54 protein-coding genes (1 of these 54 only partly in view) are annotated in these 57369 nt (G+C 61.5%); 30 read left to right on the top strand and 24 right to left on the bottom strand.

What is annotated here, in order from left to right; all coding sequences use genetic code 11:
• The 13 genes from ureC to V8G57_RS16355 form a co-directional block, all read right to left on the bottom strand.
• Positions 1-1307 carry the 5' portion of an urease subunit alpha gene (gene ureC, locus V8G57_RS16415; protein ID WP_342830272.1) on the bottom strand. 397 nt of this gene lie to the left of the window's left edge, so only the first 1307 of its 1704 coding nucleotides appear in the window; it begins with the start codon at positions 1305-1307; the stop codon falls past the left edge of the window.
• Positions 1304-1627 (bottom strand): urease subunit beta, encoded by a 324-nt coding sequence (locus tag V8G57_RS16410; protein ID WP_092393005.1) that lies wholly within the window; start codon positions 1625-1627, stop codon positions 1304-1306. The genes ureC and V8G57_RS16410 overlap by 4 nt, the downstream gene beginning before the upstream one ends.
• Before the next feature lie 17 nt (positions 1628-1644).
• Positions 1645-1947 (bottom strand): urease subunit gamma, encoded by a 303-nt coding sequence (locus V8G57_RS16405; RefSeq protein ID WP_092393009.1) that lies wholly within the window; start codon positions 1945-1947, stop codon positions 1645-1647.
• Between the two features lie 56 nt (positions 1948-2003).
• A complete protein-coding gene (locus tag V8G57_RS16400) occupies positions 2004-2912 on the bottom strand; it encodes an urease accessory protein UreD (RefSeq protein ID WP_342830271.1) in 909 nt (302 codons plus the stop codon).
• Between the two features lie 6 nt (positions 2913-2918).
• Positions 2919-3617, bottom strand: a complete 699-nt coding sequence (gene urtE, locus V8G57_RS16395; RefSeq protein ID WP_342830270.1) for an urea ABC transporter ATP-binding subunit UrtE — start codon at positions 3615-3617, stop codon at positions 2919-2921.
• A 6-nt stretch (positions 3618-3623) separates the two neighbouring features.
• Positions 3624-4484, bottom strand: coding sequence for an urea ABC transporter ATP-binding protein UrtD (urtD, locus tag V8G57_RS16390; protein WP_342830269.1), 861 nt, complete (start codon positions 4482-4484; stop codon positions 3624-3626).
• Positions 4481-5620, bottom strand: a complete 1140-nt coding sequence (gene urtC, locus V8G57_RS16385) for an urea ABC transporter permease subunit UrtC (RefSeq protein WP_092393021.1) — start codon at positions 5618-5620, stop codon at positions 4481-4483. Before urtC ends, urtD begins: the two co-directional genes overlap by 4 nt.
• Positions 5617-7221 (bottom strand): urea ABC transporter permease subunit UrtB, encoded by a 1605-nt coding sequence (gene urtB / locus V8G57_RS16380; protein ID WP_342830267.1) that lies wholly within the window; start codon positions 7219-7221, stop codon positions 5617-5619. The genes urtC and urtB overlap by 4 nt, the downstream gene beginning before the upstream one ends.
• A gap of 542 nt (positions 7222-7763) precedes the next feature.
• Entirely contained in the window at positions 7764-9017 is a 1254-nt protein-coding gene (urtA, locus tag V8G57_RS16375) for an urea ABC transporter substrate-binding protein (RefSeq protein ID WP_342830266.1), read from the bottom strand.
• A 347-nt stretch (positions 9018-9364) separates the two neighbouring features.
• Entirely contained in the window at positions 9365-10447 is a 1083-nt protein-coding gene (locus V8G57_RS16370) for a calcium:cation antiporter (protein ID WP_342830265.1), read from the bottom strand.
• 75 nt (positions 10448-10522) lie between these two features.
• On the bottom strand, positions 10523-11467 hold the full coding sequence (gene dapA / locus V8G57_RS16365; protein WP_342830264.1) for a 4-hydroxy-tetrahydrodipicolinate synthase: 945 nt from the start codon (positions 11465-11467) through the stop codon (positions 10523-10525).
• Between the two features lie 51 nt (positions 11468-11518).
• Positions 11519-11884: a hypothetical protein gene (locus V8G57_RS16360; protein ID WP_342830263.1), complete on the bottom strand. Its 366-nt coding sequence runs from the start codon at positions 11882-11884 to the stop codon at positions 11519-11521.
• Positions 11885-12012: 128 nt separating this feature from the next.
• Positions 12013-12813: an AraC family transcriptional regulator gene (locus tag V8G57_RS16355; protein ID WP_342830262.1), complete on the bottom strand. Its 801-nt coding sequence runs from the start codon at positions 12811-12813 to the stop codon at positions 12013-12015.
• Positions 12814-12895: 82 nt separating this feature from the next.
• Between V8G57_RS16355 and V8G57_RS16350 the strand changes: the two genes are divergently transcribed.
• Positions 12896-13162 (top strand): hypothetical protein, encoded by a 267-nt coding sequence (locus V8G57_RS16350; protein ID WP_342830261.1) that lies wholly within the window; start codon positions 12896-12898, stop codon positions 13160-13162.
• Between the two features lie 31 nt (positions 13163-13193).
• Here V8G57_RS16350 and V8G57_RS16345 read toward each other — a convergent pair whose 3' ends face one another.
• Together V8G57_RS16345 and V8G57_RS16340 are read right to left on the bottom strand one after the other, a co-directional pair.
• Positions 13194-13904: an N-acetylmuramoyl-L-alanine amidase gene (locus V8G57_RS16345; protein WP_342830260.1), complete on the bottom strand. Its 711-nt coding sequence runs from the start codon at positions 13902-13904 to the stop codon at positions 13194-13196.
• A gap of 166 nt (positions 13905-14070) precedes the next feature.
• Entirely contained in the window at positions 14071-15015 is a 945-nt protein-coding gene (locus tag V8G57_RS16340; RefSeq protein WP_342830259.1) for a LysR family transcriptional regulator, read from the bottom strand.
• A 136-nt stretch (positions 15016-15151) separates the two neighbouring features.
• On the opposite strand from V8G57_RS16340, the gene V8G57_RS16335 reads away from it, so the two are divergent.
• From V8G57_RS16335 to V8G57_RS16310, 6 genes are all read left to right on the top strand, one after another.
• Positions 15152-16390, top strand: coding sequence for an argininosuccinate synthase-related protein (locus V8G57_RS16335; protein WP_092393047.1), 1239 nt, complete (start codon positions 15152-15154; stop codon positions 16388-16390).
• Positions 16391-17146 (top strand): 2OG-Fe dioxygenase family protein, encoded by a 756-nt coding sequence (locus tag V8G57_RS16330; RefSeq protein ID WP_342830258.1) that lies wholly within the window; start codon positions 16391-16393, stop codon positions 17144-17146.
• A gap of 129 nt (positions 17147-17275) precedes the next feature.
• Positions 17276-18268 (top strand): DMT family transporter, encoded by a 993-nt coding sequence (locus V8G57_RS16325; protein WP_342830257.1) that lies wholly within the window; start codon positions 17276-17278, stop codon positions 18266-18268.
• A gap of 483 nt (positions 18269-18751) precedes the next feature.
• Positions 18752-20647, top strand: coding sequence for a S53 family peptidase (locus V8G57_RS16320; protein ID WP_342830256.1), 1896 nt, complete (start codon positions 18752-18754; stop codon positions 20645-20647).
• Between the two features lie 104 nt (positions 20648-20751).
• Positions 20752-20976 (top strand): hypothetical protein, encoded by a 225-nt coding sequence (locus V8G57_RS16315; protein WP_342830255.1) that lies wholly within the window; start codon positions 20752-20754, stop codon positions 20974-20976.
• A 47-nt stretch (positions 20977-21023) separates the two neighbouring features.
• A complete protein-coding gene (locus tag V8G57_RS16310; RefSeq protein WP_092393062.1) occupies positions 21024-21239 on the top strand; it encodes a hypothetical protein in 216 nt (71 codons plus the stop codon).
• A gap of 11 nt (positions 21240-21250) precedes the next feature.
• Here V8G57_RS16310 and V8G57_RS16305 read toward each other — a convergent pair whose 3' ends face one another.
• Positions 21251-21652: a hypothetical protein gene (locus V8G57_RS16305; protein WP_342830254.1), complete on the bottom strand. Its 402-nt coding sequence runs from the start codon at positions 21650-21652 to the stop codon at positions 21251-21253.
• Between the two features lie 367 nt (positions 21653-22019).
• Here V8G57_RS16305 and V8G57_RS16300 point away from each other — a divergent pair, with 367 nt between their 5' ends.
• The gene (locus tag V8G57_RS16300) at positions 22020-22670 is read left to right on the top strand and encodes a glutathione S-transferase family protein (protein ID WP_092393068.1); all 651 of its coding nucleotides are present in this window, start codon (positions 22020-22022) and stop codon (positions 22668-22670) included.
• Positions 22671-22750: 80 nt separating this feature from the next.
• Positions 22751-23107: a DUF1304 domain-containing protein gene (locus V8G57_RS16295; RefSeq protein WP_092393071.1), complete on the top strand. Its 357-nt coding sequence runs from the start codon at positions 22751-22753 to the stop codon at positions 23105-23107.
• Position 23108: 1 nt separating this feature from the next.
• Here the strand turns inward: V8G57_RS16295 and V8G57_RS16290 are convergent, their stop codons facing one another.
• Together V8G57_RS16290 and V8G57_RS16285 are read right to left on the bottom strand one after the other, a co-directional pair.
• Positions 23109-23648, bottom strand: a complete 540-nt coding sequence (locus V8G57_RS16290; protein WP_092393074.1) for an NADPH-dependent FMN reductase — start codon at positions 23646-23648, stop codon at positions 23109-23111.
• A 75-nt stretch (positions 23649-23723) separates the two neighbouring features.
• On the bottom strand, positions 23724-23978 hold the full coding sequence (locus tag V8G57_RS16285) for a hypothetical protein (RefSeq protein ID WP_092393077.1): 255 nt from the start codon (positions 23976-23978) through the stop codon (positions 23724-23726).
• 275 nt (positions 23979-24253) lie between these two features.
• On the opposite strand from V8G57_RS16285, the gene V8G57_RS16280 reads away from it, so the two are divergent.
• From V8G57_RS16280 to V8G57_RS16265, 4 genes are all read left to right on the top strand, one after another.
• Positions 24254-25252 (top strand): alpha/beta hydrolase family protein, encoded by a 999-nt coding sequence (locus V8G57_RS16280; RefSeq protein WP_342830253.1) that lies wholly within the window; start codon positions 24254-24256, stop codon positions 25250-25252.
• A gap of 46 nt (positions 25253-25298) precedes the next feature.
• Complete coding sequence (locus tag V8G57_RS16275; RefSeq protein ID WP_371326544.1) at positions 25299-25628, top strand: 4a-hydroxytetrahydrobiopterin dehydratase; 330 nt, start codon at positions 25299-25301, stop codon at positions 25626-25628.
• A complete protein-coding gene (locus tag V8G57_RS16270; protein WP_342830252.1) occupies positions 25625-26434 on the top strand; it encodes an SDR family oxidoreductase in 810 nt (269 codons plus the stop codon). The genes V8G57_RS16275 and V8G57_RS16270 overlap by 4 nt, the downstream gene beginning before the upstream one ends.
• A gap of 83 nt (positions 26435-26517) precedes the next feature.
• On the top strand, positions 26518-27330 hold the full coding sequence (locus V8G57_RS16265) for a DUF1223 domain-containing protein (protein WP_254784884.1): 813 nt from the start codon (positions 26518-26520) through the stop codon (positions 27328-27330).
• A gap of 87 nt (positions 27331-27417) precedes the next feature.
• On the opposite strand, the gene V8G57_RS16260 is transcribed toward V8G57_RS16265, so the two are convergent.
• The 3 genes from V8G57_RS16260 to V8G57_RS16250 are packed head-to-tail and all read right to left on the bottom strand — an operon-like array spanning position 27418 to position 30840.
• Positions 27418-28776 (bottom strand): amidase, encoded by a 1359-nt coding sequence (locus V8G57_RS16260; protein ID WP_342830251.1) that lies wholly within the window; start codon positions 28774-28776, stop codon positions 27418-27420.
• 32 nt (positions 28777-28808) lie between these two features.
• Complete coding sequence (locus V8G57_RS16255; protein ID WP_342830250.1) at positions 28809-29495, bottom strand: DUF2848 domain-containing protein; 687 nt, start codon at positions 29493-29495, stop codon at positions 28809-28811.
• A 58-nt stretch (positions 29496-29553) separates the two neighbouring features.
• Complete coding sequence (locus V8G57_RS16250) at positions 29554-30840, bottom strand: MFS transporter (RefSeq protein WP_092393097.1); 1287 nt, start codon at positions 30838-30840, stop codon at positions 29554-29556.
• A gap of 607 nt (positions 30841-31447) precedes the next feature.
• On the opposite strand from V8G57_RS16250, the gene V8G57_RS16245 reads away from it, so the two are divergent.
• From V8G57_RS16245 to V8G57_RS16220, 6 genes are all read left to right on the top strand, one after another.
• Complete coding sequence (locus V8G57_RS16245; protein WP_342830249.1) at positions 31448-33934, top strand: type VI secretion system Vgr family protein; 2487 nt, start codon at positions 31448-31450, stop codon at positions 33932-33934.
• Positions 33931-34716, top strand: coding sequence for a DUF4123 domain-containing protein (locus tag V8G57_RS16240; protein WP_342830248.1), 786 nt, complete (start codon positions 33931-33933; stop codon positions 34714-34716). Before V8G57_RS16245 ends, V8G57_RS16240 begins: the two co-directional genes overlap by 4 nt.
• Positions 34717-34731: 15 nt before the next feature.
• On the top strand, positions 34732-35280 hold the full coding sequence (locus tag V8G57_RS16235; RefSeq protein ID WP_342830247.1) for a DUF3304 domain-containing protein: 549 nt from the start codon (positions 34732-34734) through the stop codon (positions 35278-35280).
• Positions 35281-35384: 104 nt separating this feature from the next.
• Positions 35385-35927 (top strand): DUF3304 domain-containing protein, encoded by a 543-nt coding sequence (locus V8G57_RS16230; RefSeq protein ID WP_342830246.1) that lies wholly within the window; start codon positions 35385-35387, stop codon positions 35925-35927.
• 1 nt (position 35928) lies between these two features.
• Positions 35929-37698, top strand: a complete 1770-nt coding sequence (locus tag V8G57_RS16225) for a T6SS phospholipase effector Tle1-like catalytic domain-containing protein (protein WP_342830245.1) — start codon at positions 35929-35931, stop codon at positions 37696-37698.
• 12 nt (positions 37699-37710) lie between these two features.
• Positions 37711-37968 (top strand): PAAR domain-containing protein, encoded by a 258-nt coding sequence (locus V8G57_RS16220; RefSeq protein WP_342830244.1) that lies wholly within the window; start codon positions 37711-37713, stop codon positions 37966-37968.
• Positions 37969-38305: 337 nt separating this feature from the next.
• Here V8G57_RS16220 and V8G57_RS16215 read toward each other — a convergent pair whose 3' ends face one another.
• Complete coding sequence (locus V8G57_RS16215) at positions 38306-39256, bottom strand: LysR family transcriptional regulator (RefSeq protein ID WP_342830243.1); 951 nt, start codon at positions 39254-39256, stop codon at positions 38306-38308.
• 69 nt (positions 39257-39325) lie between these two features.
• Entirely contained in the window at positions 39326-40315 is a 990-nt protein-coding gene (locus tag V8G57_RS16210) for a flavin reductase (protein WP_342830242.1), read from the bottom strand.
• Between the two features lie 150 nt (positions 40316-40465).
• Between V8G57_RS16210 and V8G57_RS16205 the strand changes: the two genes are divergently transcribed.
• The 5 genes from V8G57_RS16205 to V8G57_RS16185 all read left to right on the top strand — a co-directional run bounded on the left by V8G57_RS16205 (position 40466) and on the right by V8G57_RS16185 (position 48811).
• A complete protein-coding gene (locus V8G57_RS16205; RefSeq protein ID WP_342830241.1) occupies positions 40466-41269 on the top strand; it encodes a TatD family hydrolase in 804 nt (267 codons plus the stop codon).
• Positions 41270-41291: 22 nt separating this feature from the next.
• Positions 41292-43703, top strand: coding sequence for a DNA internalization-related competence protein ComEC/Rec2 (locus V8G57_RS16200; protein WP_342830240.1), 2412 nt, complete (start codon positions 41292-41294; stop codon positions 43701-43703).
• 319 nt (positions 43704-44022) lie between these two features.
• Positions 44023-45381, top strand: coding sequence for an amidase (locus tag V8G57_RS16195; RefSeq protein WP_342830239.1), 1359 nt, complete (start codon positions 44023-44025; stop codon positions 45379-45381).
• A gap of 92 nt (positions 45382-45473) precedes the next feature.
• Entirely contained in the window at positions 45474-46313 is an 840-nt protein-coding gene (locus tag V8G57_RS16190; protein WP_342830238.1) for an alpha/beta fold hydrolase, read from the top strand.
• A gap of 62 nt (positions 46314-46375) precedes the next feature.
• Positions 46376-48811, top strand: coding sequence for a penicillin-binding protein 1A (locus V8G57_RS16185; protein WP_342830237.1), 2436 nt, complete (start codon positions 46376-46378; stop codon positions 48809-48811).
• Between the two features lie 75 nt (positions 48812-48886).
• Here the strand turns inward: V8G57_RS16185 and V8G57_RS16180 are convergent, their stop codons facing one another.
• The gene (locus V8G57_RS16180) at positions 48887-50533 is read right to left on the bottom strand and encodes an isovaleryl-CoA dehydrogenase (protein ID WP_342830236.1); all 1647 of its coding nucleotides are present in this window, start codon (positions 50531-50533) and stop codon (positions 48887-48889) included.
• Between the two features lie 209 nt (positions 50534-50742).
• On the opposite strand from V8G57_RS16180, the gene V8G57_RS16175 reads away from it, so the two are divergent.
• The 6 genes from V8G57_RS16175 (at position 50743) to V8G57_RS16150 (ending at position 56996) form a co-directional block, all read left to right on the top strand.
• On the top strand, positions 50743-52845 hold the full coding sequence (locus V8G57_RS16175; protein ID WP_342830235.1) for a DNA polymerase III subunit gamma/tau: 2103 nt from the start codon (positions 50743-50745) through the stop codon (positions 52843-52845).
• Positions 52846-52931: 86 nt separating this feature from the next.
• Positions 52932-53252: a YbaB/EbfC family nucleoid-associated protein gene (locus V8G57_RS16170; RefSeq protein ID WP_014006791.1), complete on the top strand. Its 321-nt coding sequence runs from the start codon at positions 52932-52934 to the stop codon at positions 53250-53252.
• A 106-nt stretch (positions 53253-53358) separates the two neighbouring features.
• The gene (gene recR, locus V8G57_RS16165; protein ID WP_175500867.1) at positions 53359-53955 is read left to right on the top strand and encodes a recombination mediator RecR; all 597 of its coding nucleotides are present in this window, start codon (positions 53359-53361) and stop codon (positions 53953-53955) included.
• Between the two features lie 189 nt (positions 53956-54144).
• Positions 54145-55182: an ABC transporter substrate-binding protein gene (locus V8G57_RS16160; protein ID WP_342830234.1), complete on the top strand. Its 1038-nt coding sequence runs from the start codon at positions 54145-54147 to the stop codon at positions 55180-55182.
• A gap of 98 nt (positions 55183-55280) precedes the next feature.
• On the top strand, positions 55281-56090 hold the full coding sequence (locus V8G57_RS16155) for an ATP-binding cassette domain-containing protein (protein WP_144738491.1): 810 nt from the start codon (positions 55281-55283) through the stop codon (positions 56088-56090).
• A gap of 54 nt (positions 56091-56144) precedes the next feature.
• Positions 56145-56996 carry an ABC transporter permease gene (locus V8G57_RS16150; RefSeq protein ID WP_092393168.1) on the top strand — a complete coding sequence of 284 codons (852 nt, stop codon included), beginning with the start codon at positions 56145-56147 and terminating at the stop codon, positions 56994-56996.
• Positions 56997-57369 lie beyond the last annotated feature (373 nt).

Genomic DNA, 57369 nt, shown 5'->3' with positions numbered 1-57369 from the left:
CACAGCACCAGGTCGGCAATCTTGCCGACTTCGATCGAGCCCACCACATGCGAGATGCCATGGGTGATGGCGGGATTGATCGTGTATTTCGCGATATAGCGCTTGACGCGGAAATTGTCAGCCTTGCTGCCGCTGTCCTCGGCCAGCTTGCCGCGCTGGACCTTCATCTTGTGGGCGGTCTGCCAGGTGCGCATGATGACCTCGCCGACCCGGCCCATGGCCTGCGAATCGGACGACATCATGCTGATGGCGCCGATGTCGTGCAGGATGTCTTCGGCGGCGATGGTCTCGCGCCGGATGCGCGATTCGGCAAACGCTACGTCTTCGGCAATCGCTGCATCCAGGTGATGGCAGACCATCAGCATGTCTAGGTGCTCGTCCAGCGTGTTGACGGTAAACGGCCGGGTCGGGTTGGTGGACGAGGGCAGCACATTGCTGTTGCCGACCGCGGCGATGATGTCCGGCGCATGTCCGCCGCCGGCGCCTTCGGTATGGAAGGTGTGGATGGTGCGGTCCTGGAACGCGGCCAGCGTGTGTTCCAGGAAACCGCCTTCGTTCAAGGTGTCGCTATGGATCGCGACCTGCACGTCCATGCGGTCGGCCACGCTCAGGCAGTTGTCGATGGCGGCCGGGGTCGAGCCCCAGTCTTCATGCAACTTGAGGCCGATGGCGCCGGCCCGCACCTGTTCTTCCAGCGGCCCCGGCAGGCTGATGTTGCCCTTGCCGAGGAACCCCAGGTTCATCGGGAAAGCGTCGGCCGCCGACAGCATCGCATGCAGGTGCCAGGGGCCGGGCGTGCAGGTGGTGGCGGCGGTGCCTGCCGCCGGGCCGGTGCCGCCGCCGAGCATGGTGGTGACGCCGCTCATCAAGGCTTCTTCCATCTGCTGCGGGCAGATGAAATGGATATGGCAATCGATGCCGCCGGCGGTGACGATCTTGCCTTCGCCGGCGATGATCTCGGTGGCGCCGCCGATCACCATGGTCACGTCGGGCTGGATGTCCGGGTTGCCGGCCTTGCCGATGGCTGCGATCTTGCCGCCCTTGATGCCGATGTCGGCCTTGACGATGCCCCAGTGGTCGATGATCACGGCATTGGTGATCACCGTGTCCATCACGTCCTTATGCATGCGCTGCGACTGGCCCATGCCGTCGCGGATCACCTTGCCGCCGCCGAATTTCACTTCTTCGCCGTAGGTGGCGTAGTCCTTTTCGATTTCGATGAACAGCTCGGTATCGGCCAGGCGGATGCGGTCGCCGGTGGTGGGGCCGTACATTTCGGCGTAGGCATGCCTTGCGATCTTGCTCATGATTTTGCTCGTTTCGTTAATGCACCCATGACCTTGCCGTTGAAGCCGTAGACGATGCGGTCGCCCGCCAGCTCCACCAGTTCCACCGTGCGCTTCTGGCCCGGCTCGAAGCGCACCGCGGTGCCGGCGGCTATGTTGAGCCGCATGCCGTAGGCATCCTCGCGCTCGAACAGCAGGGCCGGGTTGACTTCGTAAAAATGAAAGTGCGAGCCGATCTGGATCGGCCGGTCGCCGCTGTTGGCGACGGTGACGCTGCTGCAGCGGCGGCCGACATTGAGTTCGATGTCGCCGCCCTGGATCTGCATTTCTCCTGGAATCATGGTGGCTCCGGCGCGGGTTAGGGAATAGGGTGATGCACGGTGACCAGCTTGCTGCCGTCCGGGAAGGTGGCTTCGACCTGGATGTCGGGAATCATTTCGGCGATGCCGTCCATCACGTCGGCGCGCGTCAGGATCTGGCTGCCGTAGGACATCAGTTCGGCGACGCTCTTGCCGTCGCGCGCGCCTTCCATGATGGCGGCGCTGATCAAGGCGACCGCTTCCGGATAGTTCAGCTTGAGGCCGCGCGCCAGCCGCCGTTCTGCCAGCAGGGCGGCGGTGAAGATCAGCAGCTTGTCTTTCTCTCTTGGCGTCAGGTCCATGTGACTGTTCTTTCTTTTCGATGACGGAGGTGATGTCGGTTCGTTGATTCGTTGATTCAGGTGTTCCAGATACGCGGTATCAATGCTTCGTGCCCCAGCATTTGCGGGCGGACCAGCTGCCAGGTTTGCATCATCCACTGCCGCGCCAGTTCGCTGGAGTGGCCCAGGTGGCGCAGCACCAGGACCGATTTCACCTGCGTGACGCCGACGCTGGCGCGGTCTCCCGCCAGCTGGTTCGAGAGTTCGCGCAACTGTTGCACGAAGCCCGGAGAAAACGGCTTGCCGGCCGCCACCAGGGTGGCGCACACGGTACAGCCCGCCAATCCCAGGCGGTTATGCATGGCTGGGCTGGCGCCGCTCAGCGTGCCTTGTTCGAACCACAATAATTTGCCGTCGCGGCGGATGCTGGTCTGCTGCGAGATGCGGCCGCTGTTGAATGTTTCGCCCGAGGCGGTGCGGCCGAAGCACAGGATCTCGCCGCCGATGTAGCGGGCTTCGCCTTGCAGCTCGACCTGGTGTTCCAGCGCGACTTCGGCCCGGTCGAAAAAAATGGTTTCCTGCGGCAGCCATTCCATGGTTGCCGAATCGGCAACCTGCAGCCTGACCTGCTGCTGCGAAAGCTTGCCGTTGGCCTGGTACCACTTGGCCGCGCCGGGCGTGGTGAGGAAGGCGTGGGCGCCTGGGCCGACGCTGGCCTTGACGGTAAGCTGGTCGCCGCCGACCACGCCGCCGGGCGGATGGACGATGATGGCGTGGCAGATCGACGGATGTTCCGGATAGAGCGCCTTCTGCACGCGCAAGGGACCGTAATGGGCACGCTCCAGCAGCCGCGTGGTGCCGCGGTCGTCGCCAAAGCGCAGCGCCAGCCAGGCCTGGTTGCCGGCGCGATGGATTGGCTCGGACAGGGCCGCAGGCAGGGCGGTCTCGGCGCTAGCGGGCATGGGCTGGACGGTCAAGTTATCCATGGAGCACTATACCGCCAAGTGCCGTTTCACGCTGTCGTCATCCATGCCGTCCTGGCTGCCGGCGGCCACCACTTCGCCGCGCGACAGCACGACAAAGTTGTCCGTCAGGTCGCGCGCAAAATCGAAGTACTGTTCGCACAGCAGGATGCCGATGTCGCCGCGCTCGCGCAGCAGGCGGATCACGCGCCCGATATCCTTGATGATGGAGGGCTGGATGCCTTCGGTCGGTTCGTCGAGGATGATCAGCTTCGGTTCCGCCAGCAAGGCGCGCGCGATCGCCAGCTGCTGCTGCTGGCCGCCGGACAGGTCGCCGCCGCGCCGCTGCAGCATTTCCTTCAGCACCGGGAACAGTTCATAGACCTCGTCCTTGATCAGCAGCGCCTTCTTGCCGGACTTGGTGGCCATGCCCATCAGCAGGTTTTCCTCCACCGACAGGCGCGCAAAGATTTCACGTCCCTGCGGCACATAGGCAATGCCAAGCGCGGCGCGCTGGTGCGGCTTGAGGCTGGTGATGTCGCGTCCTTCCAGCGTCACCTTGCCGCTGGCGCTGGGCAGCACGCCCATCAGGCACTTCAGCAGGGTGGTCTTGCCGACGCCGTTACGGCCCAGCAGAGCCAGGCACTTGCCTTTTTCCAGGGACAGCGAAACGCCGCGCAGGGTATGCGAGGAGCCGTAATACTGGTTCAGTTGTTCAACGTTCAGCATAGTCTTCTAGCGCCCGAGGTAAACTTCGATCACGCGCTCATCGGCCTGCACTTCCGACATCTTGCCGGCTGCCAGCACCGAGCCTTCATGCAGCACGGTGACCTTGCCCTCCTGCGCGATCTCGGCGACAAAGCCCATGTCATGTTCGACTACCATGATCGAGTGCTTGCCGCGCAATTCATTGAGCAGTTCCGCAGTGCGCGCGGTTTCCGCATCCGACATGCCGGCCACCGGTTCATCCAGCAACAGCAGCTGCGGTTCCTGCATCAGCAGCATGCCGATTTCCAGCCACTGCTTCTGGCCGTGCGACAGCAGGCCGGCCAGCCGCCGCTCGTTGCCGTTGAGGCGGATCAGCCTGAGGCAGGCGTCGATCTTGTCGACCTGTTCCGAGCTCAGCCGCGAAAACAAGGTGGTCCGGACTGTCAGGCGCTTGCCCATCTTCATCGCCAGCTCAAGGTTCTCGAACACGGTATGCTGTTCGAACACCGTCGGCCGCTGGAACTTGCGGCCGATGCCGGCGTGGGCGATGTCGTATTCGGTCAGCTTGGTCAGGTCGATGCTCTGGCCGAAGAAAGCGGTGCCGGCGCTGGGCCGGGTCTTGCCGGTGATGACATCCATCATGGTGGTCTTGCCGGCGCCGTTGGGGCCGATGATGCAGCGCAGTTCGCCCACCGAAATATCCAGGTTCAGGTTGTTCAGCGCCTTGAAACCGTCGAAGGAAACCGTGATGTTTTCCAGGTAGAGGATGGCGCCGTGGGTGGTGTCGACGCCTTCCGGCTTGATCCGCGCATACGAGGTGCCGTAGTCGGCGTGCAGGGCGTTATCGACCTTGTCGGATGGCTGCGCCGGGTTATAGATCTGGCTCATGCGCTCTCCTTGCCACTCTTGAATTTGCTCTTCAGCTTGTCGGCCAGGCCCAGGATCCCCTGCGGCATGAACAGCGTGACCAGGATGAAAATCAAGCCGAGCGCGTACAGCCACAGGTCGGGGAAGGCGCCGGTGAACCAGCTCTTCAGGCCGTTCACCGAGAAGGCGCCGATGATCGGCCCCAGCAGCGAGCCGCGGCCGCCGACCGCGGCCCAGATCACCATTTCGATCGAATTCGCCGGCGACATCTCGGACGGATTGATGATGCCGACTTGCGGCACGTACAAGGCGCCGGCAATGCCGCACAGGACCGCCGACAAGGTCCACACGAACAGCTTGAACCAGAGCGGGTTGTAGCCGATGAACATCAGGCGCGATTCGGAATCGCGCACTGCCTGCAGAACCCTGCCGAGCTTGGAGGTGACGATCCAGCGGCACAGCAGCAGGGCGCCCAGCAGGAAGGCCAGCGTGATCAGGTACAGCACCGCCTTGGTCGACGGCGCCGTGATGGAGTAACCCAGGATGCGCTTGAAATCGGTGAAGCCGTTGTTGCCGCCGAAGCCGGTGTTGTTGCGGAAGAACAGCAGCATGAAGGCGAAGGTCATGGCTTGCGTGATGATCGAGAAATACACGCCCTTGATGCGCGAGCGGAAGGCGAAATAGCCGAACACGAAAGCCAGCACGCCCGGCACCAGCACCACCAGCGCCATGCAGTACCAGAAATGGTCGGTCAGCGACCAGAACCATGGATAGGTTTTCCAGTCGAGGAACACCATGAAGTCGGGCAGGTTGCTTTGATAGACGCCGTCGCGGCCGATCGCCCGCATCAGGTACATGCCATGGGCGTAGCCGCCCAGTGCAAAGAATACGCCGTGGCCGAGCGACAGGATGCCGGTGTAGCCCCATACCAGGTCGAGCGCCAGCGCCGCCATGGCGTAGCACATGAACTTGCCGACCAGGGCTACCGTGTAGCCGGAAATGTGCAGTACATGGCCGGCAGGGAAGGCCAGGTTGAGCACCGGCAGCAGGGCCAGGACCACGCTGCAGAAAATGATCCCGCTCCATGCTGGACGCGAAAACAACGGCGTCCTGGTGGCGGCGATCTGCTGGGAAACCGGTAGGGTTGCGCTGCTCATTCGACGCTCCTGCCTTTCAGCGCAAACAGGCCTTGCGGGCGTTTTTGAATGAAGACGATGATGAAGACCAGGATCGCGATCTTGGCCAGCACGGCGCCGGCCACCGGCTCCAGGAACTTGTTGACTTCGCCCAGGCCGAACGCGGCGATCACGGTGCCGGCCAGCTGGCCGACGCCGCCCAGCACCACCACCATGAAGGAGTCGACGATGTAGCCCTGGCCCAGGTCCGGCCCGACATTGCCCAGCTGCGACAGCGCCACGCCGCCGAGGCCGGCGATGCCGCAGCCGAGGCCGAAAGTCATCATGTCGATCTTGCCGGTCGAGACGCCGACGCAGGACGCCATGCGGCGGTTTTGCATGACCGCCCGCACGAACAGGCCGAGCCGGGTCTTGTTCAGGATCAGCCACACCGCCAGCACCACGGCCAGCGCGAAGAAAATGATCACGATGCGGTTATACGACAGCACCAGCGAACCGAGCACGGTGACGCCGCCCGACATCCAGCTGGGATTGGCGACTTCGACGTTCTGGGCGCCGAAGATGGAACGCACCAGCTGCATCAGCATCAGGCTGATGCCCCAGGTGCAGAGCAGGGTTTCCAGCGGCCGGCCGTACAGCCAGCGCAGCACCAACCGCTCCAGCACGATGCCGACCGCGGCGGTGACGATGAAGGCGGCCGGCAGCGCGACCAGCAGGTAGCCGTCCAGCGCGCCCGGGAAATACTGGCGGAACAGCAGCTGGCAGACATAGGTGGTGTAGGCGCCTATCATCAGCAGTTCGCCGTGCGCCATGTTGATGATGCCCATCAGGCCGAAAGTGATCGCCAGCCCGAGCGCGGCCAGCAACAGCACGCTGCCGAGCGAGATGCCATAGAACACCTTGCCGATGAAATCGACCGTCGCCAGGTGGCGGTCCAGCACGCCCAGGGTGCGCACTGCTTCGATGCGTACCGCCGGATCCGGCTCGACATAACTGCCGTCCGGGTTCTTGTCGAGCAGGTTTTGCAGGGCGGGGCGCAGGTTGGCGTTGGTGCTGCCGGCCAGGGTTTGCACCGCGGCCTTGCGGGTGGCGGCTTCGGGCGAGTGCAGGTTGGCGGTGGCGATCACCTGTTGCAGGATGGCCTGGATTTCGGGATCGCTTTCCTGGTGCAGGGCTTTGCTGATCAGCGGGATTTGCGCCGGGTCGGCGGTTTTTATCAGTTCCGTGGCGGCGGCAATGCGCTGGTTGCGGTTGGCGGAAAACAGTTTCAGGCCGGACAGGGCGCCTTCCACTACGCCGCGCAGGCGGTTGTTGACGCTGATGCCTTCGGCGTCGTCGGGTGCGGGCGAGGTCTGGTCGGTGGCTGGGTTGAATGCCTGGGTGTCGTCGACGATCAGTATGGTGCCGTCGGGGCGGGCGTACAGGGCGTCGGTATTCAGCGCGTTCAGGATCTTTAGTGCGTCGTCGTTGGCCAGTGCGGCGATCTGGTTGACTGCGGCTATGCGTGCATCGGGATCGTCGCCGGCCAGCGGCTTGAGCAGCGCCGGGTCGATCCTGGCGTGCGCCAGCGCGGTGTGCAGGCACAAACTTGCAATGAGAAGAATTTTTCTTGAGATTTTCATTAGTCTGTTTGCGAGCCGATTTTTCCTGCCTTGGCATTACGGGACGGTAGTTAAATGGGGTCAGAGTTTTTTTTCGCGCCTTTTGCGAAAATTACTCTGACCCCATTTAACGGGCTACGGAGTACGTTCGGTGGCGTGCGATGTCCTTCGTTCGGTGTTATCTAAAACGTTCACTGCTCCGTGGGTACAAGCCGGGGGCGGCCCGGCAGCCGCTCACTTTCTTTGCTTCGCCCCTAGCCGGGCGCCAAAAAGTAAGCAAAGAAAGGCGACCGCAAAGCCGTTGCCTTCCCTTCGGTCAGGTCCCCAAATCCGGCGCGTGCCAGCCGGGTGGGGGACAAACTCGCCTTCGGCTCAAACATGTCCCCCACAATTCCCGGCTGGCACGCGCCGGATTTGGCAACGTCCCAATGCGGAATTCAAAAGCAACGGCAACGTCAAAAGCAACTCCAACGTCAAAAGCAACTCCAACGTCAAAAGCAACCCCAACGTCAAAAACAACTACAACAGCAACGTCAAAACCAACAGCCTTGATGCCGCTACGGTCAGAGTTTTTGCTTGCTTTCGTTGCCTGGGATGTACGGGCTCCAAGGCTGTGCGCGGATTGTGGTCTTGGTTTTGTTGACTACGTTGAATTGGCCGTCAGCCTTGATTTCGCCGATCATTACCGGCTTGTGCAGGTGATGGTTGGTGGCGTCCATTTCCAGTTCATAGCCAGACGGGGCCTTGAATTTCTGGCCGGACATGGCGGCGATCACTTTGTCGGTGTCGGTGGACTTGGCTTTTTCCACGGCCTGTTTCCACATGTAGATGCCGACATAGGTCGCTTCCATCGGATCGTTGGTGACTACGGTGCTGGCGTTCGGCAGTTTCTTGGCGACGGCGTAGGCTTTCCATTTCTTGATGAAGGCGGTGTTGACCGGGTTTTTCACCGACTCGAAATAATTCCATGCGGCCAGGTGGCCGACCAGCGGCTTGGCGTCGACGCCGCGCAATTCTTCTTCACCGACCGAGAACGCTACCACCGGCACGTCCGTGGCTTTCAGGCCGGCATTGCCCAGTTCCTTGTAGAACGGCACATTGGAATCGCCGTTGATGGTCGAGATCACTGCAGTCTTGCCGCCGGCGGAAAATTTCTTGATGTTGGCGACGATGGTCTGGTAATCGGAGTGGCCGAACGGCGTGTAGACTTCGTCGATATCCGTATCCTTCACGCCCTTGCTGTGCAGGAAGGAGCGCAGGATCTTGTTGGTGGTGCGCGGGTAGACATAGTCGGTGCCGAGCAGGACGAAGCGCTTGGCGCCGCCGCCTTCTTTCGACATCAGGTATTCGGTGGCCGGGATCGCTTGCTGGTTAGGCGCGGCGCCGGTGTAGAACACGTTCTTCTCCAGCTCTTCGCCTTCATACTGCACCGGATAGAACAGCAGGCTGTTGAGTTCCTTGAAGACCGGCAGCACCGATTTGCGCGAAACCGAGGTCCAGCAGCCGAACACCACCGACACCTTGTCCTGCGAAATCAGCTGGCGCGCCTTTTCGGCGAACAGCGGCCAGTTGGAAGCCGGGTCGACCACCACCGGCTCCAGTTGCTTGCCCATCACGCCGCCGTTGGCGTTGATCTCTTCGATCGCCATCAGGGCCACATCCTTCAGCGAGGTTTCAGAGATCGCCATGGTGCCCGACAGCGAATGCAGGATGCCTACCTTGATGGTGTCCGCGGCAAATGCAGACGGCAGCCAGGAGCTGGCGGCCAGGGCGAAAGCGCCGAGTGCGGTAGCTTTCAGAAGGGTGCGACGTGACATGAATTTCTCCTCCGGTTATGAGCGATAAAAAACAGAAAAAGCACGAGCAAAGAAAGCCTGCGGCAAACCTGGTGCGGGGATGCGCCGATTACACAATGGCATTAGCAGAATGCATGCCAGAGAGGCGGGACGGCGCCATGCGCCGGATTCGGGGAGAACGACTTGAATCTGAAGCAATATTGACGCCGGCGAGACGCGCGGCGCCCATATTTGGTGAGAGGGGATTTTGGTGCAGGATAAGCGCACCAGCATGGTGCTGCGCTATGCGGCGACCCTGGGGCCGCCGCAAAAAACGATACCGGTTGGTGCGGAAAACCCGGAACTGGCTGGCCGGTTCCGGGATTGATTCAGGGAACGATGGTGGTGAACAGGTAAACCGCAAAAATCACCAGGTGCACCGTGCCTTGCATGACCGTGGTGCGGCCGGTGCCGAGCGACAGCGTGGCGACGATGAAAGACAGCAGCAGCAGCACGGTGGATTTGACGTCCAGGCCGAGCGACAGGGTCCAGCCGGTGGTGAGCGAAACGATGGCAACCGCCGGAATGGTCAGGCCGATGCTGGCCAGCGCCGAACCCAGCGCCAGGTTGAGGCTGGTCTGCAGGCGGTTGGCGCGCGCCGCGCGCACCGCGGCCAGTCCCTCCGGCAGCAGCACCACGGCGGCAATGATGATGCCGACCAGGGTCTTGGGCGCGCCGACGCTCGCCACCGCGGTTTCCAGGGCCGGCGCCAGCGATTTCGCCAGCAGCACCACCGCTCCCAGGCAAATCAGCAGCAAGCCGCCGCTGAGCGCGGCCACCTTGGCCGATGGCGGCGCCGCGTGGACATCTTCATCGTTGACAGCTTCTTCCGGCAAGAAGTAATCGCGATGGCGCACGGTCTGCACCAGCACGAAGGTGCCGTACAGTATCAGCGAGATGACGGCGATGAACGCCAGCTGGCTGGGACTGTAGAACGGGCCCGCGGCGCTCGAGGTGTAGTTGGGCAGCACCAGCGTCAGCACCGCGATCGCCGCCAGCGTCGCCAGCGAAGCGCTCACGCCCAGCAAGCCGAAACTCTGTTCCTTGTGGCGGCTGGCGCCGACCAGCAGGCAGATGCCGACGATGCCGTTGAGGATGATCATGATGGCGGCAAATACGGTATCGCGCGCCAGGCCCGTGGTTTCTTCGCCGCCGGCCAGCATCAGCGAGACGATCAGCGCCACTTCGATCAGGGTCACCGCCAGCGCCAGCACCAGCGTGCCGTAAGGTTCGCCGACCCGGTGCGCGACGACCTCGGCGTGGTACACCGCCGCCAGCACGCTGCCGAGCAAGCCGATCACCAGCAATATCGTGTAAAAACCGCCTGGATTAAAGCTCGCGCCGCCGAGCAGGAGCCAGCCGGCGACCGGAGCGGCAATGGACCATATGGGGAGTGCAGGGGAAATTTTCATAAGGCGATTGGACACGCATCAAGCATTTTTTGCAAGTATTGCGTGGAAATCGGCCGCCGGTAAGGACAGAGCGTCTCATCTCACCAGGCCCAGCAGCCGGGATTTGCCGCGCACGGCCGATTCCGGCTGCGCGCTCTTGCCGGCAACCGGCACCGTCATCAGTTTTTCCAGCGCCCTGGCCAGCTTGACCCGGCCCGCCGCTGACATCCGTGTCATCGGCAGCCGCAGTTCGTCCTGTATCTGGCCTTGCATGGCCAGCGCTGCCTTTACCGGACCAGGATTCGGTTCCGAGAACAGCAGCTGGATCATCGGCAGCAGCTGCTTGAACAGGGCGCGCGCCGAACCGAGCTGGGCGGCGCGCACCAGTTCGAACAAATGCACAAACAGGTCGGGCCGTATGTGCGCCGCGGCGGAAATCGCGCCGTGCCCGCCCAGGCAGAGCATATTGAACAGCAAGGAATCGTCGCCGCACAGGACACGCAGGCTGGTACGGTTGATCAGTTCCATGGTTTGGGCCAGGTTGCCGCTGCTTTCCTTGATCGCCACGATATTGGCATGCTGTTCCAGCGCGCTCACGGTAGCGACATCGATATTGACGCCGGTCCTGGCCGGGATGTTGTACAGGACCAGCGGGCTCTCGGCGACTGCGGCCAGCGCTTCGAAATGCAGGCGTATGCCTTCTTGCGACGGCCGCACATAGGACGGCGCCGAAACCAGGAAAGCGGCCGGGCGCAAGGCGTTCAGGCGCTCGATTTTCTCGGTCACCGCGCGCGTGTCGCTGCCGCCGATGCCCATCGCCACCGGACAGCGGTCTTGCACCGCTTCCATCACGCCGCACAGCAGCTTGTCTTGTTCATGCTCGTTCAGGGTGGCGGCTTCGCCGGTGGTGCCGCATGCCACCAGGCCATGCACGCCGGCAGCGGATAGATTCAGGGCCAGTTGCTGCGCGCCGTAGAGATCAAGCTTGCCCTGGCGGAAAGGCGTGACGAGGGGAACCCAGATGCCTTCAAAAATGGACATGATGTTCTGTTTTCAGTAGAGGTTGGAATGATGTGGGGGCAGTAGCCATGCTCATGCCGGCAGCAATGGCGTGATGCGGCCGAATTCTGCCTGCGGCAAGGCGCGCATGATGTTGCCGATGACGGCGTCGATCGAGCCCTTGCTCAGGCACAGCCAGAATTTCATCTTGCTGGCGTGATCGACCGGCTTGACGCGCATGTAGATCATCAGGTCGCCGCAGGTGCCGACGATGATGCGGCGCAGCTCGGCGACCGAGGCGGCATCCACGGTGATGCGCATCATGAAATCTTTGTGGGTCGGGAGAGTCGGCTGGCGATACGAATGCGAAGAGAAGGGCAAGGCAGGGGCCTGGATTTTTTTCGAGACGGCAGCGGGAAGCGAAGAGAAGCGCCATGCTGCTGGAATTACCTGATTCATAGAAGGTATCTACTGGTCGTTTAGGTGACTACAGGTTAGCAGGCGGGACGTAAAGATTCTCTAAAAAGGACTGGCGGGCTTGTAAACGAGGCGTAAAAACTGCTGCGCTGCCCGTGCTCGATGCCGGTTCAGGCTACGCTGTTTTTTGCAGACAGGTATTTGCTCGGGGAGACGCCCAGCGAGCGCCGGAACATGGCGATGAATGCACTCAGGCTGTCATACCCGAGATCAAGCGCGATGCCGGTCACCGGCTGTCCCGCCATCAGCAGTTCCAGGGCGCGCATCAGCCGTGCACGCTGGCGCCATTCGGAAAACGGCATGCCGGTTTCGGCGGCGAAGCGACGGCTCAACGTCCTGGGCGCAATCGCAGCCCATTCAGCCCATTGCTGCAGGCTGCGCTGGTCCGCCGGATTGTCGGCCAGGGCCTGGGCGATTTTTTTCAGGCGGCGTTCCGCCGGCAGCGGCAACGCCAGTCTTGCGCGCGGCAGGCTGGCGATTTCATCGAGGATGACGGCCAGTACGCGCGCTTGCATTGCATCGGGCATGAGGGCATCGGACCAGCTTGCGGCTCGCAACACGGCTGCCCGCAGCAGGCCAGAGACTTGCAGCACCAGCGCTTGCCGCGGGAGACCGGCACAGGCGGCGGGCGCGACATAAACGCTCCAGCCGTCGAAGGGGCCGTGCGAGCGCAGGCTGTGCGGCTGATGGCCCGGGATCCAGACGGCGTGGCTGGGCGGCACCACCAGCCGTTCGTCGCCGGTATCGATGCTGAGCAAACCGCCGGTCGCAGCGATCAGCTGGCCGCGCGCATGGCTATGGAGCGGCGTGGCGCGGAAATCGTCGCTGCGGCAATGCACCGCGATGACTTGCGGTCCGGCTTGGCCGTCGGCGCGGGCGGGATCGAGCAGGGTTTGTGGTTTGGCTTGCATGCGACATATTATGGCTTAACGACGCAAGCCAGGCCATTTCTTGCGTCGCATACTGGGGCTCCTTTCTTAATGGAGCACAACCATGCGAGCAGAAGACCTACTTCCAAACCACTTCGATAGCGGCGATTTCAACGGCACCGTCGTGCGCAAGGGCACTGTCGGCGCCTTTCTGGCCAATGCCCGGACCTTCCTGGATCCGTCGGCGGCGCCGGGCCGCCGCCAGGAAGCGGAGCAGCACATGGCCGAGGCGCTTGCGGCGCTGGATGCACTCGGCCTGTTCGAGGTATGCGCGCTGCGCGATCCCGCCTTGCTGGCTTTTGTCGAAGAATGCCGCCGCAGGCAGGGTTGAATTTTGCCGGCTGTCCGCCAGCTGCATGCTCTTATGGCGCCGCCGGCAAACACTGCCGTATGCCGGCGGCGACGGCGCGGGCAGCCTTGCCGGCAAACTGCGGCGAGGCCAGGCGCGGTTCCTGGTCGGGATTGGCCAGCACGCCGATTTCGATCAGCAGCGCCGGCGACTCGGCGGTTTTCAGCACCACCAGGTCGTCAAAGCGATGGATCCCCAGCTGGCGGTCAAGCAAGGGGCGGTTTTCGCCCGGGATGGGCGTGGCGTGATAGAGCGAAGGGTGTTCGCCGATGTCTTGCAGGCGCAGGCTGATGCTTTTGGCGCAGTCCAGGCTGCGCGCATAATGCGGCTTGCTGGCGGCAACAAACAGGGCGTAGCCGGAGAATTCGCGGCTCCGGCCCGCGTCCAGCCAGGCTTGCTGCATCGAATCGTGGTGGATGGAGACGAACAGCGCCGCCTTGGCGCTGGCTTTGGTGCGCGCTTGTAAGGAAACCGGCGATCCTTGCGCAGCGACGTCGACCACGTCCAGTCCTTCTGCCTGCAATGCCTTGCCCAAGGCGATGGCGAATTGCCGGTTGAGGTCGAATTCACGGTTGCCGCCGGGGCCGGTGGCGCCGGGTTTTTCCGTCGTGTGGCCGGTATCGACCACGACTTGTTGTGCGTTGCAGCGGGCAAGCGGCAGGCCGTAGCAGCAGACCAGGCCGGCCAACGCCAGCAGCCGCCGGCAGATGGCGGCCTTGCTCATTTGTCGGAGGCTAGTGTAGTGTTTCACACCTAATGAAACTTAATAAACGGCATCTTTTCGCGCCATGCGTCGTTGCAAATCCTCGCGATAGCCCACTATCGCTCCGGTTTGCGTCTAGCCTGGCACAAAAATCTACCATTTCTTAAGCTCCATTAGGTGTGAAACACTACACTAGGCGCCGCCGGTCCAGCGGTTTGAGGTCGGCTTCCATGTGGGTCGCCAGGTGGTCGATGAAGACGCGCATTTTGGGCGCCAGGTAGCGGGTCGGCAGGTATTGTATGAAAGCCGTGCCCTGGTAGGCGGCGATGAATTCCCAATCGGTGAGCACGGCTTTGACCAGCCCTTGCTCAAGCGCGTTGCGGACGATGAAGTAGGGCAGGCAGCCGATGCCCAGGTTCTGCAGCACGCCGTCCAGGCGAGCTTCGCTGTGGTTGACCACGTAACGGCCGCGCACCTTGATGATGGTGGTTTCTCCCTGGCGCATGAAGTGCCAGTCGGAATCGCCGGGATTTTCGCCAAGATAGAGGCAGCTATGGCTGCACAGGTCTTGCGGCTGTTTCGGCGTGCCGTGCTGGGCCAGGTAGCTGGGGGTGGCGCACAGCACCTGGTCGATCGACATCAGCGGCCGCGCCACCAGGCCGTCGGCCGGCTGGCTGGTGATGCGGATCACCAGGTCGGCGTCGTCGTTGATCAGGTCGACGTGGCGGTCGGTGAGTATCAGCTGCACATCGACTTGCGGATATTTTTCCAGGAAACTGGGAATCAACGGCGTCACCACGCCCTTGCCGAAGGCTTTCGGCATGCCGACCCGCAGCAGTCCCTGCGGCACCGCCACGAACTTGTCGGCGACTTCCATCGCCGCCTTGGCCGCGCCCACCATCTCCAGGCAGCGCTGGTAAGCCTCGCTGCCGGACTCGCTCAGGCGCAGCTTGCGGGTGGTGCGTTCCAGTAATCTGACAGATAATGCCTGCTCCAGACGCGATACCTGGCGGCTCACCGCCGAGGGCGTCATGCCGAGCTCCTGCGCCGCGGTCGAAAAGCTGCCGGTTTCCACTACCCGGACAAACACCGCCATATCCGGCATCAGCTTGATATATCGATTGGCTCCCATTTGTTCCCACCGTGCACAAGTGTTGTTCTGAATACATAGATTATCGTATTTGCTGGAATAAAACATAATTACATTCATTGGTGATTGTTTTTATTGATTTATTCATACTATCTAGTTTTTGAATGTCGGAGCTCCCATGATTCAGCCGCTAAAAAGAATACGCAGCATCGACGACCTGAAACTGGTTGCGGCTCACTGCGAGCATGTCCTGACTTTGTTCAGCGGTGGACTGGATAGTACCTATGCCTTGAAATGCCTGGTCGATAGCGGTTGCCGCGTGACGGCGCTGACGGTGGACTTAGGCGAGGGCATCAACGCCGCCGACCTGCAGCAGATCACGGCGCACTTCGGCGCCGAGCTGCTGGTGATCGACGGCCAGCAAGCGTTCGCCGAAGATGCCGTGCTGCCGGCGATCCGCGCCAATGCCCGCTACATGGGCATCTATCCGATCAGTTCGTCCTTGTCGCGTCCCATCATCGCCCGCTTCGCAGTCGAAACCGCCTTGCGGCTCGGCTGCAACGCCGTGGTCCATACCGCCAACCAGTCGCAAAATACCCTGCGCCGCCTGAACGGTGCGATTGCGCAGCTGGGCTACGCCGGTTATTACGGTACGCCTTACGAATACACCGCGATCTCCCGCGAAGAAAAAATCGAAGCCTTGCGCGCTGCCGGCCTGCCTCACTTCCAGGCGCGCGGCATCAGCGGCGACGCCAACCTGTGGTGCCGCGAATTTGAATCCGGCTCGCTCGACAATCCGGAATCGTTCTGGGTGCCGGAATCCCTGTTTGACTGGACTGCCGCCGTCGATCCGGCGCCTGCCAGCACCGAACTGTCGATCCGTTTCGACGGCGGCCGGCCGGTCGCCATCGACGGCGAAGCTTTGCCGCTGGTGGAACTGATCGCGCGCCTGAACCGCCGCGTCGGCGCCTTCGGCATCGGCCGTTATTGCGGCCTGGAGCACCTGGAACAGGGCGAGAAAGTGCTGGAAGTACGCGAGGCGCCAGCCGCCATGGTGCTGCTGGAAGCATACCGGCATCTCGAAACCGCAGTGCTGGACGCCGAACTGCTGCGCGAAAAACTGCACATGGAGCAGCTGTGGGTGCGCGAAGCAATCGAAGGACGCTGGTTCACCCCGCTGCGCGCCGCCGCCGACCGTTTCATCCTGGAGACCGTGCAGTACGTCAGCGGCACAGTCAACTACCGCTTGCGCGCCGGCGCTGCCGACGTCTGCGCGATACGCGCCGACGCGCCGCTGTACCTGACCGATCGCGACAGCTGGGAAAAAGACATCGCCGCGCAACGTTCCAGCCGGCAGCTGTCTGTGCCGACCGGTTCGGTGCTGGATGCCAGCAAACTGCTGGCTGAGGAAAACTAAATGGAAATCGACCTCTTGGCGCCCATCAGGATCGCGCCGCCCATCATCGACCATCTCAGCAACGAGCTGCGCCAGCGGCAATTCAGCGTGATGTCCGGCCGCGCCGTGCAAGCTGCCTGCGATGTCGATCCGGGCACCTGGGATGAATTCGCCAGCTGCTGGAACAACCTGCCGCAAGACAAGTACATGGGCGACAACGGCAGCTACCGCTTCCGCCGCTATAGCGCATTCGAACTGGACGGCGCCGACGGCGTGCTGCGGCAGCTGCCGCACGCGCCTTACGTGCAGCCGAGCTACATCAATAAATTGAACGGCGACGTCGCCCGCCATTTTGAACCGCTTGAGCAGCACTTTATCGACAACCCTTTCCTGTCCGGCCTGCTGCTGTCCCTGGCGCAAGTGTTTGACCGGGTCGATGGCGGCAGCGGCAAATGGAATATCCGCCTTCATCCTTACCGCATACGCGCCAGCTCCCATGTTCCAGGCAACCCGACGCCGGAAGGGTTGCACCGCGACGGCGTCGACTATATCGTGACCATGATGGTGCGCCGTCATAACGTGGTCGGCGGCGAGACCTACATTACCGATGTCGCCGGCAAGCTGATGTGCCGCTATACCTTGACCGACCCGATGGACCTGATGCTGGCCGACGATGCCCGCACCATGCACGGCGTGACCAAGGTGCTGCCGCATGAAGCCAAGCGTGAAGCATTCAGAGATGTGCTGGTGATCGCCTATACCAGGACCCAAGTTTAACCAAGCGTGATCCGACCCTGACCAATATCCTCGGTGCTCCCGCCGTTTGTTCCGCTCAGCCTCCACCTAGGCGGAACGTTTTTTTTTCTTAACTGATAACGCTGATGGCGTTATCCGGAGTAAAGCGAAGTGACGATCCCATCTGCCAGCCGGTCCCCCAATCCATTTGCCAAAGGTCTCTGGTTCGCCGACTTGCTGCTGTTGCTGGTTGCGATCGTCTGGGGCACCAGCTATGGCGTCGCCAAGGACGCGCTGGTGTTTTATCCGGTGCTGGGTTTTGTCGCGATCCGTTTTTGCATGACCTTTTTCCTGCTGTTGCCCAGCCTGCGCCGGCTGGCCCGGCCGGAAGGCAGGGCTGCGTTGCGGGCAGGCGTGCCGCTCGGCTTGATCCTGCTTGCCATTTTCATCTGCGAAACCTTCGGTGTGGCGTTGACGCAAGCTTCGAACGCCGCTTTCCTGATCAGCCTGTGCGTCGTCTTTACGCCTTTCGTCGAATGGCTGGTGATGGCGCAACGGCCGCCGGTCAGCGCTTTCGTGGTGGCTTTTGTTTCGCTGTCCGGCACCTGGCTGCTGACCATCGGCAGCAACCTGACCTTCAACCTGGGCGACGGCCTGATGCTGGCGGCGGCATTGCTGCGCGCCTTCATGATGGTCATGACCAAGCGCCTGACGATCGACAAGAACATGTCCAACCTGACCCTGACCGCGGTGCAATCCGGCGTCGTCGGATTCGGTTGCCTGCTGGTCGCCAGCCTGTTCATGCAAGGCGGCTTGCCGCCGCTGCCAAGCGATCCGAGCTTCTGGGTGTGCACGGTTTACCTGGTGCTGTTTTGCACCATCTTTGCTTTTTTTGCGCAGAACTATGGACTGCGGCGCAGCAACCCTACGCGGGTTTCTCTGCTGATGGGAAGCGAGCCGGTATTCGGCGCGCTGTTTGCTTCGTTCTGGCTCGGCGAGAAACTCGGCGCCTTGTCCTGGGTCGGCGGCGCGCTGATTGTCGGCGCCACTTTATGGGCGACATTGCCGCGTTCGATGCTTAATTTCGGTGCGGTTTTTTCGACCCGGAATATCAAGCAGGAGAGTGCTCCCATCATTGGTGCGGGAATTGATTCGAGCCAATGAATACAAGGGTTTGAGCGGAAACAGGGGAGCAACGAAATACGCGGTTCGATAGAAGAAAATATCAGTTGAATTGATATTGCCATATGGAAATAATTGATTTATTCTGAATCACAAGACAGATAGATTTGAATCGTAAAAAAAGATGTGAAGCGTTGATTTTTCACACGGCATCCGCTCCAAAAGAGTCATCGATGCCGTGGTTAATCCTCAAGAGGGAAGTCTCATGATTTGCACCGGATTCAATTCAATCTCCATCCGCCCGCGCTGCTCGCCAGATGCTGCGCAGCGGACCGCGGCTCCTTCCGATCTTCCGGCATCGCCAGCGCTAACGCTGCGGCCATCCAGTTAACGGACACCACGTCCCGTTAAGCAACTGCATCACGACCGGTGATGCAGACTCCAGCGCCAGACCAACTTTGCATTGCTGATCGCAATGCCGGGCTGCGGCGTCTTTTATCTGTTCCATTCAAGAGGAATATGCACATGAAATCGGAAATATCAGCGAAAGTACTAGCAGCAAATTTTGCGATTCCCCAGGCTTCGGCATTGTCATTGGCGCTGTCCCTGGTGTTTGCATCTTTGTCCGCCACCTCCTATGCAGCGGTGGCGGATAACAGCGCTTGGGTCACCACCAAGACCCAAGCGTTCTTGCCGCAAGTCCAAGCGAATCAAAAGAGCGTGGCAGCCGATGCCAGCGTGGTTACCCCAGCCGCATCCGCCGTGCAATTGGCGCAAGGCGAGCCGGTCCATGTGACGCTCAGCCTGAATTTGCGCAATGAAGCCAAGCTCGACAAGTTCCTGCAAGACTTGCGTACTCCTGGCACGGCTTCCTACGGCAAGTTCCTGACGCCGGCGCAATTTGCCGCGGAATATGCACCTTCGGAAAAAGATGTGGCGAAAGTGCTTGCCCATCTGAGCAAGTCCGGTTTCGTCAACATCCAGGTCGCCCCGAATCGCCAGCTGGTGACAGCCGACGGCACCGCCGCTACTGTGCAAACCGGCTTCCGCACGGCGCTGAAGCGCTTCCAGCAAGGCGGCCGCAACGTGTTCGCCAATACCGACGCAGCGCAAGTGCCTGCGGCGCTGAGCGGCATCGTCGGCTCGGTGCTGGGTTTGCAGAACGTTGCGATCGCCCAGACCCATCATCGCTGGGTGCAGGCTCCTGAAGCAGGCGTGAGCGCACAGGCTAAAGTCACGGTCAATGCAACGCCGGTCGCGACGGCGCACAGTCCGGTGCAGTTCCCTGCAATCTATAGCGTCGGCACTACGCCAACGGCTTCCAACACCGTGGTCGGCATCATCTCGGCAGGCGATCTCAGCCCGACGATTACCGACCTGCAAACCTTCACTACCGCCAAGGGCCTGCCTACCGTCAATACCTTGGTGGTGAAAACCGGTCCTGCCGGCGCCGACTATAGCGATACTTCCGGCCAGGTCGAATGGAACCTGGACAGCCAGACCATCACCGGCACATCCGGCGGTGTCAAGCAGCTGGTTTTCTACGCGTCGCCTGACATGAGTTTCAGCGGCATCACTGCTGCCTACAACCGTGCGGTGACTGACAATGTGGCCAAGGTCATCAACGTCTCGCTCGGCGGCTGCGAATCGGATACGCATAGCGACGGCACCCAGGCAGCTGACGACAACGTGTTCAAGCAGGCTGTGGCGCAAGGCCAGACATTCTCCATTTCAACCGGAGATGCAGGCACTTACAATTGCCAGGTCAGTTCGATTTCCGGTGCGCCTGGCGTGCCGAAAAGCAAAACGACCTATGACGTCAGCGAACCGGCTTCTTCGCCTTACGTGATCGCAGTCGGCGGCACCACCCTGTACACCAACTCCGGCGCCTACAGCAGCGAAACCGTGTGGAACGAAGGCTTGAGCGCGATCGGCACCTACGACGACGCAGGCGACTACGACGCCACCAAGCGCCTGTGGGCAACCGGCGGCGGCTACAGCAAATACGAAACAGCGCCTAGCTACCAGACTGGCGTGATTGCCGCCGGCAAGACCACCCGTGGCCTGCCGGACATCGCATTTGATGCCGCCAGCGCCAGCGGCGCCACCATCTACTACAACAACCAGACCGGAACAGTCGGCGGCACCAGCTTGGCGGCGCCGATCTTCTCCGGCGTCTGGGCTCGCCTGCAATCGGCCAACAGCAATGCACTGGGCTTCCCGGCAGCCAGCTTCTACAAGTATTTCCCGGTGGCCGCCAACGCTTCGCTGTTGCATGACGTGACCTCCGGCACTAACGGCGCCAGCAGTCTGTACGGCTACAAAGCTGCCGCCGGCTGGGATGCGACAACAGGTTTCGGCAGCCTGAACATCGGCAACCTGAACACCTTCGTCAAGAACACTTCGGATTTTGCACGTTAATCTTCCGAGGTTTCTATAGCAAGCATGTCTGAAATCGCCGGCGCGGACTGGTTTGGTCCGCGCCGGCGACGAGATGGCAGTACCTGTACCGATCGGAGCCGGACATGAACAAATCGAATCTCAGATGGATAGTCGCCGCCCTTGCATTGGGCGCCGGCGGCATCTATGCGGTTTTCTCGGTCGACGATTCGATAGCGAAAACCGGGACCCAGGCCGTGGCAGCAGCCGGGGAGCTGGGTGGATTGGCATCTGGCGCCGCGCAGGCCGCTGCGCCAGCCTTGTCGGCCAAAGCGCAAGACGCCGTGAGTATCAATCCATTTGGAAAATAGCAAACGTCCGGGCCTGAACCGGACCAGCAATCAAGGAAGAATCCGCAATGACCGCATATCTGCAACGACAAGACCGGCTGGCGCTGGTGACCCAGGCCACGGCAAACGTTACCGGCAAGCGATTCTGCTCGCATCACCAGGGTGAAGTCGCGGTGGCGGAAGGCGATTTCGTGTTGCGCAACAAATCCAAGCGCTGGATCTGTTTCCGCTGCCAGGAACGCAGCCGGCTGCGCCGCGATGCGCTGGCAAAACAGGTCGGATAATCAACCTTGTTTCAACGGAATGCAGCAAGCGGATCGTATTGCGGCGCTGGAGCATCGTCTGCCTCCGCCGCGGCATTTTTCTGCTTGATGAAGCTGACCGAAGTGACGCGCCATTCGCCGCGCTGCAGCTGCCAGCCGTGTATCACTTTCTGCCAGCCCGGCTTCAGGTAAAGCTGGTTGTCGCGTTCCAGTTCCCAGTGGCCGGCTTCCCACACATACCAGCCGCCTACGTAATTCCAGAATCCAGGACTCCACACCAGCCCGGCGCGCGCGACCGGCTCGGCTTCTTTCTTGGGCGCCGGCGGGGCATTCCTGAGCACGATGTCGGGACCGCCCTGGATCCTCGGCGGCGGACTGGCGAACGATGAAAAGCGGCCGGCGATGATCGCTGCGATGCTGAGAGGGTGTTTCATATTTGCGCTCCTGAAGTTGTTCAGTGCGATCGATTGTACGAAGCGGGAATTTCAGAAATGTGTCCCGTGCATTTGCTTACACTTTTCACATTTGACTTACAGCGCCAGGCTGGTTTGCCGATCCCGGCGCAGGCTGGCGGCCGCTTCGATTCCCCTATGACAACCCCTGGTTTTCCGTGACCGCTGCGCCGCCTGCGGCGACTGCGGAGGTCTTGTGAATAGATTAATAGAACTTGACCGGGCGCTGGCGGAGTAGAGGGTTTGGACTAATGCAAGAGGAAAATATTATCTAGTTGTTTCATTATGTGTCGGCAATGCTTGAGATATATTACATGCCCTGAGCGCCATAAAAAAATCAGGAGATGCCATGACACCGAACCGCCGCGTGACTTTTTTCCATTCGCCGAACACCCGCTCCATGGGCGCCCGTATCCTGTTAGAGGAACTGGGCGCCGACTACCAGCTGCACGCGCTTAACATGAAGGCGGGCGAGCAGCGCAATCCCGCATACCTGGCAATCAATCCGATGGGCAAAGTCCCTGCGATCCGCCATGGCGAAGCGCTGATTACCGAACAGGTCGCGGTTTTCCTGTACCTGGCCGACCTGTACCAGGATGCCGGGCTGGCGCCGGCGCTGGACGATCCGCTGCGCGGCCCGTACCTGCGCTGGATGGTGTACTACGGTTCCTGTTTCGAGCCGGCGCTGGTCGACCGCGCGCAAAAGCATCCGCCGGTGGCGCCGTCGACGTGCCCCTACGGCGATTTCGATACGATGCTCAAGACCTTGACCGACCAGCTGGCCAAGGGACCGTATATCCTGGGCGACAAATTCAGCGCCGCCGATGTCCTGTGGGGCACCGCTCTGACCTGGACCACAGCCTTCCAGCTGGTGCCGATGTCGCCGGTGATACAGGCTTATATCGACCGGGTCAATGCGCGCCCGGCGGCGCAGCGCGTCAAGGCGCTCGACGCTGAGCTGGCGGCGCAGCACGCCAGCCTGGCCGCAGCCAAGGCCTGAAAGCGGATTTCACCTCGCCTGCCGCCATCCTGCCAAAGCAGGGGCGGCGGCTTCCATCATCAAAAAAAACGGAGTCTGGATTGAATACTGTCACCAACCTGCTGATTGCCCTGGTCGCCTTGCTGCACGTCTATTTCCTGGTGCTCGAAATGTTCTTGTGGGATAAGCCGTTCGGCCTCAAGACGTTCAGGCTGACGCCCGAGTTTGCCGCGGCGTCCAAGGCGCTGGCCGCCAACCAGGGTTTGTATAACGGCTTCCTGGCTGCAGGCCTGGCCTGGGGGTTGTGCCTGGGTGCACCAGGGTATGCGGTCAAGATTTTTTTCCTGGCTTGCGTGATCGTCGCCGGCATCTTCGGCGCACTCACTGTCAGCCGCAAGATCTTGTACATTCAGGCGGTGCCGGCTATCGTCGCTTTGGGTTTGCTGACGCTGGCCTGACTCATTCAGACGGCAAGCGGGCCGCCAGCACGGCGGCCCGCAAGGCGAGCAGCGCGCCGCACAGCGTCGCGGAAATTCCTGGGTGACAGACGATCTGGTCTTCGCTGAGATGTGACCCGAGGATGGGGACGGTGACCGACGCCGGCTCGACAACCTGCGCCGACATCATCGTGACGATTTCCTTCAAGGACGCCTGGGCGTGCACCGCCCTGGGCGAGGCGTTCAGCAATGCCACCGGCTTGAGCACAAAAGCTTCGCAACCCACCATCCAGTCGAGTGCATTCTTCATGGCGCCGGTAATGCCGTGCGCATACTCCGGGCTGGCGATCAGCAAGGCGTCGGCGGCCACGATGCGGGCGCGCAAGTCTGCCACGGCGGCTGGGTCGCTGGCTTCGATATCGGGATTGAACAAGGGTAAATCACCCAGGCCGCTGTACAGCGCGACGCTGATGCCGGCGGGCGCCAGGCGTGCCATGGCGCGCAACAGGGCGGAATTGTGGGAGCCTGCGCGCAGGCTGCCCGAGATGGCCAGGAATTTCATGATGCCCGAGGATCTTTGCAAGGACAGCCATTATGCCAACATCCGTTCCGGGCGTCGCCGGCGCAGCGTTCCTGCCTATTTTGCAGGCGCGGCTTGCGGTGCGGGAGCAACCTGGTGTGCGGCGGCTGCTTCATCAGCGGCTTTCTTGTTGGCCAGGTGGCGTCCCACGACGCAGCCGCCAACCGCGCCGACCACTGCGTGATGGCCCGCGTAGTGGCCTGCCACCGCGCCCACGGCTGCGCCTTTCAGGCAGCCTTTTGCCTGGGCTGCGCCGGTAGCGGCGACCAGGGCAACGGTGCATAGCATTGCTGCGATGATGCTTGATTTCATGGCGATTCCTTTGGAAGATGATTGTGCTTGTGCAGATCGTTAACGCCAAGGGCTGGGTGCTCGGTTGACAATACCTGGGAAAAAGGCGCCGGCTGTCGAATTGCCTGTTTTTCAAGGAAGCAGATCAAATGCCGGCTTTTTGATAACCCGGCATAGGCCACCGCGCTGATGCAAATCAGCAATCCCGGTCAGGTGGAAAATCCGGCTGTACCCTACAATCGCCGCTATCCCGGCCTGCGATAGCCGGTTCGATTCCTGTTTAACCTGGAGATGACATGCGTTCCTTGTGCGCGGTGATATTGATCTTGATGTGCGGAGTGTTGACAGGGCAAGCCTCGGCCCGCGACGGCCAGATGAATGTCGGCATCGTCAGCCTGGCCACCGGCGGCGAGTACGACATCCCGGTCGCGGTCTGGTATCCGACCGCAGCGCCGCCGACCGAGTGGCAGACCGGTTCCGGCCTGATCCATGCCACGCGCAACGCCGCCATCGCCGCCGGGACGCATCCGCTGATCATCCTCTCGCACGGCAGCGGCGGCAGCGAATTCGGGCACGCCGACCTGGCCGAAGCTCTGGCCAGCCACGGCTACGTGGTGGCGACGCCGCGCCATTTGGGCGACAGCTATGACCGCCCGGAGGGCAGGTTCACGGATGTGCAGATCATTGGGCGCCCATGGCAAGCGGTGGCAGCGCTGGATGCAGTCCTGGCTGACAAGCGGTTCGGGCCGTCGATAGACGCCAAGCGCATCGGCATGGCCGGATTCTCCGCCGGCGCCTACACCACCATGGTGATGGCGGGCGCCAAACCCAACTTCGCTTTATATACCGCCTATTGCGCGGCCCATGCCGACGACCATGGAGTATGCCCGGCCGGCGGCCAGTCGGCGCTGCAGCGCACGCGTCCCGGCTGGAACGTGCCGAGCGACAGCCGGGTGCGCGCCGCGGTGGCCATGGCGCCGTTCAGCATCATGTTCGACGCCAAGGGCGTGGCAGGCGTGACCATCCCGCTGCGCATCTACAAGGCCAGCGACGACCAGGTCTTGCGCAACCGCTGGAATACCGACCATCTCCTGAGCCTGCTGCCGGCCAGCGTGGAACGCGGCGAACTTGCCGGCGGCCATTATGTGTTCATTGCTCCCTGCAGCGACGAAATGAAGACGGCAATGCCATTCCTGTGCGTCGATGCGCCGGGCGTTGACCGGGTTGCCGAGCACGCCAGGCTGAATGCTGAAATCATCGATTTTTTCGACCGCAAGCTGCCCAAATCCGAGTGATTGGCCTTCGATACGGCATCTTTTACTCATTCCGGCGCTCCAGGTTATAGAATTGAAGTTTTCACGAACGGATACTTCAATGCCAAGTTCTACTCATATCGGCGCCGCGGCGGCGCTCCAAAGCCTGGCCACCTGGACCGCGGCGGACGGCCGCGATGCGATTCAAAAGACTTTCCGGTTTGCCGATTTCAACGCTGCCTTCGGTTTCATGACCCAGGTAGCGCTGCTGGCGGAAAAAATGGACCATCACCCGGAGTGGTCGAATGTCTATAACCGCGTAGAGGTGCTGCTGACTACCCATGACGCCAACGGCGTGACCGATCTCGATCTGCGGCTAGCGCAGTTCATGGACCGTCACGCTGCCGTCAAAAATTGAACAAGCACGCCAGCCGGCCGCCCAAGGCCGGCACGGCGGCGCCCGCCGTCGTGCTCATTACCGGCGCCGCCAAGCGGGTCGGGCGCGGGATCGCCGAACGGTTTGCGCAAGCCGGTTATGCGGTGGTGGTGCATTACGGCAGTTCGCAGCAGGAAGCGCTCGCTACGGTGCAAGCCATCGAGGCCGGCGGCGGCAGCGCCATCGCCCTGCAGGCCGACCTGCAGGCGCCGGAGCAGCTGACGGCAATGATGGACTCGGTCTACGCCAGGTTCGGACGGCTCGACGTGCTGGTCAACTGCGCCGCCGTATTTTTTCCCGATACGCTGGCCGATTTTGCGCTGCGGGACCTGGAGCGGTCATGGCAAGTGAACTGCCGTGCGCCGTTGCTGCTGACCCAGGCATTTCACCGGCAAGCCAGGCAACGCGCCCAGCAAGGCGTGGTGGTCAATGTGGTGGACCAGAAGGTGCGCGCCAATTTCCATCCCGAGGATTTCAGCTATACCGTGGCGAAAGCCGCCCTGGGCAACCTGACGGCGATGCTGGCGATGTCGGCGGCGCCGGTATTGCGCGTCAATGCCCTGTATCCCGGCCTGATGGCGACCAGCGGCGACCAGAGCCAGGCCGATTTCGAATATTCTTCCTCACGTTCGACACCGCTCGGGTATATCGCGCCGATCACTGAAATTGCCGACGCCATCCTGTTGCTGGCGAGGCCGTCGTTCAACGGTGCCGAGTTCGTGGTGGACGCCGGACAAAACCTGGTGCGGGTCGAGCGCGACGTGATCAATTTGTACCGGGCGCCGTAGCGCTTGGCCTGCGTTGGTGCTGGTGTGTAAGGAAAGCGCGAGCCGGAACGACCAAGCAGCAGACGACCAGCCAGGAGAGCCACGTGCCAGACCTTATCAATGTTGCAAAGAAGATTGCCGTAGCCGCGCTTGCGCTCGGCATTTCCGCCGCCGCCCAGGCGCAGGACTACAGCGCACAGAGCCCGCCCAACCGGGTGGCGCTGGTCGAGCTGTATTCCAGCGAAGGCTGCAGCAGTTGCCCGCCGGCCGACCAGTGGCTGTCCAGGCAAGGCGCGCAAGCCGGGCCAAGCCAGGCCGGAACCGAGCGCATCGTGCCGCTGGCGCTGCATGTCGATTATTGGGATAACCTTGGCTGGAAGGACAGATTCGGCGACCATCGCTTCACCGTGCGGCAGCAGGAGCTGGCGGCATTCACCGGCAGCCGCGTGGTGTACACGCCGGAAATTTTCGTCGGCGGCCGCGAGTTGCGACAGTGGAGCGCGAGCAAGGCTTTTGACGCTGCGACCGCAAAAATCGCGCAGCAGCCGTCGCCGGCCGATATCGCCATCAAGCTGTCAGGCACGGCGGCGCGCAGCTTCGACCTGTCGGCCAGGGTCAAGCTGCGCCAGCCTTCCAAGGACAGCCATGACGCTTACATCGCGGTCTACGAAAACAAGCTGGTATCGAAAGTGGCGGCAGGCGAGAACGACGGCGTGACGCTGCATCACGACTATGTCGTGCGGCGCTGGCTCGGTCCGTTTGCATTGAAGGATGGCATGGTGCAGATCAATCAGAAGCTTGCGCTCGACAGCATCGGCACGGATCTCCGCGCTGACAATTTCGGCATCGTCGCTTTTGTCCAGAATGCGAACAGCGGGGAAGTATTGCAGGTAGCCAGGCTGGCGGTCGATCACTGATCGCTCGCTGAGCGACGGCCAGGCCCGACAAAAAAAGCCGGATCAATTGCTTGATCCGGCTTTTTGTTTGGCAGCATGCAGCCGGTATCAGTCAGCCGCCAGCGCAGCCTCCACCGCCAGCCCGATTTCCAGGATCTTGCGGTCGCTGCCGCCGGCGCCGGCCAGCATCAACCCCACCGGCGCAGTGCCCGCCGCATGGCAAGGCAGCGACAGCGCGCAGCCGTCAAGAAAATTGATCACCGACGGATTGCGCAAGATCAAGCCGTTAGCAGCGAAATACGCCTCGTCGCTGGCTTCCAGTTCGGCAATCAGCGGCGCCACGATTGGCACGGTCGGCAGCAGCAGCGCATCGTAGCCCGCGATCCTGGATTCGACCGCCGCGATCCATTGCTTGCGCGCCGCGAACAGGTCGATCAGGTCAGCCGCGCTGATCTCCTTGCCGCGCAAGATGCGCGAAATCACCCGCGGGTCATAGGCAGCGGCGCGCTCGGCGATCAGCGCGCGATGCCAGGCATAAGCCTCGGCGCCGGTAAAACCGCCCTTGGCGTTGATTGCACCCAGCGCCGCTAATTCGGGTATCTCGATTTCCGCGATCAGCGCACCCGCTGCCTGCAGCCGCCGGCGCGCATTGGCAAACGCCGCCGCAACCTGCTGGGCCATGCCGTCCAGCACCAGCGTGGTCGGCAGCGCCAGGCGCAGGCCGCGCAGCGAATAAGGACGCAACGGCAGCAGCGGTTCACCGGCCATGATTGCATCGAGGGTGGCGCAGCAGGCGACGCTGTTGGCGATGGGGCCGATCGAATCGAGCTGTGTCGACAGCGGCAGTACGCCTTGCAGCGAGACCCGGCGCGCAGTCGGCTTGAAGCCGGTCAGCCCGCACAGCGCGGCCGGGATGCGCACCGAGCCGCCAGTGTCGGAACCGATGGCGGCGGCCGCCATGGCGTCGCTGACCGACACCGCGGCGCCCGACGAGGAGCCGCCCGGTATGCGGCCGACGTCTCTGTCCCAGGGATTGCGCGGCGTGCCGTAGTGCGGATTGATGCCGAGGCCGGAATAGGCGAATTCGGTCATGTTGGTGCGGCCGATGATGACGGCGCCGGCCGCCGCCAGGCGCTGCACCGCCAGTGCGCTGACGCTGGCCGGCGCAGCGTCGCGCAGCGCCACCGAACCGGCCAGCGTGGCGCTGCCGGCGACATCGAACAGGTCTTTCACCGAAATCGGCACACCGTCGATCGGCGAGCGTGCCTGGCCGCTGGCGCGCAGCAGGTCGGAGGCTTGCGCCGCCGCCCGCGCCGCCGTCGCATAGAGTTCGGTAAACACTCGGCGGCCTTCGCCGGACGGCTGCAGCGCGCGCTGCAGCGCGGCTTCGGTGAGGTCGGCCGAACTGACGGCATTCTGGCTTAGCGCCGCGGACAGGGATTGCAGGGTAGGTAGCGTGGTAATCATGCGGCCTCGTGAAATGGTGTGGAATCCGATGTTCAGGCAACTTCCGGCAGGACTTCTACCTGGTAGCGATGGCGCAAGGTGCGCTGCCGGCGCGGATCGAACAGCTCCATTGTAAATGACCGGGCCGGGCGGATGCCGCCGATCGCGGCGACGGTGCCGCAGGTCATGCCGCTGCCGGCGGGCAGCACGGCGGCGCCGTTGGTATAACCGGCGATCAGGTCCTGCGGCGTGCGCAGCGAAGCCAGCGTGCCTTCCTGGTATAGCAGCTGCTCGCCGTTTTCTTCGATGTAGGAACGGATCACCAGTTCATCCCAATGATCGGCGACCTCGGCCAGGCGCCAGGCACTGCAGGCGACCGGCTTGACGCACGCCTGTTTCGACAGCGCCACGCTGTGCGCTTCCAGCTTGCGGTCGGTATGGTCGGAAGCGATGCTGACATACAGCTCGCCGCCGGCGGCAAAGACAAAGGTTTCCACTTCGCCCGAGGAATCCGGGCCGACCACCTGCACCTGTTCCGCCTGGGTCAGCTGGTTGATGGCGACGCGGTAATACAGCGGCACCGCGCTTGGGCGCGAGATGCCGAGCGCAGCCAGTTCCTCTATGTGGTGTTCGATGGCGGCATGGTCGCGCCCGGCCCAGCCGGCGACGATCAGGGTATGGATATCGGTGTCGAGCTGGCGCGCGCCTTGCGCGCTGTCGACTTGAAATGAGATGTGCATGAGATGGTTCCAGCTTTAAAGAAGGCAGCCGGCAGGAAAGCCGGCGCCAGTTAGAAAATCAGCGAACTTTTTTGATGAACAGCAAGACCAGGATCGTTGCGCAGAATTCCAGCGCGGCGACGAAGTACAAACCGGAAGCGACGCTGCCGGTAGAGGTTTTCAGCGAGCCGATCAGGTAGGGCGCGGCGAAGCCGGCCAGGTTGCCGATCGAATTGATCAGCGCGATGCCGCCGGCGGCCGCGGTGCCGGTCAGGAACGCAGCCGGGATCGACCAGAACACCGGGAACGCCGCCAGGATGCCGATAGCCGCCAGCGTCAGCGCACACAGCGCCAGCACCGCGCTGCCGATGAAGAAACCGGTCAGTATCAGGCCGATGCTGGCCACCAGCGTCGCCAGCGCGCAGTGCAGGCGCCGTTCACCGCTGCGGTCGGAATGGATGCCGTTCCAGATCATGGCGATGGTGCCGGCGAGGAATGGAATGGCGGAGATCAGGCCGATCTGCAGGTTGCCGACGATGCCGATTTCCTTGATGATCGACGGCGACCAGAAAGCGATCGTGGCATTGCCGCTGACCACGCAGAAATACACCGCGGCGCAGATCCAGACCCGGTAGTTGCGGCAGGCGTCGCGCAGGGAAGCATGTTTGTTGTCGTGGTTTTCGGCCGCCAGCGCGCCGCTCACTGCCTGCTGTTGAGCCGGGCTCAGCCAGCCGGCGTTGACCGGCTTTTCCGGCAGGTACAGCAGCACCATGATGCCGGCCAGCACCGACGGTATGCCTTCCAGCAAGAACAGCCATTGCCAGTTGGCGTAATGGCCGACGCCATCCATGGCGCTCATGATGAACCCGGCGATCGGCCCGCCGACCACGCCGGCGATGGCGAACGAAGTCATGAACAGGCCGTTGACGCGGGCCCGCTTGGCGGCCGGGAACCAATAGGTCAGATACAGTACCACGCCGGGGAAAAAGCCAGCCTCGAACACGCCCAGGAAAAAGCGGATGACATAAAACATGGCCGGCGTCTTGACGTACACCATGGCCATCGAAGTCAGGCCCCAGAGGATGGTGATGCGCGCCAGCGTCTTGCGGGCGCCGATCTTTTCCAGCAGCAGGTTGCTCGGCACCTCGAACAGGAAATAACCGATGAAAAAGATGCCGGCGCCGAGGCCGTAGATCGCTTCGCTGAACTGCAGGTCCTGCAGCATCTGCAGCTTGGCGAAACCGACGTTGACGCGGTCTATCCAGGCCAGCACGAACAGGAATACCAGGAACGGAATCAGCCGCCAGGCGATTTTCTTGTAGGTCGCTTCCAGCGCGTCCGGCGCCAGGTTGAGGTTGTTGCGCATGTGATGTCATCCCGAAATGAATGTGCTCCGCCGTGGCTGGCGAAGGATGGCGCGGCGTTTCTTTGACGTCCGTCACCGGCGGCCAGGACCGGCTACCGGATGCGTCGAGTATGCGTACCGGCCTGGCGGCTGTCCAACAAGAAATTGTCAGCGCAATTGAATGGAAAATCTTATGAGCAAAAGTGGGGCGCTGCATTTGGCGTTTGCCGCATTTTGGCCGCGCTGTGCACTGCGGCTGTGCTTTATGGTTTTTCTTAAAAACAGGCTGGCGATGTTTTAAGCAATGCTTTATTGCTTTTGCGATGCTGGCTCCCGATGCCGTATTGAACCGGTTTTCAGGCAGCGGCTCTTGTCTGGCCGTATGGAGCAACGTGGCGCAACAAACCGGTAGATGGGCGCGGCCGGGCAAGCGGAAACCTCCGAGTCTGTTATTTTTCATAACAGTTTCTTGATTGTAATTAGATGTTAGTTTGTCAATATTATTTCCTTGTGCCACAATCCCTCGCACTTCAATCAAGTGCGAGCCGCGCACCGGCGCAGCCCCGCTGGCGTAGTCCGATATGGAGAGCGGGCGGTTTCAGCAACAGACAAAAAAACAAGGACGACAATGACGCAAGAGTTCATCTCCTCGTGGCACAAGGGCCTGGGCCAGCACAGCCGCCTCCTGAAACTCGAAACCCTGCTGGGACAAGACGTACTGCTGCCGCAGCGCCTGGTTGCCGAAGACCGTTTGGGGCGTGGTTATGAATATACCGTTGATGCCTTGTCCCTGGACCGCAACATCCCCCTCAAGCAATTGATTGCCCAGCCAGTCACACTCTGGCTGCAGCAAGCCGACCAGCGCAGCTACCTGCCGGTCCACGGCTATGTGCAGCGCGCCCGCAAGCTCGGCTGCGACGGCCTGCTGACGACGTATCAATTGACCTTCCGTTGCTGGCTGCATTTCCTCAAGTACCGCAAAGACAGCCGCATCTGGCAAGACCGGGACGCCACCGACATCCTCTCCGAGGTATTTAACCGCCATCCCCAGGGCCATGGCCGTTACCGTTTCAAGCTCAGCCGCCCGCCCGCGGCGCGCTCGTATTGCACCCAGTACGAGACCGACTGGCATTTTGCGATGAGGCTGATGGAAGAAGAGGGCTGGTACTGTTATCACGAGCAGCAAGAGGACGGCAAGGACCACTTGCTGGTCATCACCGATTCGGCGCGCAGCTTGCCTGCCCTGGATCCTGCCGCCGTCCGTTTTCACCGGGCCGGCTGCCGGGACGAGGCCGACAAGATCACCGAATGGAGCGGCGAGCGCCAGCTGCGCAGTCGCAAGCTGGAAACGGTCACGACTGACTACAAGGTGCCGCGCCAGGCCAAAGGCACCGCCAGGCGGATCACGCCGGAACACGGCAACATTCCCGAGCAGCTGGAAGTCTACGAATACACCGGCGCGTATACCTATGGCCAGCGGGCACAGGGCGATCTGCAGGCGCAGAACACGGTCGAGGGTTGGGAGTCGCAAGCCAAGCGTTATTTCGCCTGGTCTGCGGTGCGGCGCATGGCGGTCGGTTCGTATTTCAGTTTCGAAGGCCATGCCGACCATGCCGAGGGCACAGACGAGCAGCGGCAATTCATCGTCATCGGCCTGCATTGGTATGTCGAAAACAACCTGCCCTTGTCTGGCACGGCGGACGACGTGCCCGGCAGCTTGCGGGAACAGCTCGCCGCCATCAAGGAACGCGCCAGCGCCGGCCAGGCCGCTGCCAACAGCGGATTTTGCATCAACCGAATCGAAGTGCAGCGCCGCAGCCTCGAATATCGCAGTCCAAGGGAGCATCACAAACCCGTCATGCATACCCAGACCGCGGTTGTGACAGGGCCGGAAGGGGAGGAGATATTTACCGACGCGCTCAACCGGGTCAAGGTGAAGTTCGTGTGGGCGAACGGCGTCGCCTCTTGCTGGGTGCGCGTCAGCTATCCAAACGCGGGCAACAATTACGGCGGCGTCTATACCCCACGCATCAACATGGAGGTGATCGTCACGTTTCTGGACGGCGATGCGGACCGTCCGGTCATCACCGGCCGTCTCTATAACGGCGACCAAGCGCCGCACTGGCATACCGACGGCAAATTGTCTGGATATAAGTCCAAGGAGCATATGGGGAAGGGATACAACCAGCTGGTGATGGACGACAATACCCGGCAGAACCGCCTGCAGCTGTACAGCACAAATACCCACGCCCAGCTCAACCTCGGCTATCTGGTCAGCCAGCAAGGCAATACCCGCCAGGCATTCTACGGCAGCGGCTTTGCGCTGAACACCAATGCATACGGCGCCGTCGTCGCCGGCCAGGGCCTCTACCTGAGCACCTTCGGCCGGCCCGGCGCCACCGGCTCCCAGCTGGATGTGCGGGAAGCACACCAGCAGCTGACGACAGCCCGGCGCCTGACCAAAACCTTGTCGGACGCGGCTGCCAAAGTCGGCGCGCCCGCCCTGGCAGCGCAAGATGCGCTCGAACAATTCATCGACGCCACCCAGGAGCAATATGCCGGGCAAGGCCAGGAACAGGCCAACCGTTTCCGGCAACCCATCTTGCTGGCGGCATCTCCGGCCGGCATCGGCCTGGCCACGCCGAGCAGCACGCATCTGCACAGCGGCGACCACCTGACCGTGTCCAGCGGCCAGGACACCAACCTGGCGGCAGGCAACAACCTGGCTGCCAGCGTCAAGCAACAGATCAGCCTGTTTGCCAGCCAGGGCGACATCAGCCATATCGCCGGACGGGGCAAAGTGGCAATCGAAGCGCATGACAACGCCATCAGCCTCGTCGCCCGCAAAGTGATCGAGATGATCAGCGCGGAAGACTGGCTGCGCTTCAAGGCCAAGAAGGGCATCAGCTTCAATGTGGGCGGCACCGAATACACCATCCAGCCGGACGGCCACCGCTGGTTCACGCCGGGCGTGGTGGAGCATCATGCGATCAGCCACGGCACCTTCCCGCCGCAGAGCAGGTCGGCGGCTATGCCTGTCTTGCCAAAAGATGTGTGTCTGCCGTGCATGTTTAAGGCGGGCAGGCAGGCCACGCTGATTGCGCGGTTAACATGATGCGCCATTATTCCCTGATCGATGGCGCCTTGGTGTATGACGCAATTTGCAATCACCCGTTGTTTACGGACCCCGCCGTCAACTGGTGCGCGCCGCTGCTGCCCACCGAGAAACGCTGCCTGGCCGGACCGATACTGATAGACATGGCGCTCGTGGAGGCAGCGGGAGCGGAAGCCAAATCTGCGGTTGACGCAATACTTGACGGTTTCCCCGGGCGGCTGCATTGCTCCACGCTGCAAAGCCAAGCCGACCTCGCCGCCCTGGCCGGCCATCTGCAACGGTTCACGTGTTTCTACGACCAGGATGCCGTACTGCTGGGACTACGCTTCGCGGACGCGCGAGTCTTGGTGCATCTGCCCGCCATCATGACGCCGCAGCAATGGGGCGAGATGACCGGACCGATAGAGCAATGGAGCACGCTTGACCGGCGCGGCGAGGAAGTCGTCCTGATGCTGCCGGAAGATCGCGCCAGCCTGATCCCGGAAGACAAGCAGTTTGCGCTGAGCGGCGAACAAATGGCGACTTTTGCCATCGGCGCCGAGCCCGATATGCTGCTTGATCAGTTGAAATCTACGAAGCACGTCAAGGAAGGCCATTTGTATGACGATTGGCGTCTGGCGTGCGAGTGTGTCGCGATATGGCAAGAAAGCGGGTCCGATAACCAGGAGGTTTTATTGAGTTTCGCTCGCAAAGTATTCAGCTCGAAAGGTCAGGCATTGCAGGAAAGGGATTGGGTGTCGTTTCTTGCGCATGCCGGGCCGCAAGATATTTCAGATTCGTGATCCGAGGATATCCACATGAAGAATAACCACATTAGATCCCTTTCATTGCGTTGGTTGTTTCTGACGTTCTTGGCCGTGCTGTTGGGCGGCTGTGTTGCTAGAGGTGTTAGTGGCTTAGCGCCGGAAGGTCAGACGGTAACTTCTCTTTCATCAGTTACTCACTATGGCAAGGGGATCGGTGTCTCCGAATTTTATGTCAATGGCAAATGGGGCGGTGTCCAATATAACGGGTGGGGTGGTGGAGGCTCGACGGTGTGTTGCCTAGGTTTGCCTGAGAAACCAAGCTTGCCTCTGATGGTGACGGTGAAATGGAAAACCTATCGCACGAATTTTAAAGAAGAGCGCTGGCATGAGGCTACCGTACCAGTACATTTTTCAGAGAATGAAGTGGGTTATTTATATATCCATTTTTTTCCTGGGCATCGAGTTGAAGTATGGTCATCGGCAAAATATGGGCCGGGCAATCCAAAATACCAAGGTCCAGCTTATCCAAGTGGTCCGGCTCCTGATTATGTGCCACTACCCGATGAAAAACCTCAGCCGACCAAGAAAAAATCAACATGACGGATGCAACGTCCTGTATCGAGCCTGTCCATGTGTGTTGCCGATGGATTGCGGAAAACATTGCGACTTCAATTTGAACACTGACATTTTTTAAGGGAAATCAGATGACGAATAGTTTCTTTAAATTTGCATTATTGCGTTGGTTGTTGCCGACGCTCATAGCCGTCCTTTTGAGCGGCTGCGCTGCTAGGGGCGTCAACGGCATGGCGCCGGAGGGACAGACTCCAGTCTCAATATCGTCAGTCGTGCATTATGGAAAAGGGATCGGCATTTCAGAATTTTATGTCAATGGTAGGCGAAGTGGTCATCAGTACGATGGCTGGGGAAGCAGCGGTAATTCGTGCTGCCTGAATCTACCAGATAAGCCAAGCATGCCTCTGATGATGACGGTGAGATGGAAAACCTATCGAACGAACTTCAAAGAAGAGCGCTGGCACGAAACTACTGTACCAGTGAATTTTGCGGTTTCAATGGGAAAAAGTTATGGCATGGTAGTTCATTTTTTACCGGGACATCGAGTCGAGATTTGGTTTGCGGACGAAGGCGTAGGAAGCTCGAACTATCCAGGGCCACCTTATCCGCGTGGCCTTGCCCCCGACTATGTTCCACTTGCCGATGAAAAACCAGAACCAACAAAGGGTAAATGACATGGCCAATGCAAAATCCTGCCTTGAGCCTGCTCAGGTAACCTGCCCACCCGCTTTGCCGCTCGAATGCGGCACGTATTGTGACTTCAATTTGAACATCGGCATTTTCTTTGATGGCACTGATAATAACAAAGAGCGAGATATTGAGGCCTTGGCTCAGAGTAATATCGCACGCTTGTCTGACGCATATCGTCATCATCCGTTAGAAGGTTTTTTTTCTGTTTATATTGAGGGTGTTGGTACAGCCTCTCCTGAGAAATTTGGCACTAATGGTGAGGATGTCCGGGAGGCTGCTGCTGGCAAAGGTGGCCAGTCACGAATTATATGGGGCTTGTTGGAGGTATTGAATTCAGTGCATAGCTTCGTAAAAAATACTAAGCCGATGTTCAAAATAGAGCAAATGAAAACCTTGTGCACCAACTACTGGGTAAAGTCTGAAAATCGGAGCGAATGGCCAGTACCCATTCCATCCGAGGAAGACAAGATACTCAAAGCGCTCGGCTTGAAATCCGGTCTGGTCGATTACGAAAAGACGCGAGAGGACTTCTTGAAACAATGTGCCCTCAAGTTGAGTATCCAACTCAAGGCGCCGAAGACCTTGCCGCGTCTGGCAGGAATTTATCTCGATGTATTCGGATTTTCCCGTGGCGCAGCCCAGGCACGCGTGTTCACCAATTGGCTGCATCAATATTTCCTGATTGACGGTAAACTGTTTGGCATTCCCGCCTATGTCCGTATGCTGGGCCTCATGGATACGGTTGCGTCGGTGGGCGTTACCAATGCAAACAATGGTGAGGGGCATTGGGACTGGGCTACGGCAGAGAATTTGCGCATTCATCCGGAGGTCAGGAACTGCGTTCATTACGTGGCCTTGCATGAGTTTCGCACTGTCTTCCCCCTCGATAGCATATGTCAAGGCGATGTCTTGCCGCCAAAATGTTACGAACATTATTATCCCGGCGCACATGCCGATGTCGGCGGCGGCTATGCCCCCGGCGCTCAAGGCAAGGCGGTACGAATCGTTGATGGCGTGCCGATCCCGGACGATAGCAAAAAGCTGTCGCAACTCCCACTCAACGATATGTATCAGGCCGCAAGAAAAGCCTGCGAATATCATTCCGCCGGTCAGCCGTGGCTAGACGTGACGCCGGAGTCCGAGACTGACGAGAATCCATTGATTGCACAATTCGCGCTGGATCCCGAAGTCCGCAAGACGGTAGCCGGCTATTTCACCAACTGCCGCATCGTCAAGGATCTCCCCATTGATCGGCAATTACGTGCGCACGGCTTGATGTATTTGGCCTGGCGCCACATGGTAAATACGGCTGAAGGTTTTGAGCGCCTGTATAGCGTGAGGTATGCACAGGCAGCTGGAATCATTAAATACCGCGACAATTTGGGCAATATGAAAGAGCGAAATAGTCTGTTCTATTATCGAAAGGGGCAAGAAGTGTTCGCCAAGCAGATCGAGCTGGTATCTCGATATCTTCCCATTATTGATCCAGAGGACCGGTCTGCGCGGCATAACTATAATAAAAATGTCACTGAAATTTATAACGTGATCCAGACGATCAAAGTGCCTCCTGAGGTGGGCGCATTTTACGATGAGATGGTGCATGATTCCTATGCCGGTTTCATCGAAAAATTAGGCGGCGAATTTTTGCGCAAGCAGGTTGAGTTTGAAGGCTACCTGCGCTATCGGGCCGTCTATCTCGGCAATCGGACACGGGAAAATTCCATGCATGTAGCTCCCGAAGCGCGCCGTGCTTGACAAGGAGATTCCATGAAAAATTCTCAAGGCCAAGGCTTCATCCGCCTCCGCGACAAAACCAGCCACGGCGGCGAAGTGACCAGCGCTTTCGCGGGTTTCAACGCACAGGGCATTCCTGTGGCGGGAGAGGGGTGCATGACGTACTGCCCACGGTGCCAAGGCGAGTTCGAGATTTTCGCGAGAGGCAGCGGAAGGCGGCATAACGGGAAGTGGCTGGCATACGACACGGATGAAACGGCCTGTGGCGCGCGGCTGATTTCATCTCTCTGAACTATTGAGGGTTTCATCATTCATGGCATCGCCACGGCAAGAGTCATCTGGGGTCAGAGTCAACTTTCGCAGTGCTTCATCGCGAAACTTGACTCTGACCCCACATGACGGATTCGGAGAAAGGCAGGGCGCACAGCGCGGTTTTGTTCTATTTTTTTAACGATGCGGCATGTGCTCCGTGGCCCGCTAATTGGGGTCAGAGTGAAGTTTCTGCAAAAGGCGCGCAGAAAGTTCACTCTGACCCCAGTTAGCTGCGTTTGTTGATCGCACAGGAAAACAGGGCAAGGGCGTTGTCATGTTTTATGAAGCGCTCAACAGGCGCCGCTGCGGCAATTTCTCAGATTGCCGCGAAGGGTAGTTCCAGCGGTTCTGAAGGCAGCCGGGCGATCTCCGGCCCCCAGTTCAGTGCGAATTCGGAAGCGGTTTCCTGGGCGATGCTGGCAATGGTTTCAGTCAGTGCATTTTCCGGATCGTTGCGGAACGAAGCCATCAGCAGCAAAGCCGGAAAATCGGCATCCACCCGCAGCAGCTGCAGGCTGCCGTCGTTGAGTTCGCGCTGGATGATCGCAGGCGGCACCACGGCGACGCCGAAACCATCGCTGACCAGCCGTATCATGGTCGCCACCGAGGTGATGCAATTGATGTGCAGCGAACCGCGTTCGCTGTTGGAAAACAGTTGTTCGATGATGGTGTGCGGTCCCGAGTTGCGGGCAAAGCTGACCAGCGGGAAAGCCGCCAGGTCCGACAGGCTCAGCGTTTCGCTGCCGATTTCCAGCTTGCTGCTGCCGACCCAGCGCATCGGCAGTTCGCACAGCTTGAGATTGCGGATATTCGGCGCGATCACCGGTTCCGCCTGCAGCACCAGGTCGAGGTCGCCCTTGCTGAACTGTTCGCGCAGGTGGATGGTGGTGTCGCTGGCGATTTCGATTTCCAGCTGCGGAAACAGCTTGTGGATGCGGCCGATCAGGTCCGGGAACCAGCTGTGCACGATCGATTCGATCACGCCTATGCGCAGCACGCCGGAATAGTTGTCGCGCGCCGACATGTCGTCCTTCATTTCACGCATCAGCTTGACGATGCGCTCGGCATACACCAGCGCCTTGCTGCCGTCGGTGGTCAAGGCCACCTCGCGCGCGCCGCGGTCGAACAGGCGCACGCCGAAATCCTGCTCCAGCGTGGCGATGCGGCTTGATACCGCGGCCTGGGTGGTGTGCAGTTTTTCCGCCGTCAGCCGGAAGTTCTTCAATTTCGCCAGCCAGACGAAGGTTTCGAGGAAGCGGATGTTCATCGGTGCTGTCGGCAATCCATCGGTGAGATTCCAGTGTAGCGCATTGGCATGGCCTTGTCGGCGGGCGGCTTATTCGCCCGGCAGCTTGCCGTCGTCGGTCAGCGAGATGAAACGCCGCAGCAGCGTGCGCAGGGCGATGGTGTCGACCGCGCCCAGGTTGCCCAGCAACGCCAGTTCGGTTTGCTTGCCGGCATTGGCGATTTCTTGCGCCAGGGCCTGGCCCATGGCGGTCAGGTAAAACAGTCCGCGCTCGGTGCGTTCGCCCTGGTCCACCACGACTTGCAGCAGGCCGCGCGCAGTCATGTCGTCCAGCACATTGATCAGCGGCGTGTGGCCGGCATAGACGAACAGGCGGTTCAGTTCCGCCAGGCTGCGGCCGTTGCGCGCCGCCAGCGTATTCAGCACAAAAAACTCGGCGTCGTTCAAGCCCTGCAGGGCGCCGAATTCGCGCAGTTTTCCATACAGGTGGAAATAGGCGCTGCCGAGCAGGTAGCTCATCGAATTCTCGTCGAAGCTGTCGGAGGCGGCGGTGGCCTTGATCAGCGCTTCGGCTTCATCGGCCAGTTCCTTGCGGGTGGCGACGGCGTAATTGCCGCGCTGGTATACCAGCGGCGCGATGTCGGAATGTTCGAAGTGCATGACTTCGCCGACCATGATGATGTGGTCGCCGCCGTCGTAGCGGTAGGCGGTCTTGCATTGCATGCGGGTGGTGCAGCCGTCCAGCAGCGGCGCGCCGCCCATGCCGGTTTCCAGGTCGAGGCCGGCGAATTTGTCGTGCGCGCGTTTGCTGAAATGGGTGGCCAGCTGGTCCTGGTCGTGCGAGAGGATGTGCACTGCCCAGTATTCGGCGGCTTCGAAAGCCGCCAGGCTGTTGGACGACTTGGACAAGCTCCACAGCACCAGCGGCGGATCGAGCGAGACCGAGTTGAAACTGTTGGCGGTCACGCCGACCAGCTTGCCGTCGGCCTGGCAAGCGGTAATGATGGTAACGCCGGTGGTGAAGGTTCCCAGCGCGTTGCGGAACTCGCGCTGGTCGAACGGGGTGGACGGTTTGGACATCTACATTGCTTTCTGACAAATACTTTTTGGCATCATGTTATCAGGCTCTGGCTCGGAGCGAGGGGGATTGTTTATCCCGTTGCTTATATTGGCCAAAGTCAGCCCATGCTAGGATGGCAATCTATCAATTCCTTTTGAAAAGACCTGCCGATGTGGATAGACACCCATTGCCATCTGGACGCCGCTGAATTCGGCGGGGAACAGGCGCAGGTGCAAGCCGCGACAGCGGCGGCGCAGCAGGGCGTCGATTGGATCGTGATCCCGGCAGTGGAGCGCGCCAACTTCGCCACGGTGGCGACGCTGGCCGCGCAGCTGCCCAATTGCACCTATGCGCTGGGCATCCATCCGCTGTACGTGCCGCAGGCCGAGGAGGCAGACCTGCAGGCACTGCGCACGGCGATCGCTGCAGCAATGGCCGATCCGCGTTTTGTGGCGATAGGTGAAATCGGCCTCGATTTTTTTGTGCCCGGCATGGACAGCGGCCCCTTGCGCGAAAAGCAGGAGCATTTCTACGTCGAGCAATTGAAGATGGCGCGCGATTTCGACTTGCCGGTATTGCTTCATGTGCGGCGCTCGCAAGACATCCTGCTCAAGCACCTGCGCCGGATCAAGGTGCAGGGCGGCATTGCCCATGCATTCAACGGCAGTTTCCAGCAAGCCGAAGCCTTCATCGGGCTCGGCTTCCGGCTCGGTTTCGGCGGCGCCATGACGTTTACGCGCGCGCTGCAGATCCGCCGGCTGGCGGTCCAGCTGCCGCTGGCGGCGCTGGTGCTGGAGACCGACGCGCCCGACATGTCGCCGGCCTGGCTGCACCCGCAACCGAACCAGCCGCAGCAGATCCCGCGCATCGGCGCCGTGCTGGCCGAGTTGCGCGGCATGGCGCTGCCTGACCTGGCGCAGGCAACCGCCGCCAATGCCCGCGCCGCCTTGCCGCGCCTGGCAGCGCTGGCTTAAGTAGCGCCACGGCGCGGCGGGCATGCGCAGCGCCGTGGTTGGCCTTGTCCTCGGTGTTGGTTTTTTGCAAACCCAGGCGGCATTGCTTGCGGTCTGGCTGCTATGTTGCTTGGTGGTGTCGGCATGGTTGCCGGCTGCGGCTGCCCGCAAAACCCGCAATCCCTATCTTGGATCGGCTGCGAACCTGCTGGCCGGCATGCTGTTCGGTTTTGCCTGGGCCGGGCTGTTCGCGCAATATTATTTAAGGCATGAGCTGACGCCGGCATGGGAAGGGCGCGATATCACCGTGATCGGTACGGTCGACAGCTTGCCTTCCTATTCCGAGAGCGGCGTCCGTTTTACTTTTGCCGTTGAAAAAGTGCTGGACCAGGACGGCGAAGCGCCGCTCGTTCCGCAGCGCCTGGCGCTGGGCTGGCATCAAGAGGAAAACGGCGAAGAGGTCCGGCTCCAGGCGGGCGCGCGCTGGCAGTTGAGCGTGCGCCTGAAACGTCCGCACGGCAACGCTAATCCGCTCGGTTTCGACTATGAAGCGTGGCTGCTGGAGCGCAACCTGCGCGCCACCGGCTACGTCCGTTCCGGGCAACAGAACCGGCAGCTGCAGGCATTCGTGTTCAGCCCGGGCAACCTGGTTGAAGTACTGCGCAGCCGTTTGCGTGAACGGATCCTGCAAGCCTTGCCCGAGCACCGCTACGCCGGTGTGCTGGTGGCGCTGGCGGTGGGCGACCAGCGCGCCATCGAGCAGTCCGACTGGGAAGTCTTCAACCGCACCGGCGTCAGCCACCTGGTCGCCATTTCCGGCCTCCACATCACGATGATTGCCGGCATGTTCGCCGTCATTGTTTCAGCGCTGTGGCGTCGTTCCTTTTTCACCGGCGCGGCCTTGCCGCTGTTGCTGCCGGCGCAAAAAGCGGCAGCGTTGGGCGGCGCGCTGGCGGCCCTGTGCTACGTCGCGCTGGCCGGCTTCGGCATACCCGCGCAGCGCACCCTGTACATGCTGCTGGTGACCGCGCTGGCTTTATGGAGCGGACGCATCGCCAGCGTGTCGCATGTGTTGTGCGCGGCGCTGGCGATGGTCTTGCTGGCCGATCCCTGGGCGCTGCTGTGGCCGGGATTCTGGCTGTCCTTCTGCGCGGTCGGCGTGATCCTCTACGCCAGCGTCGGCCGCAGCGTGGCGGTTGCGGTCCAGGGACAATCGCTGCTGGCGCGTTGCCGGCACGGTTTGAAGGCTGCCGGCTCTACCCAATATGCGGTGACCATCGGTTTGCTGCCGCTGACGGCCTTGCTGTTCGGCCGTGTCTCGCTGATCGGTCCGCTTGCCAATGCGCTGGCGATTCCGCTGGTCGGACTGGCCGTGACGCCGCTGACCCTGGTCGCCAGCGTGCTGCCGGCGCCGCTGTCGACCTGGCTGTGGCGCGGCGCGCATGCGCTGGTAGAACTGCTGGCGGTCTTCCTGGACTGGTTGAGCGGTTTGCCGTTCGCGGTATGGCAGGCGCCGTTGCCGCAGGCATGGACTTTTGTGCTGGCGCTGCTGGCGACCCTGTGGCTGCTGGCGCCGCGCGGCTGGCCGCTGCGCTGGCTGGCGCTGAGCGGCTGGCTGCCGCTGCTGCTGGACCAGGGCAGCCGTCCCGGTCCGGGGGAAATGTGGGTCACTGCGCTCGATGTCGGCCAGGGCATGGCGGTACTGGTGGAGACTGCCGAACATCGCCTGCTGTACGACAGCGGTCCGTATTATTCACCTGCATCGAATGCCGGCAGCCGCGTCGTCGTGCCTTACCTGAGGGCGCGCGGCATCGCGGCGCTGGATGCGCTGCTGGTGTCGCATGCCGACAATGACCATTCCGGCGGCGCATTGTCGCTCATGGGCAGCATCAAGGTGGGCACGGTATATTCGTCGCTGGCGCAAGATCATCCGATCGCCAGGGCGGCAACCGTTCACCAGCGCTGCCACAGCGGCCAGGCGTGGCAATGGGGCGGCGCCAGCTTCGAAATGCTGTACCCGGACCTGGAGCATTATCCGGCGCCGGCGAAGGTAGCAAAAACCAAGGCGAATACGCTCAGCTGCGTCCTCAAGATCAGCCACGGAAAACATGCCATCCTGCTGCCGGGCGATATCGAAGCAGCCCAGGAAAAGCAGTTGGCCGCCAGCCACGCGGGGCAGCTGAAATCGACGGTGCTGCTGGCGCCCCACCATGGCAGCGGCACGTCATCGACAGCCGCGTTCCTGGCGGAGGTCGAACCGCAAATCGCCTTGTTCCAGGTCGGCTACCGCAACCGTTTCCGTCATCCGAAACAGCAGGTGCTGGAGCGCTACCAGGACCTGGGCATCGCCGTCTTGCGTAATGATGCCGACGGCGCAATCATGCTGAAATTCGGCGAGACCGTGATTGCCGATACCTATCGTGAGCAGCACCGCCGCTATTGGTACGGCCGTTAACCCGGCGCGCCGTCACTTTTTCCAGACAACCGCCCCGATCGTGTGCGGATTTCCATCCGTTTCGATCCGTGCCTCGGTTTGCCAAGCCATGGAAAAACGCTATTTTTCATGTGCTTACCGTGTTATGCCGGGATGGCACAGCATGTGCTTGATAATCAAAGACGAGAATCTTCGCATCTCGTTCAATAAATTTAAAAAGGGGAGACAAATGGACAATCAGCGCCGCAATTTCTTACAGAAGGCCGGTGGGTATGCAGCCCTTGCAGGACTCGGTACGGTAGCGCCACAGGTGTTTGCGCGGACTACCGGTGGAATTTCCATGGGGAAATTATCCATGGTGGAAATGTCGCATCGGCTGGCGGCCGGCTCGCTGAGCAGCCGCCAGCTGGTGGAAGAAGCGCTTGCCGCCATCGGCGATCCACAAGGTGAAGGCGCGCGCGCTTTCATGACGGTGTATGCCGAACAGGCGCGCGCGGTTGCTGCCGAGATCGACGCCCAACGCCGCAAGGGAGTGATTGCCTCGCCGATCGCAGGCATCCCGATTTCGATCAAGGACCTGTTCGACGAAGCGGGCCAGACTACCTTGGGAGGCTCCACGGTCCTGGTCGGCCAGCCCGCCGCGCTCCGCGATTCGGTTGTCGTGGCAAGGCTGCGCAAGGCTGGCGCGGTCATCATCGGACGGACCAATACGGTCGAATTTGCCTATACAGGCCTTGGCATCAATCCGCACTACGGCACACCGAAAAACGTATACGACCGCGCCACCGGCCGCATCCCCGGCGGCTCGACATCGGGCGGCGGCATTTCGGTAGCCGACGGCATGGCTGCCGGCGCTATCGGCACCGATACCGGCGGCTCGCTGCGCATCCCGGCGGCGCTTAACGGCCTGGTCGGCTTCAAGCCGACGCAACGCCGCGTGCCGCTCGACGGCGTGATGCCGCTGTCGACCTCTTTAGATTCCGCCGGTCCGATCGCCTGGAGCGTCGCGGACTGTGCATTGCTTGATGCTGTGCTTGCCGCGGAAACCGTGCGCGCGCCGGATGCGCCGCCACTGCGCGGATTGCGTTTTGCGGTGCCCAAGACTTTCTTCCAGAACGATTTGTCCGAGCCTGTGGCGCGCGCGTTCTCGAGCGCTCTGGAGCGGCTGTCGGCGGCAGGAGCGACCATCGTTGAATTGCCGATGGCCGAATTTGCGCAGGCTCCGAACATCAACCCGCGCGGCATGATCACCGCGTCCGAGGCGTATGCCTGGCACCGGAAATATATCAAAGACGGCGCGGACAAATACGATCCGCGGGTACTGGCGCGCATCAAGACCGGGGAGGCCATCAGTGCGCCCGACTATGTGCAACTGCTGGCGCTCCGGCGCGACTTCATCCGCTCGATCAACCAGGCCGCGGCAGGCTATGACGCGATGCTGATGCCGACCACTCCCGACATCGCGCCGCCGATCGCCGATGTGCTGAAAGACGATGAAAGTTACTACCGCATCAACGGACGGATGCTGCGCAACCCGTCGGTGGTCAACCTGTTCGATGGCTGCGCGCTCTCGGTGCCATGCCACCAGGCGGGAGACGCGCCGGTCGGCCTCATGATTGCGGGCATCCAGAATACGGACCACCGCATTCTCGCGGTAGGACGCTCGATAGAGGCGGTTGTCGCGCCGCGCCGCAGCTGACTCCTGAGCGCCGGCTCTAATATTCCCTTTGGCGCACGGCTGCTTTCGGTTTTAAATGAGACCCCATCGCAACAGGTTTTTTTGTCTTATCTATGACTGACGCTATTCGTCCGATTTTGCATTTCATCCACGGCAACAGTTTTCCGGCAGGGACTTACCGCCAGTTCCTTGACTTCCTGGGGTACGACTACGATGTCCGTTCGCTCGACATCCACGCCCATAATCCCAAATACCCGGTCACCGACGGCTGGCCGGCGCTGGTGCAGGAACTGATCGACGAGCTGGCGGCGCGTTACGAACAGCCGGTGATCCTGGTCGGCCACTCGATGGGCGGCGGCCTGGCCCTGCTGGCGGCGCAACAGCGGCCGGACCTGGTCAGCTGCGTGGTGATGCTGGATACGCCGGTGGTGGTCGGCTGGCGCGCCAGCCTGCTGCGCGGCGCCAAGGCGCTGGGGCTGGACAAGCGGGTGTCGCAAGCCCGGTTTTCCGTCAAGCGGCGCAACCTGTGGCCGAGCGCGGAAGCCGCCTACCAGCATTTCGCCGGCAAGCAGGTGTTCGCCAACTGGGCGCCCGAAGTGCTGCGCGACTACATCACCTACGGACTGGAAGAGGAGCAGGGCAATGTGGTCCTGCGTTTCCGGCGCGATATCGAAACCGCCGTTTACCGCACTCTGCCGCACGACATGGGCAATGTGCTGAAACACGGTTTCCCGGTGCCTATCGGTTTTGTCGGCGGCGTCGATTCGGTCGAATGCCGGCAGGCCGGGCTGGACGCCACCAAACGCCTGGTCGGCAAATATTTCAGGCAAATCCCCGGCGGCCACCTGTTCCCGATGGAAACGCCGGAGCTGGCGGCGGCCACCACGCGTCAGATGATCCAGTCCCTGTTGGGGCAGCGGGATCCCGGGCCGTCGATTCGTAACAATTCGTAGCCATTCGAGGTCCGCTCCCCGGCATGTTGTAGGATACAGGGCTATTTCCATCGAATATTGCTATGTCATCAACAAAGAAAACCCAGCAAGACACAAACAAGTCCCGCTCCAGCCCGGCCGGGAAAAACGGCAAGGGCAGCGTGGCCCATGCGCTGCTGCTCACCATCGGCGGCCTGGTGCTGGCGGGGGTGGTGATTGCCGGGTTGCTGGTGACATATGCGCTGGTGGTCATGACGCCGCAGCTGCCGGCGCTGGACGCAATCACCGACTACCGGCCCAAAGTGCCGTTGCGCATCTACACCGCCGACCACGTCCTGATCGGCGAGTTCGGCGAAGAACGGCGCAGCCTGGTCAAGCTGGACGACATCCCGGCCGACATGAAGAATGCGGTGCTGGCGATTGAAGACGCGCGCTTCTACCAGCACGGCGGCATAGACGTCATCGGCATCCTGCGCGCAGGCGTGGCCGACATCTTGCATGGCGGCGCTTCGCAAGGCGCCAGCACCATCACCATGCAGGTCGCGCGCAATGTTTTCCTGTCCAGCGAAAAAACCTACTCGCGCAAGATCTATGAAATCCTGCTGGCCTACAAGATCGAGACAGCGCTGAGCAAGGACCAGATCCTTGAGGTTTACATGAACCAGATCTACCTGGGCCAGCGCTCATTTGGTTTCGCCGCCGCTGCGCGCACCTATTTCGGCAAGGACCTGAAGGACATCACGCTGGCGCAGGCGGCGATGCTGGCCGGCCTGCCGAAAGCGCCTTCCGCCTACAACCCGGTGGTGAATCCGAAGCGCGCCAGGATCCGCCAGGAATACATCCTGAAACGCATGCGCGACCTGGAATTCATCACCAAGGAACAGTACGACCAGGCGCTGGCGGAAGATATCCAGGTCAAGACCAAGGGCAACAACTACAGCGTGCATGCCGAGTACGCCATCGAAATGGTGCGCCAGATGCTGTACGCACAATTCAAGGAAGACACGTATACCCGCGGCCTGAGCGTAATTACCACCCTCAACGCCGCCGACCAGCAGGCAGCCTATGACGCGGTACGCAAAGGCGTGATGGATTACGACCGCCGCCACGGCTACCGCGGACCGGAAGCCGCCATCGAGCTGCCGGCCGGCGGCGATGAGCGCGACCAGGCGATCGAAGACGCGCTGCAGGACAAGCCCGACAATGATGACATCCTGCCCGCCGTGGTGCTGAGCGCCGATCCCAAGCAGGTGCAGGCGATGCTGCGCAACGATACCGTGGTCACCATCAGCGGCGAGGGCTTGCGTCTTGCCGCTTCGGCGTTGAGTACGAAAGCCGGCAAGAACCTGAAGATCCAGAAGGGCTCGGTGATCCGCGTCATCAATACCGCCAAAGGCTGGCAGATCACGCAGCTGCCGCAAGTCGAGGCCACCATGGTGTCGCTGACGCCGCAAACCGGCGCCATCCGTTCGCTGGTCGGCGGTTTCGATTTCAACCAGAACAAATTCAACCACGTCACCCAAGCATGGCGCCAGCCTGGTTCGACCTTCAAGCCGTTCATCTACTCGGCTGCGCTGGAAAAGGGTTTCGGACCGGCCTCCATCATCAACGACGCACCGGTGTCTTTCCCCGGCGCGCCTGGCCAGGGACCGTGGGAGCCGAAGGACGACGACCAGCCTGACGGCCCGATGCCGCTGCGCACCGCCTTGCAGCGCTCAAAGAACCTGGTGTCGATCCGCCTGCTGGATGCGATCGGCGTCAAGTACGCGCAGGAATTCGTCACCAGCCATTTCGGTTTCGATCTCGACAAGACCCCGCCTTACCTGCCTTTGGCCCTGGGCGCCGGGCAGGTGACGCCGCTGCAGCTGGTCGGCGCCTATGCAGTACTGGCGAACGGCGGCTACCGTGTCAATCCCTACCTGATTTCGCAGGTGACCGATTCACGCGGCGCCGTATTGACCAAGGTCGAACCGCAGGTGGCAGGCCAGAACGCCACGCGCGTGCTCGATGCGCGCAACAGCTACATCATGACCAGCCTGCTGCAATCGGTGGCGCAGCGCGGCACCGGCGCCGGCACCAACATACTGCGCCGCAGCGACCTGGCCGGCAAGACCGGTACTACCAACGATGCCTTCGACGGCTGGTTCGCCGGTTACCAGAACAGCCTGGTGGCGGTGGCCTGGATGGGCTACGACCAGCCGAAGAGCCTGGGCAGCCGCGAATTCGGCGCGCAGCTGGCGCTGCCGATCTGGACCGAATACATGGGCCGCGCCCTGCGTGGCGTACCTGAATACCAGATGCCTGTGCCGGCCGGCGTCACCACCATCAACAATGAGTTTTATTTCGACAATTTCACGCCGGGCAACGGCTTCATCGCTTCGCTGGGGCTGGGCGCCGGCGCGAGCGGAGCGCCGGTCGAAATCGGCCCCGATGGGACGCCTTTGCCTGCCCCTGCGCCGCAAACCAATCCGCAGGAAGACGAGAAGCAGAATATCCTGAAGCTGTTCGGCGGCCATTGACCGCTTAGCGGCGGCCGAAAAAAAACCGTCAATGCCCGGCAAGGGCATTGGCGGTTTTTCTTTTGCGGACGGCGCCTACTGCAGCCAGGTCCGCTGCAGAATCTGCTGCTGCAGGTGCGGCGCTGCCAAGGTCCCGTAAACACGTCCGCCCATCGCCTCGCCGCGGCTGGCGATGAAGGCTTCGGCGATGATGGCCGGCGCGTGCTGCAGCATCAGTGCGCCCTGGACCGTCAGCACCAGGCGCTGCACGAAGCGGCGTCCCAGCATTTCGCGCTGCTCGGCCGGGGTCGCCAGGTCCTTTTGCAGTTCGTCCAGCATGTTGCGCAAGCCGGGGTGTTCGCGCGCCGTTTCGGCCAGCTGCGCCAGCAGCAAGCCGAAACCGGCCGGCTCGCGTTCGATCGCGCGCAGCACGTCCAGGCACATCACGTTGCCTGAACCTTCCCAGATCGAATTGACCGGCGCTTCCCGGTAAAAGCGCGCCATCGGACCGGTTTCAACGTAGCCGTTGCCGCCCCAGACTTCCATGCATTCGCCGGTGAATTCCAGCGCCCGCTTGCAGATCCAGAATTTGGCGGCGGGCGTGACGATGCGGCGCCAGGCGCGCTGCAGCGGATCGTCGGGCTGTTCGAAAGCGCTCGCCAGCTGCAGCATCAGCAGCGTCGCCGCCTCGCTTTCCAGAGCCAGGTCGGACAGCACGTTTTGCATCAACGGCTGCTCCGCCAGGCGGCGGCCGAAAGCGCTGCGGTGGCGCGCGTGGTGCAGCGCCTGCACCAGCGCCTGGCGCATCAGGCCGGCGGAACCGATGACGCAGTCGAGGCGGGTGTGGTTGGCCATTTCGATGATGGTCGGGATGCCGCGGCCTTCGTCGCCGACCATGATGCCGAAGGCTTCCCGGAACTCCACCTCGCTGCTGGAGTTGGAGCGGTTGCCGAGCTTGTCTTTCAGGCGCTGTATCTGCACCGGGTTCTTGCTGCCGTCGGGTCGCCAGCGCGGCACAAAAAAGCAGCTCAGGCCCATCTCTGTGCGCGCCAGCACCATATGGGCGTCGCACATGGGCGCCGAAAAAAACCATTTGTGGCCGGTCAGCTGGTAACCGGCGCCGCGTCCGCCGCCGCCTTCCAGCGGGATGGCGGTGGTGGTGTTGCTGCGGACGTCGGAGCCGCCTTGTTTTTCCGTCATGCCCATGCCGACCAGGATGGAATTCTTGTGCTCCAGCGCCAGGTCGCGGCTGTCATGTTCGCACGACAACAGTTTTGCCTGCAGGGCGGCAAACAGGGCCGGTTCCTGCTGCAGGACCGGGATCGAGGCGAACGTCATGGTGGTCGGGCAGAGCGATCCGGCTTCCAGCTGGGCATGCAGGAAATAACCGGCGGCCCGCGCCACGTGGCTGCCGCCTTGCGGCTTGATCCAGGGCAGGGCGTGCAAGCCTTCGCGGCGCAGCATGCCTAGCAAGGCATGCCAGGCCGGATGGAATTCGACGGCGTCGATGCGGTTGCCGAGGCGGTCGAAGGTATTCAGTTCCGGCTGGTGGCGGTTGGCCAGTTCGGCCAGCTGCCAGCTTTCCTTGCTGCCGAGTTCGGCGCCGTAGCGCGCCAGCTGGTCGGCATGCCATTGCCCGTGCAGGCGCTGCACGCCGGCCTGCAGGATCGTATCGTCCAGGTACAGGTTGTTGCCAACCAGTTCAGGCGCCTGGTTGGTGACTTCGTGGGTTTGCCCTTGCATGAGCGGTCTCCTGGTTTTATGGGGCTTCTGGTCTGACTTTACCCCTTGTCTCGGCTCTCTGGAAGGTGTTGTCGAGCAATTATCTAGAGGCTGTCTTCAATCGGCTTGCCATGCGCTGGAATGGCGCCGAGTTTAAAAACTGTGCGGGCTTCGTCTGTCAGGTAAAATGCTGTTTGTATTTCACAACCTGCCGCCCCTATCCGCTGCCTATGTCCTACCAAGTTCTCGCCCGTAAATATCGCCCCAGAAGCTTCGATACGCTGGTCGGCCAGGAACACGTCGTAAGGGCCTTGACGCACGCTTTGGAGCAACAGCGCCTGCACCACGCCTATCTGTTCACCGGCACCCGCGGCGTCGGCAAGACCACTTTGTCGCGGATCCTGGCGAAATCGCTCAATTGCATCGGCGCCGACGGCAACGGCGGCATCACCGCGACGCCGTGCGGCGTGTGCGAAGCTTGCGTGGCGATCGACGCCGGGCGTTTTGTCGACTATATCGAAATGGATGCGGCCTCGAACCGCGGCGTCGACGAAATGGCGCAGCTGCTGGAACAGGCTGTGTATGCGCCGTCCAATGCGCGCTTCAAGGTCTACATGATCGACGAAGTGCACATGCTGACCAACCACGCCTTCAACTCGATGCTGAAGACGCTGGAAGAGCCGCCCGAACATGTCAAGTTCATCCTGGCCACCACCGATCCGCAGAAAATCCCGGTAACGGTGCTGTCGCGCTGCCTGCAGTTCAACCTGAAACAGATGCCGCCCGGCCATATCATCAGCCACCTCGACAATATCCTGGGCCAGGAACAGATCGAATTCGAAACCCCGGCCTTGCGCCTGCTGGCGCAGGGCGCCCACGGTTCGATGCGCGATGCGCTGTCGCTGACCGACCAGGCGATCGCCTATGCCGCCGGCAAGGTGACGCTGGAAGCGGTGCAGGGCATGCTGGGGGCGCTTGACCAGTCCTACCTGATCCGCGTGCTGGATGCGCTGGCGCTGAAGGACGGCCCCGGCTTGCTGGCGGTGGCCGACGACATGGCCAGCCGCAGCTTGTCATATAGCGCGGCGCTGCAGGACCTGGGCACGTTGCTGCATCGGGTCGCGCTGGCGCAAAGCGTTCCCGCGGCCCTGGCCGAGGATTTGCCGGAACGGGAAGAAGTGATCCGCCTGTCGGCCTTGTTCGATGCCGAAGAAGTACAGCTGTTCTACCAGATCGCCGTGCACGGCCGCAATGAACTGGGCCTGGCGCCGGACGAATACGCCGGTTTCTCGATGACGCTGCTGCGCATGCTGGCCTTCCGCCCGCAAGCCGACGGCAGCACCGTGACGCCGCCGCCGCCGGCCAGCCGCCCGCGGCCGCAGGCCAGCGTTGCACCGGCAGCAGCGGCGCCTGTATCGAGGCCAGCGCCGCCGCCAGCCCAGGCGGCGCCGGCCGCAGCGCGCTTGAGCAGCGCTCCGCCCGCGCTCAGCACCAGCGCGCCGGCAACGCCTCCCGCCGGCAGCGGCGCCATGAGCCCGGCCAGGGCGGCGTTGGAAGCAGCGCGCGCTGCGTCTTCCCGCAAAGGCGGCGCGCCGGTGCGGCCGCAACCTAGCCAGTCACCTGCGGCGCAGGTCAGCCAGCCGGCCGTGGCGGCCGTAGCGGACGCCAAACCGGCAGCGCCGATCTACGTTCCGCAAAATTCGTCGGTGCCGCCTTGGGAAGAAGAGATCCCGTTGCCCATGGATTTGCCGGATACCGAATTTTCCAGTTCGGCGGCTGAAAAAAAAACTGAATCGTACGCACCATCCGCTCCGCAGCGGCCATCTCCCGCCAACGGCGTAGCGGGCAACGGCCGCCAGGCTGCGCGCCCCGAAGCCGTGGCGCCGCAACCGGCCGCTCCGGCGGAACCGCTGCCGCCGCTGGTGCTGCAACCCGATCCGAACCTGAACTGGGACGGCAACTGGCCGTTGCTGGCCGCTACCCTGGCGGTGCGCGGCGTAGCGCATCAGTTGGCGCAGCAGAGCGAACTGATCAAGTCCGACAGCAGCGGTGCGGCGGCCCAGTTTTATCTGCGGATTCCGTTCGATACCTTGCGTTCGGCCGGCAGTGTTGATAAGTTGGAGGCTGCGCTGGCTGAACATTTCGGCCGGCCGGTCAAGGTGGAAACGGAGCTTGGCCAGGTCCGCCATACGGCCAATGCGCAGGCCATGGCGGCGCAGGCCGAACGGCAGCGCCTGGCGGAGCAGACCGCAAAAAACGATCCCTTCATCCAGAGCATGGTGCGCGAATTCGGCGCTTCCATCGTACCGGGATCGGTCAAGCCCCTGGGTTGAAACGGCAAGCAGCAGGGCGCGCCGGCATGACGCCGGGCGCCATTTGAAACACCGGTTAAATAATCTGTTTTTATAGGAGAAGCACCATGATGAAGGGCCAACTGGCAGGGCTGATGAAACAAGCCCAGGCAATGCAGGACAACATGAAGAAGATGCAAGACCAACTGGCCTTGATCGAAGTCGAAGGCGAGTCGGGCGCGGGCCTGGTGAAAGTCGTGATGACTTGCAAGAACGCGGTCAAGCGCGTGGCGATCGACGCTTCGCTGCTGGCTGACGACAAGGACATGCTGGAAGACCTGGTAGCCGCCGCTTTCAACGATGCCGTGCGCAAGGCTGAAGCGCTGTCGGCTGAAAAGATGTCGGGCCTGACCGCCGGCATGCCAGCCGGCTTCAAGCTGCCATTCTGACCAACCGCTGAGGTTGACCGGATTCATAAGCGCTGCACGGTTCAAGGTTCGTGCAGTGTTTCGCAGGTAATGAAACGTAGGTAATGAAACTTAATAACACCATTCTGTGAAAATTCCTTCCAGTCTTGCCTTGCTCACCGAAGCCTTGCGTCATCTGCCCGGCGTCGGTCCGAAGTCGGCTCAGCGCATGGCTTACCACTTGCTGCAGCACGACCGCGACGGCGCAGCGCTGCTGGGACGGGCGCTGACCCAGGCGGTCGAGCAGATCCACCATTGCGCGCTGTGCAATACCTTTACCGAGAACGAGGTGTGCGAAACCTGCCTCGATCCCGAGCGCGATCCAGCCTTGCTGTGCGTGGTGGAAACGCCGACCGACCAGCTGATGATCGAGCAGACCCTGACTTTCAAGGGGCTGTATTTTGTCCTGATGGGGCGCTTGTCGCCGCTGGATGGCATCGGTCCGAAAGACATCCAGCTGGAGAAACTGATCAGCCGCGCTACCGACGGCGTCGTCACCGAAGTGGTGCTGGCCACCAATTTCACCAACGAAGGCGAGGCCACCGCCCACTACATCAGCGAAACCATGAAAGCGCGCGGCCTGCAGGTCAGCCGCCTGGCGCGCGGCGTGCCGGTGGGCGGCGAGCTGGAGTATGTCGACGCCGGCACCATCGCGCGCGCCATGCTGGACCGGCGTGCGACCTGACAGACCGGAGCGCCATGCCAAAAAAACATAGCAGTAGTCCGAATTAATTCCGCTCGGGCAGTATTATCATCGTTATCATAGCTCGTAGAAGACGTAACCAGTTTCGAGACAGCCGCGCCAAGACGGCAAAGAAAACAACCATTGCACACAAACAGCAGTGAAATAACCCTGGATATACGAGGAGACAATATGAAATTCAGCTGGAAGCAGTTCGGCATCGCCCTTTGCCTGTTCTTGGCGGGGTACTTTTCTTTCAATGGCAAACTGTTTGCGCAGACCCCCGAGAAAACCAAGGTGGCGATCGCGGTGGGCGGAAAGAACCTGTTTTATTACCTGCCGCTGACGATCGCCGAGCAGCTCGGTTATTTCAAGGATGAAGGACTGGACGTCACGATTTCCGATTTCGCCGGCGGCGCCAAGGCTTTGCAGGCGCTGGTCGGCGGTAGCGCCGACGTGGTTTCCGGCGCATTCGAGCACACCATCAGCATGCAGGCCAAGAACCAGCATATCGTCGCCTTCGTGTTGCAGGGCAGGGCGCCGCAAATCGTCATGGGCGTGTCCAACAAGACCATGCCTAACTACAAGTCGATCGCCGACCTGAAGGGCAAGAAGATCGGCGTCACCGCGCCGGGTTCCTCGACCAGCATGATGTCCAATTTCGTGCTGGCCAAGGGCGGCCTGAAACCGACCGATGTTTCCTATATCGGCGTCGGCGCTTCGGCCGGCGCCTTGTCGGCGCTGCGTTCCGGCTCCATCGACGTGATCGCCAACCTCGATCCGCTGATCACCATGATGCAGCAGAATAACGAGATCAGGATCATTGCCGACACCCGCACCCTGAAAGACACCAACGCCGTGTTCGGCGGCCCGATGCCGGCCGCGACGCTGTACGCCTCGGCCGACTTCATCAAGAAATATCCGAACACCACGCAAGCCCTGACCAACGCTATGGTGCGCGCGCTGAAATGGCTGCAGAAAGCCGGGCCGTCGGACATCGTCAAGACGGTGCCGGAAAGCTACCAGCTGGGCGACCGTGCGCTGTACATCGAAGCCTTCACGAAAGTGCGCGAGGCGATTTCGCCGGACGGCACCATCCCTGAGGCCGGCCCGCAAGTCGCGCTGCGCACCTTGCAGGCATTCGATCCTGACCTGGCCGGCAAGAATATCGACCTGTCGCAAACTTATACCAACGAGTTTGTAAAGAAGGCCAACGCCAAGTACAAATAATCGGCGGGACGGCGCGCATGGGTCGCCTTGCGCGCGCTGTCCTTGATTTTCCAGTCCGGCGCCGAGGCTGCAGCCGTCACAAGCCCATCCATACTCCCATGACTCCAGCCCTCTTTCTCGATAACGTCAGTTGCACTTTCATCTCCAAGGATGACCGTTCCCAGCGCTACACCGCGGTAGCGGACACCAGCTTGTCGATCGCGCCGGGCGAATTCGTGTCCGTGGTGGGCCCTACCGGCTGCGGCAAATCGACCCTGCTCAACGTCGGCGCCGGGTTGCTGCAGCCCTCGTCCGGCACCGTCCGGGTGTTTGGCGAGCCGCTGCTCGGCATCAACCGCCGCGCCGGCTACATGTTCCAGGCGGAAGCGCTGATGCCGTGGCGCAGCGCGCTGCAAAACGTCATCGCCGGCCTGCAGTACCGCGAAACCGATGAAGCCAGGGCGCGCCAGCTGGGCGAGGAATGGCTGGCGCGGGTCGGCCTGCAAGGCTTCGGCGACCGCTATCCGCACCAGCTGTCGGGCGGCATGCGCAAGCGCGTGGCGCTGGCGCAGACCTTGATCCTCGATCCCGACATCATCCTGATGGATGAGCCGTTTTCAGCGCTGGATATTCAGACCCGGCAATTGATGGAAAACGAAGTGCTGGAACTGTGGAGCGCCAAGCGCAAGGCGGTGCTGTTCATTACCCACGACCTGGACGAGGCGATCGCCATGTCGGACCGGGTAGTGGTGCTGTCGGCCGGGCCCGGCACCCATCCGATAGGCGAATTCGTGATCGACCTGCCGCGGCCGCGCGACGTGGCGGAAATCCGCAACGAACCGCGCTTTGTCGAATTGCACCAGCAGATCTGGAGCGTGCTGCGGGATGAGGTGCTGAAGGGTTACCAGCAACAGAAGAAAGTCGCCTAGCAGCAAGCCGGCAAGCAATTCGTGGAACCAGGAAAACAGGGATAAAACAGGATCATGTGGAAAGCCATCAAGCCCAATTATAAAAATCTGCGCGTCTATCAAGTGCTGGTGCTGCTGATATTTTTCTGCATCTGGCATCTGGCCACGCGCAATCCGCAGACCGCGTTTTTCTTTGGCGAGCCGCTCAAGGTGCTGCTGCGCATCTGGCAATGGTTTACGGTCGGCAGCGGTTCGGTGGAAGTCGGTTTCGGCGACCATACCTGGTTCACCCTGGTTTTCCCGGCGGAGATTTATTCGCACCTGCTGGTGACGCTGACCGAAACCATGCTGGCGTTCGGCATCGGCACGGTGTTCGGCCTCGGCGTCGGCCTGTGGCTGGCCTTGTCGCCGTTGACCTCGGCTATCCTCGATCCCTACATCAAGGCCTCGAACGCCATGCCGCGCGTGATCCTGGCGCCGATTTTTGCCATGTGGTTCGGGCTCGGCATCTGGTCCAAGGTGGCGCTGGCGGTGACGCTGGTGTTTTTCATCGTGTTTTTCAACGTCTACCAGGGTGTGAAGGAAGTCAGCCCGGTGGTGCTGGCGAACGCCCGCATGCTGGGCGCCAACCAGCGCCAGCTGCTGCGTACGGTGTACCTGCCGTCGGCGACTTCCTGGGTATTTTCCAGCCTGCACACTTCGGTCGGCCTGGCTTTCGTCGGCGTCATTGTCGGCGAATACCTCGGTTCGGCGCGCGGCGTCGGCTACCTGATCCTGCAGGCCGAGGGCAGCTTTGACATCAACACCGTGTTTGCCGGCATCCTGGTGCTGACGGCGTTTGCTCTGGTGCTCGACACCGTGGTGGGGATGATCGAAAAACGCCTGATGAAATGGCAGCCGAAGAGCGGCGAAACAGAGCGCTTGTAAAGACTGCCGCAGCGCGTCTTGCGCCATGGCAAGACCGGGCCTGCTATTGAGAGTTTCATAAAACATGACAATGCCCTTGCCCGGTTTTTCTGCGCGATCAACAAACGCAGCTAATTGGGGTCAGAGTGAACTTTCTGCGCGCCTTTTGCAGAAAGTTCACTCTGACCTCAATTAGCGGGCCACGGAGCACCTGTCGCATCGCTAAAAAAACAAAACCGTGCTTTGCGCTCTGTCTTTCTCCGAATCCGTCATGAGGGGTCAGAGTCAAGTTTCGCGATGAAGCGCTGCGAAAGTTGACTCTGAGGTAGCCCGGCTTTGATGGACATCTCAAATAGGGGACAATATGTCCTCGAGAGGAACCCATGAAAGCAAA

The organism is Collimonas rhizosphaerae, from assembly GCF_038896935.1.
Taxonomy (GTDB): domain Bacteria; phylum Pseudomonadota; class Gammaproteobacteria; order Burkholderiales; family Burkholderiaceae_D; genus Collimonas; species Collimonas rhizosphaerae.
This window is presented reverse-complemented; position numbering and strand designations above follow the sequence as displayed.

Coding starts and splice junctions, on each gene's coding strand:
- V8G57_RS16410 (WP_092393005.1), bottom strand. CDS start 1,627: ATGATTCCAGGAGAAATGCAGATCCAGGGCGGCGACATCGAACTCAAT.
- V8G57_RS16405 (WP_092393009.1), bottom strand. CDS start 1,947: ATGGACCTGACGCCAAGAGAGAAAGACAAGCTGCTGATCTTCACCGCC.
- V8G57_RS16400 (WP_342830271.1), bottom strand. CDS start 2,912: ATGGATAACTTGACCGTCCAGCCCATGCCCGCTAGCGCCGAGACCGCC.
- urtE (WP_342830270.1), bottom strand. CDS start 3,617: ATGCTGAACGTTGAACAACTGAACCAGTATTACGGCTCCTCGCATACC.
- urtD (WP_342830269.1), bottom strand. CDS start 4,484: ATGAGCCAGATCTATAACCCGGCGCAGCCATCCGACAAGGTCGATAAC.
- urtC (WP_092393021.1), bottom strand. CDS start 5,620: ATGAGCAGCGCAACCCTACCGGTTTCCCAGCAGATCGCCGCCACCAGG.
- urtB (WP_342830267.1), bottom strand. CDS start 7,221: ATGAAAATCTCAAGAAAAATTCTTCTCATTGCAAGTTTGTGCCTGCAC.
- urtA (WP_342830266.1), bottom strand. CDS start 9,017: ATGTCACGTCGCACCCTTCTGAAAGCTACCGCACTCGGCGCTTTCGCC.
- V8G57_RS16370 (WP_342830265.1), bottom strand. CDS start 10,447: ATGAAAATTTCCCCTGCACTCCCCATATGGTCCATTGCCGCTCCGGTC.
- dapA (WP_342830264.1), bottom strand. CDS start 11,467: ATGTCCATTTTTGAAGGCATCTGGGTTCCCCTCGTCACGCCTTTCCGC.
- V8G57_RS16360 (WP_342830263.1), bottom strand. CDS start 11,884: ATGAATCAGGTAATTCCAGCAGCATGGCGCTTCTCTTCGCTTCCCGCT.
- V8G57_RS16355 (WP_342830262.1), bottom strand. CDS start 12,813: ATGCAAGCCAAACCACAAACCCTGCTCGATCCCGCCCGCGCCGACGGC.
- V8G57_RS16350 (WP_342830261.1), top strand. CDS start 12,896: ATGCGAGCAGAAGACCTACTTCCAAACCACTTCGATAGCGGCGATTTC.
- V8G57_RS16345 (WP_342830260.1), bottom strand. CDS start 13,904: ATGAGCAAGGCCGCCATCTGCCGGCGGCTGCTGGCGTTGGCCGGCCTG.
- V8G57_RS16340 (WP_342830259.1), bottom strand. CDS start 15,015: ATGGGAGCCAATCGATATATCAAGCTGATGCCGGATATGGCGGTGTTT.
- V8G57_RS16335 (WP_092393047.1), top strand. CDS start 15,152: ATGATTCAGCCGCTAAAAAGAATACGCAGCATCGACGACCTGAAACTG.
- V8G57_RS16330 (WP_342830258.1), top strand. CDS start 16,391: ATGGAAATCGACCTCTTGGCGCCCATCAGGATCGCGCCGCCCATCATC.
- V8G57_RS16320 (WP_342830256.1), top strand. CDS start 18,752: ATGAAATCGGAAATATCAGCGAAAGTACTAGCAGCAAATTTTGCGATT.
- V8G57_RS16315 (WP_342830255.1), top strand. CDS start 20,752: ATGAACAAATCGAATCTCAGATGGATAGTCGCCGCCCTTGCATTGGGC.
- V8G57_RS16310 (WP_092393062.1), top strand. CDS start 21,024: ATGACCGCATATCTGCAACGACAAGACCGGCTGGCGCTGGTGACCCAG.
- V8G57_RS16305 (WP_342830254.1), bottom strand. CDS start 21,652: ATGAAACACCCTCTCAGCATCGCAGCGATCATCGCCGGCCGCTTTTCA.
- V8G57_RS16300 (WP_092393068.1), top strand. CDS start 22,020: ATGACACCGAACCGCCGCGTGACTTTTTTCCATTCGCCGAACACCCGC.
- V8G57_RS16290 (WP_092393074.1), bottom strand. CDS start 23,648: ATGAAATTCCTGGCCATCTCGGGCAGCCTGCGCGCAGGCTCCCACAAT.
- V8G57_RS16285 (WP_092393077.1), bottom strand. CDS start 23,978: ATGAAATCAAGCATCATCGCAGCAATGCTATGCACCGTTGCCCTGGTC.
- V8G57_RS16280 (WP_342830253.1), top strand. CDS start 24,254: ATGCGTTCCTTGTGCGCGGTGATATTGATCTTGATGTGCGGAGTGTTG.
- V8G57_RS16260 (WP_342830251.1), bottom strand. CDS start 28,776: ATGATTACCACGCTACCTACCCTGCAATCCCTGTCCGCGGCGCTAAGC.
- V8G57_RS16255 (WP_342830250.1), bottom strand. CDS start 29,495: ATGCACATCTCATTTCAAGTCGACAGCGCGCAAGGCGCGCGCCAGCTC.
- V8G57_RS16250 (WP_092393097.1), bottom strand. CDS start 30,840: ATGCGCAACAACCTCAACCTGGCGCCGGACGCGCTGGAAGCGACCTAC.
- V8G57_RS16245 (WP_342830249.1), top strand. CDS start 31,448: ATGACGCAAGAGTTCATCTCCTCGTGGCACAAGGGCCTGGGCCAGCAC.
- V8G57_RS16240 (WP_342830248.1), top strand. CDS start 33,931: ATGATGCGCCATTATTCCCTGATCGATGGCGCCTTGGTGTATGACGCA.
- V8G57_RS16235 (WP_342830247.1), top strand. CDS start 34,732: ATGAAGAATAACCACATTAGATCCCTTTCATTGCGTTGGTTGTTTCTG.
- V8G57_RS16230 (WP_342830246.1), top strand. CDS start 35,385: ATGACGAATAGTTTCTTTAAATTTGCATTATTGCGTTGGTTGTTGCCG.
- V8G57_RS16225 (WP_342830245.1), top strand. CDS start 35,929: ATGGCCAATGCAAAATCCTGCCTTGAGCCTGCTCAGGTAACCTGCCCA.
- V8G57_RS16220 (WP_342830244.1), top strand. CDS start 37,711: ATGAAAAATTCTCAAGGCCAAGGCTTCATCCGCCTCCGCGACAAAACC.
- V8G57_RS16215 (WP_342830243.1), bottom strand. CDS start 39,256: ATGAACATCCGCTTCCTCGAAACCTTCGTCTGGCTGGCGAAATTGAAG.
- V8G57_RS16210 (WP_342830242.1), bottom strand. CDS start 40,315: ATGTCCAAACCGTCCACCCCGTTCGACCAGCGCGAGTTCCGCAACGCG.
- V8G57_RS16205 (WP_342830241.1), top strand. CDS start 40,466: ATGTGGATAGACACCCATTGCCATCTGGACGCCGCTGAATTCGGCGGG.
- V8G57_RS16200 (WP_342830240.1), top strand. CDS start 41,292: ATGCGCAGCGCCGTGGTTGGCCTTGTCCTCGGTGTTGGTTTTTTGCAA.
- V8G57_RS16195 (WP_342830239.1), top strand. CDS start 44,023: ATGGGGAAATTATCCATGGTGGAAATGTCGCATCGGCTGGCGGCCGGC.
- V8G57_RS16190 (WP_342830238.1), top strand. CDS start 45,474: ATGACTGACGCTATTCGTCCGATTTTGCATTTCATCCACGGCAACAGT.
- V8G57_RS16185 (WP_342830237.1), top strand. CDS start 46,376: ATGTCATCAACAAAGAAAACCCAGCAAGACACAAACAAGTCCCGCTCC.
- V8G57_RS16180 (WP_342830236.1), bottom strand. CDS start 50,533: ATGCAAGGGCAAACCCACGAAGTCACCAACCAGGCGCCTGAACTGGTT.
- V8G57_RS16175 (WP_342830235.1), top strand. CDS start 50,743: ATGTCCTACCAAGTTCTCGCCCGTAAATATCGCCCCAGAAGCTTCGAT.
- V8G57_RS16170 (WP_014006791.1), top strand. CDS start 52,932: ATGATGAAGGGCCAACTGGCAGGGCTGATGAAACAAGCCCAGGCAATG.
- V8G57_RS16160 (WP_342830234.1), top strand. CDS start 54,145: ATGAAATTCAGCTGGAAGCAGTTCGGCATCGCCCTTTGCCTGTTCTTG.
- V8G57_RS16155 (WP_144738491.1), top strand. CDS start 55,281: ATGACTCCAGCCCTCTTTCTCGATAACGTCAGTTGCACTTTCATCTCC.
- V8G57_RS16150 (WP_092393168.1), top strand. CDS start 56,145: ATGTGGAAAGCCATCAAGCCCAATTATAAAAATCTGCGCGTCTATCAA.